This is a genomic window from Hanstruepera flava (assembly GCF_023634025.1).
GTDB classification, from domain to species: domain Bacteria; phylum Bacteroidota; class Bacteroidia; order Flavobacteriales; family Flavobacteriaceae; genus Hanstruepera; species Hanstruepera flava.
The window spans coordinates 417,501-475,171 of the sequence record NZ_JALJCW010000001.1 but is presented as its reverse complement, the minus strand read 5'-3'; the positions used below and the strand labels follow the sequence as shown (position 1 = coordinate 475,171).

Annotated in this window: 56 protein-coding genes and 2 tRNA genes (1 of these 58 only partly in view); 25 read left to right on the top strand and 33 right to left on the bottom strand. The window is 33.2% G+C overall.

The annotated features are described in order from the left end of the window. Window positions 1-871: the 5' portion of a hypothetical protein gene (locus tag MTX13_RS02235; protein ID WP_250432780.1), read on the bottom strand. 89 nt of this gene lie to the left of the window's left edge; the window shows 871 of its 960 coding nt (coding positions 1-871); its start codon is at window positions 869-871; its stop codon lies off the left edge, out of view. A gap of 86 nt (window positions 872-957) precedes the next feature. Between MTX13_RS02235 and MTX13_RS02230 the strand changes: the two genes are divergently transcribed. Further along, entirely contained in the window at window positions 958-1,824 is an 867-nt protein-coding gene (locus MTX13_RS02230) for a hypothetical protein (RefSeq protein ID WP_250432778.1), read from the top strand. On the opposite strand, the gene MTX13_RS02225 is transcribed toward MTX13_RS02230, so the two are convergent. After that, complete coding sequence (locus MTX13_RS02225) at window positions 1,813-2,886, bottom strand: glycosyltransferase family 4 protein (RefSeq protein ID WP_250432777.1); 1,074 nt, start codon at window positions 2,884-2,886, stop codon at window positions 1,813-1,815. The two genes, MTX13_RS02230 and MTX13_RS02225, sit on opposite strands and share 12 nt — an antisense overlap. Window positions 2,887-2,976: 90 nt before the next feature. On the opposite strand from MTX13_RS02225, the gene MTX13_RS02220 reads away from it, so the two are divergent. Then, window positions 2,977-3,744: a lipopolysaccharide kinase InaA family protein gene (locus tag MTX13_RS02220; protein WP_250432775.1), complete on the top strand. Its 768-nt coding sequence runs from the start codon at window positions 2,977-2,979 to the stop codon at window positions 3,742-3,744. On the opposite strand, the gene MTX13_RS02215 is transcribed toward MTX13_RS02220, so the two are convergent. From MTX13_RS02215 to MTX13_RS02205, 3 genes are read right to left on the bottom strand one after another with little or no spacing between them, the layout of a single operon-like run. Beyond that, the gene (locus MTX13_RS02215; RefSeq protein WP_250432774.1) at window positions 3,741-4,499 is read right to left on the bottom strand and encodes a glycosyltransferase family 2 protein; all 759 of its coding nucleotides are present in this window, start codon (window positions 4,497-4,499) and stop codon (window positions 3,741-3,743) included. The genes MTX13_RS02220 and MTX13_RS02215 overlap by 4 nt on opposite strands. Continuing rightward, window positions 4,496-5,563: a glycosyltransferase family 9 protein gene (locus tag MTX13_RS02210; RefSeq protein WP_250432772.1), complete on the bottom strand. Its 1,068-nt coding sequence runs from the start codon at window positions 5,561-5,563 to the stop codon at window positions 4,496-4,498. The genes MTX13_RS02215 and MTX13_RS02210 overlap by 4 nt, the downstream gene beginning before the upstream one ends. Next, window positions 5,564-6,379: a 2,3,4,5-tetrahydropyridine-2,6-dicarboxylate N-succinyltransferase gene (locus MTX13_RS02205; RefSeq protein ID WP_250432771.1), complete on the bottom strand. Its 816-nt coding sequence runs from the start codon at window positions 6,377-6,379 to the stop codon at window positions 5,564-5,566. It abuts the gene before it with no gap. Window positions 6,380-6,500: 121 nt separating this feature from the next. Between MTX13_RS02205 and ruvX the strand changes: the two genes are divergently transcribed. From ruvX to mazG, 6 genes are all read left to right on the top strand, one after another. Beyond that, the gene (gene ruvX, locus MTX13_RS02200; protein ID WP_250432769.1) at window positions 6,501-6,911 is read left to right on the top strand and encodes a Holliday junction resolvase RuvX; all 411 of its coding nucleotides are present in this window, start codon (window positions 6,501-6,503) and stop codon (window positions 6,909-6,911) included. A gap of 153 nt (window positions 6,912-7,064) precedes the next feature. Then, entirely contained in the window at window positions 7,065-7,658 is a 594-nt protein-coding gene (locus MTX13_RS02195) for a T9SS type A sorting domain-containing protein (protein WP_250432767.1), read from the top strand. A 277-nt stretch (window positions 7,659-7,935) separates the two neighbouring features. Next, window positions 7,936-8,181 carry a hypothetical protein gene (locus tag MTX13_RS02190; RefSeq protein ID WP_250432766.1) on the top strand — a complete coding sequence of 82 codons (246 nt, stop codon included), beginning with the start codon at window positions 7,936-7,938 and terminating at the stop codon, window positions 8,179-8,181. Between the two features lie 116 nt (window positions 8,182-8,297). Beyond that, window positions 8,298-8,888, top strand: coding sequence for a peptide deformylase (def, locus tag MTX13_RS02185; RefSeq protein WP_250432764.1), 591 nt, complete (start codon window positions 8,298-8,300; stop codon window positions 8,886-8,888). 53 nt (window positions 8,889-8,941) lie between these two features. Continuing rightward, window positions 8,942-9,364, top strand: coding sequence for a DUF5606 family protein (locus MTX13_RS02180; protein WP_250432762.1), 423 nt, complete (start codon window positions 8,942-8,944; stop codon window positions 9,362-9,364). Window positions 9,365-9,465: 101 nt separating this feature from the next. Then, complete coding sequence (mazG, locus tag MTX13_RS02175) at window positions 9,466-10,245, top strand: nucleoside triphosphate pyrophosphohydrolase (protein WP_250432761.1); 780 nt, start codon at window positions 9,466-9,468, stop codon at window positions 10,243-10,245. A 283-nt stretch (window positions 10,246-10,528) separates the two neighbouring features. Here the strand turns inward: mazG and MTX13_RS02170 are convergent, their stop codons facing one another. The 11 genes from MTX13_RS02170 to MTX13_RS02120 form a co-directional block, all read right to left on the bottom strand. Next, window positions 10,529-12,505, bottom strand: a complete 1,977-nt coding sequence (locus MTX13_RS02170) for a DUF349 domain-containing protein (RefSeq protein ID WP_250432760.1) — start codon at window positions 12,503-12,505, stop codon at window positions 10,529-10,531. Between the two features lie 100 nt (window positions 12,506-12,605). Beyond that, on the bottom strand, window positions 12,606-13,367 hold the full coding sequence (locus MTX13_RS02165) for a shikimate dehydrogenase family protein (protein WP_250432759.1): 762 nt from the start codon (window positions 13,365-13,367) through the stop codon (window positions 12,606-12,608). Beyond that, on the bottom strand, window positions 13,336-14,355 hold the full coding sequence (locus MTX13_RS02160; RefSeq protein WP_250432757.1) for a DUF368 domain-containing protein: 1,020 nt from the start codon (window positions 14,353-14,355) through the stop codon (window positions 13,336-13,338). Before MTX13_RS02160 ends, MTX13_RS02165 begins: the two co-directional genes overlap by 32 nt. Further along, a complete protein-coding gene (locus MTX13_RS02155; protein WP_250432756.1) occupies window positions 14,355-15,365 on the bottom strand; it encodes a DUF368 domain-containing protein in 1,011 nt (336 codons plus the stop codon). The genes MTX13_RS02160 and MTX13_RS02155 overlap by 1 nt, the downstream gene beginning before the upstream one ends. 54 nt (window positions 15,366-15,419) lie before the next feature. Then, window positions 15,420-16,808 (bottom strand): tetratricopeptide repeat protein, encoded by a 1,389-nt coding sequence (locus tag MTX13_RS02150; protein ID WP_250432755.1) that lies wholly within the window; start codon window positions 16,806-16,808, stop codon window positions 15,420-15,422. A 140-nt stretch (window positions 16,809-16,948) separates the two neighbouring features. Next, entirely contained in the window at window positions 16,949-18,139 is a 1,191-nt protein-coding gene (locus MTX13_RS02145) for an aspartate aminotransferase family protein (RefSeq protein ID WP_250432753.1), read from the bottom strand. Further along, entirely contained in the window at window positions 18,139-19,974 is a 1,836-nt protein-coding gene (locus MTX13_RS02140; protein WP_250432752.1) for an OstA-like protein, read from the bottom strand. The genes MTX13_RS02145 and MTX13_RS02140 overlap by 1 nt, the downstream gene beginning before the upstream one ends. A gap of 128 nt (window positions 19,975-20,102) precedes the next feature. After that, a complete protein-coding gene (locus MTX13_RS02135) occupies window positions 20,103-21,374 on the bottom strand; it encodes an adenylosuccinate synthase (protein ID WP_250432750.1) in 1,272 nt (423 codons plus the stop codon). A 12-nt stretch (window positions 21,375-21,386) separates the two neighbouring features. Beyond that, window positions 21,387-21,839 carry a Fur family transcriptional regulator gene (locus tag MTX13_RS02130; protein ID WP_250432748.1) on the bottom strand — a complete coding sequence of 151 codons (453 nt, stop codon included), beginning with the start codon at window positions 21,837-21,839 and terminating at the stop codon, window positions 21,387-21,389. A gap of 26 nt (window positions 21,840-21,865) precedes the next feature. Next, the gene (locus tag MTX13_RS02125; RefSeq protein ID WP_250432747.1) at window positions 21,866-24,079 is read right to left on the bottom strand and encodes a RelA/SpoT family protein; all 2,214 of its coding nucleotides are present in this window, start codon (window positions 24,077-24,079) and stop codon (window positions 21,866-21,868) included. 77 nt (window positions 24,080-24,156) lie between these two features. Continuing rightward, window positions 24,157-24,612, bottom strand: a complete 456-nt coding sequence (locus MTX13_RS02120) for an SRPBCC family protein (RefSeq protein WP_250432745.1) — start codon at window positions 24,610-24,612, stop codon at window positions 24,157-24,159. Between the two features lie 161 nt (window positions 24,613-24,773). Between MTX13_RS02120 and MTX13_RS02115 the strand changes: the two genes are divergently transcribed. From MTX13_RS02115 to MTX13_RS02080, 8 genes are all read left to right on the top strand, one after another. Beyond that, on the top strand, window positions 24,774-26,723 hold the full coding sequence (locus MTX13_RS02115) for a peptidylprolyl isomerase (RefSeq protein WP_250432743.1): 1,950 nt from the start codon (window positions 24,774-24,776) through the stop codon (window positions 26,721-26,723). Next, complete coding sequence (locus MTX13_RS02110) at window positions 26,724-27,578, top strand: peptidyl-prolyl cis-trans isomerase (protein WP_250432741.1); 855 nt, start codon at window positions 26,724-26,726, stop codon at window positions 27,576-27,578. Then, window positions 27,541-28,983: a peptidylprolyl isomerase gene (locus tag MTX13_RS02105; protein WP_250432739.1), complete on the top strand. Its 1,443-nt coding sequence runs from the start codon at window positions 27,541-27,543 to the stop codon at window positions 28,981-28,983. Before MTX13_RS02110 ends, MTX13_RS02105 begins: the two co-directional genes overlap by 38 nt. Window positions 28,984-28,985: 2 nt before the next feature. After that, window positions 28,986-29,939 carry an AAA family ATPase gene (locus tag MTX13_RS02100; RefSeq protein WP_250432737.1) on the top strand — a complete coding sequence of 318 codons (954 nt, stop codon included), beginning with the start codon at window positions 28,986-28,988 and terminating at the stop codon, window positions 29,937-29,939. A gap of 200 nt (window positions 29,940-30,139) precedes the next feature. After that, complete coding sequence (locus MTX13_RS02095; RefSeq protein WP_250432735.1) at window positions 30,140-32,407, top strand: aconitate hydratase; 2,268 nt, start codon at window positions 30,140-30,142, stop codon at window positions 32,405-32,407. A gap of 112 nt (window positions 32,408-32,519) precedes the next feature. Beyond that, entirely contained in the window at window positions 32,520-33,191 is a 672-nt protein-coding gene (locus MTX13_RS02090) for a Crp/Fnr family transcriptional regulator (RefSeq protein WP_250432734.1), read from the top strand. A 71-nt stretch (window positions 33,192-33,262) separates the two neighbouring features. Continuing rightward, on the top strand, window positions 33,263-34,135 hold the full coding sequence (locus MTX13_RS02085; protein ID WP_250432733.1) for an anti-sigma factor: 873 nt from the start codon (window positions 33,263-33,265) through the stop codon (window positions 34,133-34,135). A 76-nt stretch (window positions 34,136-34,211) separates the two neighbouring features. Then, a complete protein-coding gene (locus tag MTX13_RS02080) occupies window positions 34,212-34,775 on the top strand; it encodes a TlpA family protein disulfide reductase (protein ID WP_250432732.1) in 564 nt (187 codons plus the stop codon). On the opposite strand, the gene MTX13_RS02075 is transcribed toward MTX13_RS02080, so the two are convergent. The 7 genes from MTX13_RS02075 to MTX13_RS02045 form a co-directional block, all read right to left on the bottom strand. After that, window positions 34,761-35,912, bottom strand: coding sequence for a lycopene cyclase family protein (locus MTX13_RS02075; RefSeq protein ID WP_250432730.1), 1,152 nt, complete (start codon window positions 35,910-35,912; stop codon window positions 34,761-34,763). The genes MTX13_RS02080 and MTX13_RS02075 overlap by 15 nt on opposite strands. Window positions 35,913-35,933: 21 nt before the next feature. Next, window positions 35,934-36,383 (bottom strand): sterol desaturase family protein, encoded by a 450-nt coding sequence (locus tag MTX13_RS02070; RefSeq protein WP_250432728.1) that lies wholly within the window; start codon window positions 36,381-36,383, stop codon window positions 35,934-35,936. A 1-nt stretch (window position 36,384) separates the two neighbouring features. Then, complete coding sequence (locus tag MTX13_RS02065; protein ID WP_250432726.1) at window positions 36,385-37,224, bottom strand: phytoene/squalene synthase family protein; 840 nt, start codon at window positions 37,222-37,224, stop codon at window positions 36,385-36,387. Window positions 37,225-37,226: 2 nt separating this feature from the next. Then, window positions 37,227-38,693 (bottom strand): phytoene desaturase family protein, encoded by a 1,467-nt coding sequence (locus MTX13_RS02060; protein WP_250432725.1) that lies wholly within the window; start codon window positions 38,691-38,693, stop codon window positions 37,227-37,229. A 45-nt stretch (window positions 38,694-38,738) separates the two neighbouring features. Next, window positions 38,739-39,635, bottom strand: a complete 897-nt coding sequence (locus MTX13_RS02055) for a MerR family transcriptional regulator (RefSeq protein ID WP_250432724.1) — start codon at window positions 39,633-39,635, stop codon at window positions 38,739-38,741. Window positions 39,636-39,711: 76 nt separating this feature from the next. Next, window positions 39,712-39,797, bottom strand: a tRNA-Leu gene (locus MTX13_RS02050). A gap of 54 nt (window positions 39,798-39,851) precedes the next feature. Then, window positions 39,852-39,924 (bottom strand) — tRNA-Lys (locus MTX13_RS02045). A 129-nt stretch (window positions 39,925-40,053) separates the two neighbouring features. On the opposite strand from MTX13_RS02045, the gene MTX13_RS02040 reads away from it, so the two are divergent. Next, entirely contained in the window at window positions 40,054-40,572 is a 519-nt protein-coding gene (locus MTX13_RS02040; RefSeq protein ID WP_250432722.1) for a shikimate kinase, read from the top strand. Here the strand turns inward: MTX13_RS02040 and MTX13_RS02035 are convergent. Beyond that, window positions 40,564-41,070 carry a phosphoribosyltransferase family protein gene (locus MTX13_RS02035; protein ID WP_250432720.1) on the bottom strand — a complete coding sequence of 169 codons (507 nt, stop codon included), beginning with the start codon at window positions 41,068-41,070 and terminating at the stop codon, window positions 40,564-40,566. The genes MTX13_RS02040 and MTX13_RS02035 overlap by 9 nt on opposite strands. 47 nt (window positions 41,071-41,117) lie before the next feature. Next, a complete protein-coding gene (locus MTX13_RS02030) occupies window positions 41,118-41,498 on the bottom strand; it encodes an RNA-binding S4 domain-containing protein (RefSeq protein ID WP_250432719.1) in 381 nt (126 codons plus the stop codon). Window positions 41,499-41,579: 81 nt separating this feature from the next. Here MTX13_RS02030 and MTX13_RS02025 point away from each other — a divergent pair, with 81 nt between their 5' ends. After that, on the top strand, window positions 41,580-42,605 hold the full coding sequence (locus MTX13_RS02025; RefSeq protein WP_250432717.1) for an FKBP-type peptidyl-prolyl cis-trans isomerase: 1,026 nt from the start codon (window positions 41,580-41,582) through the stop codon (window positions 42,603-42,605). 48 nt (window positions 42,606-42,653) lie between these two features. On the opposite strand, the gene MTX13_RS02020 is transcribed toward MTX13_RS02025, so the two are convergent. Genes MTX13_RS02020 through MTX13_RS02010 form a run of 3 tightly spaced genes read right to left on the bottom strand, consistent with a single transcriptional unit; the run spans window position 42,654 to window position 45,104 of the window. Beyond that, the gene (locus MTX13_RS02020) at window positions 42,654-43,235 is read right to left on the bottom strand and encodes an outer membrane beta-barrel protein (RefSeq protein WP_250432716.1); all 582 of its coding nucleotides are present in this window, start codon (window positions 43,233-43,235) and stop codon (window positions 42,654-42,656) included. Between the two features lie 50 nt (window positions 43,236-43,285). Beyond that, window positions 43,286-44,239: a transketolase family protein gene (locus MTX13_RS02015; protein WP_250432715.1), complete on the bottom strand. Its 954-nt coding sequence runs from the start codon at window positions 44,237-44,239 to the stop codon at window positions 43,286-43,288. A 19-nt stretch (window positions 44,240-44,258) separates the two neighbouring features. Then, on the bottom strand, window positions 44,259-45,104 hold the full coding sequence (locus MTX13_RS02010; RefSeq protein WP_250432714.1) for a transketolase: 846 nt from the start codon (window positions 45,102-45,104) through the stop codon (window positions 44,259-44,261). A 173-nt stretch (window positions 45,105-45,277) separates the two neighbouring features. Between MTX13_RS02010 and tgt the strand changes: the two genes are divergently transcribed. The 7 genes from tgt (at window position 45,278) to MTX13_RS01975 (ending at window position 53,466) form a co-directional block, all read left to right on the top strand. After that, window positions 45,278-46,408 (top strand): tRNA guanosine(34) transglycosylase Tgt, encoded by a 1,131-nt coding sequence (tgt, locus tag MTX13_RS02005; protein ID WP_250432712.1) that lies wholly within the window; start codon window positions 45,278-45,280, stop codon window positions 46,406-46,408. 5 nt (window positions 46,409-46,413) lie between these two features. Next, entirely contained in the window at window positions 46,414-47,490 is a 1,077-nt protein-coding gene (locus MTX13_RS02000) for an LptF/LptG family permease (RefSeq protein WP_250432710.1), read from the top strand. Continuing rightward, a complete protein-coding gene (locus MTX13_RS01995; RefSeq protein WP_250432708.1) occupies window positions 47,477-48,373 on the top strand; it encodes a DMT family transporter in 897 nt (298 codons plus the stop codon). Before MTX13_RS02000 ends, MTX13_RS01995 begins: the two co-directional genes overlap by 14 nt. Window positions 48,374-48,434: 61 nt before the next feature. Then, window positions 48,435-49,388 carry an acetyl-CoA carboxylase carboxyltransferase subunit alpha gene (locus MTX13_RS01990; protein WP_250432706.1) on the top strand — a complete coding sequence of 318 codons (954 nt, stop codon included), beginning with the start codon at window positions 48,435-48,437 and terminating at the stop codon, window positions 49,386-49,388. A 168-nt stretch (window positions 49,389-49,556) separates the two neighbouring features. Then, a complete protein-coding gene (gene dnaB, locus MTX13_RS01985) occupies window positions 49,557-51,092 on the top strand; it encodes a replicative DNA helicase (protein WP_250432704.1) in 1,536 nt (511 codons plus the stop codon). Between the two features lie 31 nt (window positions 51,093-51,123). After that, window positions 51,124-52,143 (top strand): AI-2E family transporter, encoded by a 1,020-nt coding sequence (locus MTX13_RS01980; RefSeq protein WP_250432703.1) that lies wholly within the window; start codon window positions 51,124-51,126, stop codon window positions 52,141-52,143. A 138-nt stretch (window positions 52,144-52,281) separates the two neighbouring features. Further along, a complete protein-coding gene (locus tag MTX13_RS01975; protein WP_394801242.1) occupies window positions 52,282-53,466 on the top strand; it encodes an asparagine synthetase B in 1,185 nt (394 codons plus the stop codon). On the opposite strand, the gene MTX13_RS01970 is transcribed toward MTX13_RS01975, so the two are convergent. The 5 genes from MTX13_RS01970 to thrS form a co-directional block, all read right to left on the bottom strand. Continuing rightward, the gene (locus tag MTX13_RS01970; RefSeq protein WP_250432699.1) at window positions 53,463-54,236 is read right to left on the bottom strand and encodes a sulfite exporter TauE/SafE family protein; all 774 of its coding nucleotides are present in this window, start codon (window positions 54,234-54,236) and stop codon (window positions 53,463-53,465) included. The two genes, MTX13_RS01975 and MTX13_RS01970, sit on opposite strands and share 4 nt — an antisense overlap. Before the next feature lie 142 nt (window positions 54,237-54,378). After that, a complete protein-coding gene (gene rplT, locus MTX13_RS01965) occupies window positions 54,379-54,723 on the bottom strand; it encodes a 50S ribosomal protein L20 (protein WP_104736347.1) in 345 nt (114 codons plus the stop codon). A gap of 89 nt (window positions 54,724-54,812) precedes the next feature. Continuing rightward, a complete protein-coding gene (gene rpmI / locus MTX13_RS01960; protein WP_250432697.1) occupies window positions 54,813-55,010 on the bottom strand; it encodes a 50S ribosomal protein L35 in 198 nt (65 codons plus the stop codon). Window positions 55,011-55,069: 59 nt separating this feature from the next. Then, on the bottom strand, window positions 55,070-55,624 hold the full coding sequence (gene infC, locus MTX13_RS01955; RefSeq protein ID WP_317238875.1) for a translation initiation factor IF-3: 555 nt from the start codon (window positions 55,622-55,624) through the stop codon (window positions 55,070-55,072). Window positions 55,625-55,652: 28 nt separating this feature from the next. Further along, the gene (gene thrS, locus MTX13_RS01950) at window positions 55,653-57,590 is read right to left on the bottom strand and encodes a threonine--tRNA ligase (RefSeq protein WP_250432695.1); all 1,938 of its coding nucleotides are present in this window, start codon (window positions 57,588-57,590) and stop codon (window positions 55,653-55,655) included. Window positions 57,591-57,671: the final 81 nt, after the last annotated feature.

The following is a 57,671-nucleotide window of genomic DNA, read 5'->3' as shown; positions in this document are numbered from 1 at the left end:
ATGAAGCATTAAGCAGTTTGTTATTGTCAAGAATAAAAATATTCCTTTCAGAATAAAACGGATAGTTCTTTACATTGGCATTATTGGTAATTATTTTTTTGCTCAATGCCATGGCTTCAAAAAACCTAAAACTTAAACCTGTTTGTTTATCTCTTATCAAATCAACTATCGTTTGAGAGTGTGAATAAAAATCTATTAATTGTTTTTGGTTTAGTTTAGTACTATCAAATTGGATTAAATCACCATATTCTTTAATTAAAGGTTTTAGCTTTCTTTTTTTTCCAATTACCAAAAATTTATAAGGAACTTCTAGGGTTTTTAAAAGTTTAGCCAAACTAATGAGAGCAGGTAATCTATCATCTAATGAGCCCACATAAACAGCATTGTATTCATTGGTTTCAGAAGGCGGTTGTTTGGGTAGGTAAATGTAGTTGTTTGAAGGAATTAAATTGTGCTTTTTAATATCCTCTTTATCAAAGGAGTAGATTTTATCAAATATGTTGTCAAATAAATGTTCAACAGGATGCCTTTCTAAACTATCGTATAGATACGCCATATAGGTTGTGCAGAACGTTTTAATTTTTAAGTGAAAATCCTTATCAATAACTTCAGGGTTTATAACTAGTATTTGGTCTTGTTTCCCAAGTGACTTAAGACAATCAATAATGTATTCTTGCCTTCGAATTTTTTTTAAATTCTTTCCTCTAAACACCTTGCTAAAAACATTGGTAATCCTGTCTTTAAAACTGGCGTGTTGATACCCATCAATTTTTAGGTGGTTGCTATTGTAACCTAATTCATTTAAAGTGTCGACTATATGATGGTCGTAGTTCCAGTGGTCAAAACTAATTACACAAATGTTTTGGCTCATAGTATAATTTATATTTCTAACAAATGTAATATAATCTCGTATTGTTTACTATTTTTGAGCAGTGATGTTCTAAAGCCTGTTTAATTATGAAAAAAATTCACGTTGGATTTTTGTTGTCTTATGATTATGAGAAATTAAAAAAATCCATACCTCCAGTTTATCAAGATGCTGATGCTATATTTATTGCAAAAGACCACAAGAATAGAACTTGGGCAGGCGAAACTTTTACTATAGACGATTCCTTTTTTAAATGGCTTAAAGCGTTTGATGTTGATAATAAAATTGAGCTTTATGAAGATGATTTTTACGATTCCAATCTAATTGCGATAGAAAATGATAATCGTGAACGCCATATGCTTTCTCTTAAAATGGGTGTTGGCAACTGGCTAATACAAATAGATAGTGATGAGTATGTGTTGGATTTTGGAAAGTTTGTAAAAGACTTAAGAAAGTATGATAAATATTTAGACAGCCCTGAAAAGCACAAGATTCAAATTTCTATGTATTCGGTTAATTTGTATAAGTATGTGGACGATGGAATTCTATTTGTAAAATCCCCAACAAAAGCTGTTGTTGCCACAAATTTTCCAAATTATAAAGTTGCAAGAGTTACAAGGGAACGTATAATTTACACCCAAAACATATTATTACACGAAAGTATTGCGAGAGATGAAGCTGAATTAGTTTTTAAGCTTGATAATTGGGGACACAATATTGAAGTACAAAACAAAGAAGCCTTTTTAGAAAAATGGCGAACTACCAATAAGCATAATTATAAAGAAAGGGAAGACTTTTTTTACATTGAGCCAGAAAAATGGAAATATTTAGAGTTTTGCGAAGGTCAAACTATAGGAGAAATTCGTGAGAATATGGATATTAATGCCATTATACCATCAAAGTTTTATATAGCAAAAAAGAATTTTGGGCAATGGTTTAAATTCCTATTTAAGTAAGGCGTTGTAAAGCCTTATATATTGTTCAGCAGTTTTAGACCAATTATATGAATTGGCATGGTTGATAATAGCTTTTCTCATATCAGGATTACCACCATAAGTTTTTATCCCTTTATTAAACTGCTCTGCCATATACTCTGGATTAAATTGTTCCCAATAGAATGCCATATTACCTCCAATTTCTGGTAAAGAACTTTTGTTAGATAAGAATACAGGTTTGCCATATTGCATAGCCTCAATAGGAGGAATGCCAAACCCCTCCCGTAATGATGGAAAACAAAAGGCATAACAGTTTTTTAAATAATAAGCCTTATCGGTTTCACTTATCTTGCCTGTTAAAAATACCCGATCAGCTAATTGATGTTCAGATATCTTATTTTCAATAAACTTGGCATAATCTGTAGTTTTTTTACCGGATATTATTAAATTAAGATTAGGTAAGTATTTGAGCATGTCAACTAACGTATGAAAGTTTTTTTTCTCTAAAACTTCTCCAATTGTAAACAGGAAATCTGTTTTAGGAAGGAATTCAGGCGTATGGTTGTCGGCTAGTTCAATAGGTTTAGAACTACCATTGTAAATCACATATTCAGGAACTTTAGGTACATTAAAGTAGGAGTGGGTCATAGACTTGGCGTATTCAGATATATAGGTTATAGCCTTGCTACGCTCAAGCTTTTTTTTAAATAACTCTTCACGTTTTTTTAATTTTTCACCCTTTAGCTCTTCCATAAAATTAACATCATGTACGGTTAATAAATACGGAATGTTAAAGTAGGGTTCAACTTTAGTGTTTTGATTTAACGAATGCCATAGGTCATACTTTGTTTTTATTCGAAATGCTTTTTTGCGATGCAATGATTTATACTTTCTATAACTGAATACATTACCAAATTGAAGTTCTAATTCTTTGGGATGCTTGCTAATTAGAGTAATATTTAAATTGGAATCTTCAAGCAACTTTTGATGCTCATAAAACCCTTTTATTAAGTGGTAGTTGAATTGTCCAAATCCAAAAAATAAATTATCAATATTATGCGATTCTAAACAAATATTTGGCATTAAAAAGTCTTTTCTGCAAATTAAATAAAATGCCCCTTATCAGCTAATTTTATTACAGATTAAAACAAAATATTATTGTAATATTGTAGTATGAATTACAAGATAAATAAAGGGTTTCAAGCTCATGAGCAATTACTGAAAGAAATTGTTGCTAATTATGAAACCACAGGTGAAAACTTTGGGAATCAAGATCGTAATTCACTAAAATTATTTGCTTTAAACAGTATGACTATTAATGTTAAGTCGTTTAAAGTACCTAATATATTTAATAAAATAGCTTATAAGTTTTTTAGAAAAAGTAAAGCACAACGCTCTTTTGAATATGCGAATAAGCTTATTGAATTCAATATTGGAACACCACAACCCCTAGCATATTTTGAGTTTAAATCGGGACTGTTTTTTAAAAACAGTTACTATATAAGTGAACATCTACGCTATGATTTAACTTATCGGGAATTAACAACGGATTTTAATTACCCTAACCATGAAGCTATTCTGCGAGCCTTTACAAGATTCACCTATAATTTGCATGAAAAGGGTATTAACTTTTTAGATCATTCGCCAGGAAATACCTTAATAAAGACAGGTGAAGGGGACTATAAGTTCTATTTGGTAGATTTAAACAGGATGCGTTTTGAGAGCATGAGTTTTGAAGAGCGTATTAAAAACTTTGCCAAATTAACCATTCATAAATCAATGGTTGAAGTTATGAGCGATGAGTATGCCAAGCTTATTAATCGTGATTATAATGAGGTTTTTGAGTTGATGTGGAAAGAAACCGAAGCCTTCCAAAACAGATTTCATAGAAAGAGACGCCTAAAAAATAAAATTCTGTTTTGGCGACCAAAAAAATATTAATTCCTAGGATGCCACAATCTATAAAGTTTAATATACTTCAAGAAGGTTACATTATAGGTCTGCACACAGATAATAAATCCGTTTAATCCGTCTAGAAACCCTAATCTTAAAAAATAAGCTTTAAAAAAGGCCCAAGTTGGTCTGTAAACTATTTTCCAAATCGATGAACGCTTGCCCAATTTATAATAAGCCTCTGCAGCAATAGTAGAAAATCGTTCAACTTTTTGATTGTGTTCTGAATAGTCTCGATAAATCCAATGCAATAAATTGCCTTTTAGAAAACCAGCCTTATAATTAGCTTTTAATGTAAAGCGATCGTGTGGATTGATGCCTTTCCATTCGCCACAATCTTTTTTAAACAAGCGTAGTTTTTTATCAGGATACCAATCGGAATGCTTAATCCATTGACCACAATAATTATTTAATCGGTTGCAGTAATAGCCATCAAATTCCCAATTTGCTTTTACTTGATTTATTGAAGCTTTTAATTCTTCAGATAAGGCCTCATCACCATCTAGAGATAATATATGGTCATATTTAGCTAATGATAAAGCATAGTTTTTTTGTTCTATATAGCCTAGAAATTTTTGCTGATGAAAACGGACTTTAAAAGATTTGCAGATTTCTGGAGTACGATCTGTGGAAAAAGAATCAACAACCACAATTTCATCAGCGACATCAACCAAAGATTCCAAGCACTTGCCTAGGTGTTCTTCTTCGTTGTAGGTAATGATTACTGCTGAAAGTTTTATCATGCTGTTACTGCAAAAGGCTTTAAGAACTTATTTAATTTGTCCTTGAATAATTCAGGTTTAAATTGAATATACAAATTTTTGGCTTCTGCCTTCATGTCTTTTTCAATTTTACCGTTATAAATTTCGGGTTTATAATCTTTTAAATGCACAGACTCATTAACACCATTTTTTTCAAAAATACTCCAAGTTTGTTTGTCAATCCATGGCGCGAAAATGGCAAAGGTTTTTATGTTTAAGGCTTTAGCCATATTAATGGCTCCACCCTCATTTCCAATAATAGCATTGCAAAGTGAAGTTAAAGCCAAAAATGAACGTAGGCTTTTCCCAAAAACATCAAAATAAATCTGTTTTCGAGTTTCAGGTTTACAAGCATTATAGATGGTTTCAGCTTCAACTAATTGATTGGGAATGTAATTAAATAATATTTGACCATTTGTTGTCGCAGCTATCTCATCAATAACTGATGCCATATAATCTAATGGGTAAGTTTTGTTTAAACCACTACCCAAAACACTTATCATGAACAATGGTTTTGATAGTGAAATGTTGTTTGATTTTAACTGTTTTTTAGCGTCTTCAACTTCATTATTGGTTAAATAAATTTTTGGACGAATAGCATTAAACGAAATACCTAAAGGTTCAAGAAGTTGCATGCGATTAACAATAGCTAGGCCACAATTCCTGTCAGTTACTTTTAGTCGTTTAACGTTATGATTATAAACTAACGTTGTGTACCATTTGTGATATGATATTTTAGTTTTGGCACCCGAAAATAGCGTGATGATGTTGCTGGAAATTTTGGAATATACATCAACTACAACATCAAATTCTTTTTTTTGGATTGATTTTGCGAATTGAAGGAGTGCCTTTTTGCTTGATTCTATTTCGGGAGTAAAAAAAATAAACTTATCAATACAAGGATGGTTTTCAACAACAGGATATGTATGTGTATTTATCAGGTAATGTAATTCAGCATTTGGATATTCCTCACAAAGTGCTTCAAACAGGATACTGCTTGTAAGGACATCGCCAATCATTTTTTGTTGAATTACTAATATCTTCATTTATACGGCCACGTCATATTCACGCAAAGCGTCATTAAGCGATGTTTTCTTATTGGTGCTTTCTTTGCGTTTTCCAATAATTAGTGCACAAGGCACGTTATAATCACCAGCAGGGAATTTTTTGGTATAACTTCCAGGAATTACAACAGAACGTGCAGGAACAATACCTTTCATTTCTTTAGGTTTATCGCCAGTAACATCAATAATTTTTGTTGAAGCTGTTAAAACAACATTAGCACCTAAAACAGCTTCACGTTCTACCTTAACGCCTTCAACAACTATACATCGTGAACCTATAAATGCATTATCTTCAATAATTACTGGGGCTGCTTGTAAGGGCTCTAAAACACCACCAATACCAACACCTCCTGAAAGATGTACATTTTTTCCTATTTGCGCACAACTACCCACAGTAGCCCAAGTATCAACCATAGTACCTTCATCAACATAAGCACCAATGTTAACATAGCTAGGCATCATTATTACTCCTTTTGATATGTAGGCGCCATGTCTAGCAACAGCATGAGGAACCACACGAATGCCTTTGTCTTGATATCCTGTTTTTAAAGGTATTTTATCGTGATATTCAAAAATACCAACTTCAAAGGTTTCCATTTTCTGTATGGGGAAGTATAGCACAACAGCTTTTTTAACCCACTCATTAACTTGCCAACCATTGCTGGTAGGCTCTGCTACACGCAATGTACCTTGATCTATTAAGTCAATAACATTTCGTATACTATCAATAGTGAGTTTATCGGTTAGTAATTCGCGATTATTCCAAGCGTTTTCTATAATTTGTTGTAGTTGTTTCATAGTTAGATTTCAATAATATAGCAAAGATAAAGGTATAATTGATTTGTTAAAATAGAAACTTGTAATATTCAATACCGACAAATAGGTCTTCTGTATTATTAATGGTAAATTTGTAGCCAATATGGGAAGAATTTTAGCAATAGATTTTGGAAAGGTTCGTACGGGTTTAGCCGTAACAGATGAATTGCAAATTATTGCATCAGGATTAACAACTGTAGAAACCAAAAATCTTATACCTTTTTTAAAAGATTATACTGAAAAAGAAGATGTAGAATTGTTTTTGGTTGGAGAGCCCAAACAGATGAACAATGAAGTATCTGAGAGCGAAGCTTTAATTGTCCCTTTTCTTAAAAAACTAGAAACCGTCATTCCAGATATTCCCGTTAAGCGTGTTGACGAACGTTTTACTTCTAAAATGGCTTTCCAAACTATGATTGATAGTGGTTTATCTAAAAAGAAGCGCCAAAATAAATCTTTGGTTGATGAAATTAGCGCTACATTAATACTTCAAAGTTATTTACATTACAATTAGCTGATATATAGCTATTTGCGTCGATATTATGTTCGTTTTTAACGATTAAATGTAATTGTTTTTCAAATAATCGAATTTTTAGGAATTTAAACTATTTTATTGAAATGGAATAAAGCCTAAAATTATATTTGACCAAACCAAATCTTAATCATTATGAGAAAACTTTACCCTACTTTAGTGTTGATTTTCGCACTATTCTATTTCAATAGCAGTTTAGCACAAATATGTCCTGCTAACGGATTTTCTAATTCCACATCGTTGTTTTTCTTTTATGAGACTGGCTCTTTGTCTTGTGCTGAAAGACCAAACACAGTAACAGTTGATGGAAGTGTTTTTACATTGGCATCTTGTGATATGTCATTATCTATTTACGATTTAACATCTGGCAGTCCTATTTCAAACATTAATGAATTTACTGTTGATTTTGGAACTGCAACATGTGAATATACTGGAGGTGATCTTACAGGAGAGACACTCTCACGAGAAACTTTTGAAGCTGTTTTAAACAGTTTGGTAGTATTCCCCAATCCAGTATCAAACAACGGAAATATAAATATCGTTTTTGGTAAGAATATAAGTGCTAATATTGAATTGTATGCAGTTACGGGAAAATTGATTTTAAGAGATAACATTACTAATTTAAGTAGAAAGCAATTGTCATTATCAAATATGCCAAATGGTGTTTACTTACTTAAAATTAGTACAGATGTGTCATCTGTAACCAAAAAACTAATTATTACTCAATAATACTTATTTTACAACAATGCTTAAAAGCTCCTTTTTTCAAGGGGCTTTTTTTATTTTTCATTCAAAACCCTTAATGCTTTCTAGCTGCTTGTTTATACTCAATGCAATTTTGAATCGATAAAACACCCTCTGTAAAGGGTTATTAACACTACGTTTATCGATGAAATACACGCCTTTATCTTATAATCGATTTTATGTCGCTATTCAACAATTTTTTTACAATAATGCATTTCATCGATACTATATTTGTCATGTCTCAAATTAAAATAATAAGGCAATGAAACGATTTTTAATTTTATGTGTTTTTATATTTTTAGGTTTAAATAACCTAAAGGCACAATCTAATTTAGAGATTCAAAACGAAGAAAAAGTTGTGGTTCTTAACGGTATTATGAAGGAAGAGGCTATTGCGAGCAAAGAAACTGCAGCTAAGAAAAAAGACATTTTAAATGCAAAGATAAATTCTAAACTTAAAGGTAAGGTTGATTTATTTTTTGTTGCAGATAAAAGCATTGTTTGTTAATTATCATACAAATAATTTCATATCCATAGTAAATTAAAACTCCTTTTATTAAAGGAGTTTTTTTATGCGTATTACTTTAAGAATTGTACTTTTGCACCAATGAAAATAACAAATAAATGATTTTACCTATTGTTGCTTATGGTGACCCAGTTTTAAAGAAAAAGGGTAAGGATATATCAAAAGAGTATCCTAAACTAAATGAGTTGTTGGATAATATGTATGAAACTATGTATAATGCTTATGGTGTTGGGTTGGCTGCACCCCAAATAGGATTGCCAATTCGTTTGTTTTTAGTAGATACATCACCGTTTGCTGAAGACCCCGACTTATCTTCAGAAGAGCAAGAAAGTCTTAAAGATTTTAAACGCACTTTTATTAATGCTGAAATTATTGAGGAAGAAGGCGATGAGTGGGCATTTAATGAAGGCTGTTTAAGTATTCCGGATGTTAGGGAAGACGTTTTTAGAAAACCTAAAATAACCATTTCTTATGTTGATGAGAATTTTAAGCCTCATACAGAAACCTTTGATGGCTTAATAGCTCGTGTTATTCAACACGAGTACGACCATATTGAAGGGATTTTGTTTACCGATAAACTTTCTAGCCTAAAAAAACGTTTAATTAAAGGCAGGCTGTCCAACATATCAAAAGGTAAGATTAACGTAGATTACAAAATGCGTTTTCCAAACCAAAAAAAGAAACGATAATACTTGTTTAGCAATAGTAAACATAAGATATTTGCGCACTTTAAATTAAGATTATGGGTCTAGATAAAATATTAGCAATTGCGGGAAAACCGGGTTTGTACAAAATGATTACTCAAACACGTAGCGGCTTTATTGCTGAATCTTTAATTGATGGAAAACGACTATCTGTTGGAATTCATCATAACGTAAGTATTTTAAGCGAAATTGCTATTTATACACTAACAGAGGAAAAACCACTTATTGAGGTTTTTCAATTAATTAGCGATAAAGAAAACGGCAACCAAACATCTATTAGCCATAAGGACAGTAAGGATGTACTGGAAGAATATTTATTTGGTGTACTTCCAGATTATGATGAAGACCGTGTTTATGCCAGCGACATAAAGAAAATTGTACAATGGTATAATTTGTTGCAGAAACATAACTTGTTAAACTTTGATGAAGTTGAAGTTGCTTCAGCAGAAGAGGAAGAATAAGTGATATTGTCATATTTACAAATCCAGCCTAAAGCTGGATTTTTTCATTTTATATTAAATCGTAATGCTATATTAATTGTAATTTTATCAAAACTTCAAAAATGAATTCTAGAGCTAACCAATTAAAAGCCTTCGATAGATTATTAACTATTATGGACGAATTGCGAGAGCAATGTCCGTGGGATAAAAAGCAAACTATGGAAAGCTTAAGGCATTTAACGATAGAGGAGACTTACGAGTTGGGTGATGCTATTTTAGATAATGATTTAGAAGAAATAAAAAAGGAGTTGGGCGATGTACTCTTACATATCGTTTTTTATTCAAAAATAGGTAGTGAGACAAAGGATTTTGATATTGCAGATGTTTGTAATTCCATTTGCGACAAATTAGTTAATAGGCATCCGCATATCTATGGTGATGTAAAGGTAGATAATGAAGAAGATGTAAAACGTAATTGGGAAAAACTAAAGTTAAAGGAAGGTAAAAAAAGTGTTTTAGAAGGTGTTCCTAAAAGTTTGCCAGCACTTGTAAAGGCTAATAGAATTCAAGATAAAGTAGCAGGTGTCGGTTTTGACTGGGAGGAGCCTAATCAAGTTTGGGAAAAGGTTGAAGAGGAGTTGGGCGAGTTGCAATCTGAAGTTAAATCAAATAACCAAGATGCTATTGAAAGTGAAATGGGAGACGTACTTTTTTCTTTGGTTAACTATGCACGATTCCTAAATGTAAATCCTGAAAATGCTTTAGAGCGTACCAACAAAAAATTCTCTAAACGGTTTCAGTATTTAGAACAAAAATCTAAAGCGTTAAATAGAAATCTGAAAGATATGACACTTGCTGAAATGGATAAATTTTGGGAAGAAGCGAAGCACTTACCAAAATAGGAATTAGAAAATCTATGATTTTCAAATACTATCATTTGGGAAGAGGCCAAAAATATTTAATTTTTTTAAGCGCTAAAAAATCCAAAATTCAAAAATTACCGTATATATAACAAATGATGCTTTTTTTATTGATTAATAGCATAATTTACTTCCTTAAAAGTATCATTTGGTAAGTTGGTTATTTTGGTTGGGAAAATAACTATTTAGTTAGTTTAGTTAGAGCTAAAATCCCGCTTGAGTTTTATACTGCAAGCGGGATTTAGTTTTTTTGGTTGTTTGGTTATTAGGAAATACTTTTTATCTTATTCAATTTCGTTTTCCAAAGATTTAAATCTTGTTTGTGCTTTTCAATATTCTTATGTACTTCTTGAACTAAAGGATTGTCATCGTTTACATTTTGAAAAAATTGTAAGTTGTTTTCTAACTGATTGATTTCTGCTTTAACTTCATTTATCTTTTTTCTTATAAATTGACGTTCATTGTCTAGATGTCTAGAATCTTCAGCATTACTTAAATTTTCTAATTTAGTTTCAAACTTTATCATTTCACCTTCATTCGGGTTAAGCTTTAATTTCTTGAAAACACCATCTAGAGTTTTATGGAGCTTGCCTTCAATATAACGTTTGTTTCCAGGTACATTGCCAATTTGTTTCCATGAGTTGATAATATCTTTAATGGTAGCTAAATCGTCTTCTTTTTTGCCAGTTAATTCTAGGTTTTTTAATGTGTCGAGTAGTTTAACTTTTTCAGTATAAGCTTCATTGCCTTCTGCATTGGCAGCATCTTTTGCAGCATGAAGTCTATCAAAATAATGATTGCATGCTGTTTTAAATTGCTTCCAAATTTTATCGCTGTTTTTTCTGGGTACATGACCAATTTTCTTCCAATCGCTTTGTATGCGTTTCATTAAAGGTGTTGTGGTTTGAAAATCTTCACTATCCTTATTGTCTTCAGCAATTTTTATTAGGTCAAGTTTTTTCTGGAGATTATCATATTGCGCCTTTTTCAGATTCTTATAAAAGGCATTTTTATTGCGGTTAAATTGTCTGACAGCCTCTTTAAATTTTGCCCATGTAGCTTCGTTGACTTTAATGGGCACTTTACCAGCACTAAAAAATTCATTTCGTAATTCTTCTACTTGTTTTATGGCATTTTGCCAAGCATTATGCGAATCTGCTCCCTTCTCTGCAATGGCTTGAATTTTTGAAATAAGGTCTTGTTTTACCTCAAGATTTTTCTCGTAAATGGTATCGAGTTCTGCAAAGTATACTTGACGCCTATCATGAATGGTTTTGGTTGCGCTTTTAAAACGTTCCCAAATTTCTTCACGATGTTCCTTGCCAACAGGCCCTAACTCTTCTTTCCACATTTTATGAAGTACCTGAAGTTCTCTAAAAGCACGATTTAAATTATCGTCTTTTGCCAATTCTTCGGCACGTTCAATAATTTTTAGCTTTTGCTCTAAATTATGTTTGAAATCTAAATCTCTTAAATCGCGGTTTAGATGCAAAAAGTCATAAAAAATTTCTACATGATGATGGTAACTGTTCCAAGCGTTATTGTATTTGTCCCTTGGAATTGGTCCTGCATTTTTCCAGCGTTCCTGCAGCTCTTTAAAATGTTTGTAAGTTGTGTTTATGTTTTCCTCAACATTTATGAGGCCCTTTATTTCTTCAATTATTTCGAGACGTTCGGCAAGATTGTCTTTTAAGCTTTTTTCAATGTTTTTATAGTATGCATTTAACTTATTTCTGTACTCCTTGTAGGTATCTTTAAAACGTTTTTGTATTGGGCTTGAGTAATAGAAATCTATTTCATTGCCACCATCGTTTAAAAATTCTTCTTTTTTCTCTTCTAAAAGGGAGTTGAATTTAGATTTAAATTCAGAACGAATATTTTCTACATGTGATTTAATGGCTTGAACCTTTTCTTTGGTAACTAGCTTATCCAATTCATTAGCTAGATCTTCTAAAGACATTTTATCATATTCTTTTTCCTCAATATGATGTCTGTCAGCATTGCCCTCGTCTTCAGCATCTTCAGCATTAGATTCGTCAATCTCATTTATAGCGTCTTCATCTTTACTTTCTACTTCAGGAGTTGTTTCTGTTTCTGTTTCTGTTGACTCTCCAAGTGGGGTTTCTATGGACTCTTCAGTTTCAGTTGTGTTTTCAGTTACTTCTGGGGTTTTGGTTTCAGTTTGAGATTGAATTTCATCTTTTTTTCCATCTGCTTCTTGCAGGTTATCGTGCTCTGACATCTTATAAATGTTAAGGTTCTTAAATACTCTAGCGTTAAAGATAACAACAACTGTAATATTTACAAAAGTTAATTAAGAATTTATAAATGAATAGAGCTTTCTATTTAGTCCAAATTTTCCAGGCTTTTTCTGCCTGATATATCAGCATACTGTAACCATTTATGGTAGTCGCCTGATTTTGCTTACCCTTTTTAAGAAAAACAGTTTCATTAGGGTTGTAAATTAAATCGAACAGAATATGGTTTTTTGAAATGGCACGATAAGGAATTGTTGGAGCGTCATCAACATTAGGGAAGGTTCCCAAAGGCGTACAGTTTACAATAATTAAATGGGTGTCTATAATATTTTCTGTAAGAGATTTGTAAGTTAGATATCCTTTTTTTGAAGGTGTTCTAGAAACAAACTGATAATCAATATTCAGTTGCTTTAAGGAGAAAGCAATAGCCTTACTGGCGCCACCAGTTCCTAAAATTAATGCCCGCTTATGTTTGGCTTTTAGATGTGGTTTTATAGCTTTTTTAAATCCATAGCAATCCGTATTATAACCTATTAGCTTACCTTTTTCTGTAATTTTAATAGTGTTAACAGCTCCAATTTTTTTGGCTTTTTTGTTAAGCTTGTCCAGGTATGGTATAACAGATTCTTTATAAGGAATGGTTACATTAAGACCTATTAAATTCGAATTGGATTCCAGTACGTCGTGAAATTCATGTATGGTTTGAATATCAAAATTTTTATAGGTAGCATCCAATATGTTTTCATCGTTAAACTTATTGCTGAAATAGTTTTTTGAAAACGAGTACGAAATATCTTTACCAATTAAGCCAAACTCACGCATATTTTCTCTTCGTTTTTTCGCCATACTTGGCTAAAGCCAATACAATAAGAACTCCAACAATAATATAAACTACTGCCAATAATGTTTCAATGCTTATTTCTGGCATATAACGTTTGTAGTTTTCTACTATAGGATTGCCCTCGGAATTTAATATTAAACTCCCATCGGTTTGTAATTTATAAACTGTTTCTTTCCAGGGCCAAACTACTCCAAGAGATCCCGTAATGAACCCAATTATGGTAGCTAAAGTTATGCTCTTGTAATGCTTGAGAATATAGTTTAATATATGCGAAAAACTTACGAGTCCGGCAATAGATCCTAGAGTAAACACACCTAAAACTTTAAGCATGCGCATACGAACAGCGTCTTGAACAAAATTGAAATCACCTCGTAAAATATCAGCAAACGTATCGTAAAGTGCATTTACAGAGTCGACCAATAATAAGACATAGTTTCCAAGAAGTATTAAGATGAACGACCCTGAAAAACCAGGTAGAGTCATGCCAGAAACACTAATTATACCACAGAAAAAAACAAACCATAGATTGTCGTTTTCTTTTGCCGGGTCTAAAAAACTGATACTTACACCCAAAACAATACCAATAATTAAAGCTAAATTGGTTTTAAAATTCCAATCTTTAAAATCTTTTCTTATATAATAAATAGAGCCTATAATCATGCCGAAAAAAACACTCCACACATATAATTCATAGTGCTTTATTAAGTAGTCTAAAATTTTGGAAACACTAAAGTAGCTTACTACAGTACCCAAAAACAGAACACTTAAAAACCTTCCGTTTACATATTGGTAAAAGCTTTTAAATCTACCATTAATCAGCAATTTAAAAGCTTTAGCGTTAAATTTTTGCAATGAATAGATAAACTCTTCATAAAAGCCAGCTACAAAAGCCACAACACCACCAGATACACCAGGAACTTTGTTTGCGGCACCCATAGCTAACCCTTTTAAAAAAAGGAATATTCTATCGGTAAAAGTTCTTGTGCTTTGCATTATTTATTTTCGGTACCTAGTTTTTCTAAAATAAAAATAGTTAAAAATCCAGCAATCATAAGCAGGATGGCTGGAAGCCATTGAGGGTCGATATTGTTGTTTAATTCTGAATAGGCAAAAGCCGAAATGCTTTTTTCTGAAACGACCTTTAGTGATTCAAAATCCATAATCTGTTGTTGGTAAAGGGTTAAGTTGTTTAAAGTTGATATATCTGAAAAGGGTAAAATTTCTCCAGTATCCTTAACCATAACAGATTCAGTAATTTTCCAAGGCCATACTTTATTTAAGGAACCAAATATAAAGCCCGTTAACAAAGCCAATGTTACATTATGATAGTTTTTGAACAGCCATTTTAAAATATGGCTAAAGCTTAATAAACCAACTAAAGCACCTGATGCAAAAATTAAAATACGCTTAATGTCAAAATCATGAAAGGCGTCGCTTAAAGTTTTGTAAGCACCCAATACCACTAATATAAAGGAACCGGAAATACCAGGTAAAATCATGGCGCAGATTGCTAAAGCACCAGCTAAGAAAAGAAAAAGTGGATGTTCGTTATTTGCTGAACTTGGCAAGAGTGTTATGGCATAGGCTGCAACTGCACCAATTATTAGTGCTAATATTGAACCAAGATGCCATTTTTTTATTTGCCTTCCTACAAAATATATGCTGGCTATAATAAGGCCAAAGAAAAACGACCAAATTAAAATAGGATGGAATTCAATAAGATACTTTGCAAGTCGCATAAAGGAAACAAAGCTTACTATAATGCCCAATAATAATGCAAGCAAAAAACTACCGTTTAAGGCTCTCCAAAATGCCAAAATGCCATCGCGTTTTAAAACTTTAAAAAGTGAAAGATTAATATTGCTTATAGTATCAATAAGTTCTTCATAAATACCAGAAATAAAAGCAATTGTGCCACCTGAAACACCAGGTACGGCATCTGCTGCACCCATTGCAATTCCCTTGAGTGTTATTAACAAATAGTCAATATTTCGTCTTTGCATGCTTTGATTTTAAAATAGAAAATCAAAGGTAGTAATTTAAGTAAGACTAGTGAACTAAAGTTCGGCTTTTAGCAGCAATTTAACCTGCGAATTTGTATAGACTTTAGGAAATAATTCTTCAATTATAATGGCGAATTCTGCGTTAAAACGAATGCCGTTTTTTAAATGATACGATCCTGTTTCAGTTTCATTTTGCGTATAATATAAACCGGCAAGCCTAAATTCAATTTCGGCATTTTCAGGATAGAATTCTGATGCTTGCAATAAGTTGTATATAGCAGCCTCTGGCTCGCCCAATTGCCATAAAATATCACCTCGAGTTAGCCAAGTGCTTAATTCGTAGTTTCCTAATTCTAAAGCTCTTTTGTAGCCGCGTTCAGCTTCTTCCAAAAAGCCTAAACGTTGGTTAATTTGTGCATATAATTTCCAATATATTACATTATCAGAATCAATATTTATAGCCTTGTTAATATAATATAATGACTTTTGGTAGTTTTTTCTCTTATTGTAAAATTTGGTAATGGCTATCCAACCTTTATCAAGGAGTGGATCTTCTTTAACCGTTTTATAATAGTATTGTACTGCCAAATCTTTATTTCCTAATTTTTCATGACATTGACCAATGCGCAATAATGCAAACGACGTAGGGTCATCTAGCTTAAGTGTTAGACTATAGCTTTCAATAGCTTCTTCATACTTTTTTAGTTTTTCTAAAACCTTACCTTTTTCAAGGTAAGCTCCTATAAAAGTATCATCTGAAATAATTGCAAAATCAAAAGCAGCTAATGCTTTTTTGTAATCTTTCAGCTCAAAATATTGTTTGCCTAATTGATGCCAAGCAATTTCGCAGTATGGATTATTATCTAAAAATGTATTTAAGTAGGAAATGGCTTCATCATGTTGGCCTAAAAACTCAAAACAATAAATCATGTTGTGAAGCGCAGAGTAGTCCATTAAATCAGCTTCCAAACATTTCATGAAGCATGTTTTAGCATCTTCAAATTGATCCAAAAACAGATACTCCATTCCAATTAAAGAGTATATGTCTATTGGGTCTTCAGAAAGTTCGAGTGCTTTTTTTAATACTTCAATAGCTTTCGCATGATCATCACGTTTGGATAGAATGTTAGCTTTTTGAATGTAAATTTCTTCGTTTAAAGGCTCTAAAGCATAGAGCTCATTAATCATTGAGTCGGCACGATCCAAATCGTTTTCAAAAACAAAAACTTCAACTTTAAAAAGTTTTAAGTTTGTTGAAGTAGGGTGTTGTTGCAAGCCCAATTTTATGGCTTTTTTTGCTAATGCAATTTTGCCTTGGTTGAGATAATGGTGGATGATGTTTTCGAATTCTTCAGAATCAAAAAACAAAACGTTGTTTGTTTTTAGCATTGATTCAAATCTGGTAAGTGATAAATTGTTGTTGTCGTTGGGACGTAACTCCATAAGCACTATTATATGGTTTCCGCTAATAAATGTACTGTTCTAAATGGACGATTGACTTGAATTCGGTAAATGTTTTTAACAAAATAATCAACATTAGGGTCTGTTGATGGATTTGTAATTGATTATCAGCGTATTGAAAATCAGGCTTCAGATGATATTTTATTTAAGATTTCTTTAATGATGTTACAACCTGTAATAATTTCATCATTTGTAATGGTAAGCGGTGGTGTAATACGTATGGCTTTAGGTTCAAACAGTAACCAAAATAAGATAAGCCCTTGATTTTGAGCCTCCAAAATAACTTTGTTGGTTATGTCTTCTGAAGCTGTTATAGCTGCGAGCATTAAGCCTATTCCTCTTATTTCTGTAATAAGCGGATGCTTTAAATGCTTACGAACCAGGTTTTCTTTTTCTAATGCCTTAGCCATTAAGTCACTATCAATAACCTCTTTTAGGGTTGCATGTGCGGCAGCTGCAATTACTGGGTGTCCGCCAAAAGTAGTAATATGGCCAAGTTTTGGTCGGTCTTGAAGTAAATCCATTAGTCTTTCTGAAGCCGTAAACGCACCAATTGGCATACCACCACCCAATCCTTTACCTGTAACTAAAATATCTGGAACACAATTGTAGTTTTCAAAGCCAAATAGTTTTCCGGTACGTCCAATTCCAGGTTGTATTTCATCTAAAATCAATAAAGCTCCAACCGCTTGGCAACGTTCCTGAACTTTTAATAGATAGTCATTTTTTGGTTCAATAAATCCAGCACCTCCTTGAATAGTTTCTAAAATAACACATGCCGTCTGTGATGAAATATACCGTAAATCTTCAACTGAATTGAAATTTATAAATCGAATATTTGGAATTAAGGGTCTAAATGCTTGCTTGCGTTCTTCATATCCCATAACACTCATGGCTCCCATAGTATTTCCATGATAGGCATGATGTGCCGCAATAACTTCACTTCTACCAGTAGCACGTTTAGCCAATTTTATAGCGCCTTCAACAGCTTCAGTACCTGAATTTGTTAGGTAGGTTTTTTGAAGGGTTTTAGGTAGTTGACTAGCCAATAATTTAGTGAGTTTAACAGCAGGTTCTTGCTCATACTCACCATAAACCATAACATGAAGATATTTATCCAACTGGTCTTTAATGGCATTAACAACTTTTGGGTGTTTGTGTCCTAGGGTGCAGGCTGAAACACCAGCAACAAAATCTAAATACTGTTTTTTGTTTTTGTCGAAAATTAGGCTGCCTTCGGCATGTGAGACTTCCATTGCCAAAGGATGAGGTGAGGTTTGCGCTTGATATTTAAAAAAGTCTGAACTTGCCATCAATCATCTGTTTCTAGCGTTGGTTTTTTCCTGTTTTTAGCTTTCTTCTTTTTGTCAATTTGCTCTAGCTTATCTTTAGGGATATTTCGCGATGCTTTAGACGGTTTTTCAATAGTGCCTTTTTGTTGTTGCTTATTGTTTTGTTTTTTGGTACTGTTACCGGCTTTTTCAATACGTTCTAACATGGCATCGTCAAAAAACTCTTCTTGAGGAACATAGTCATCTAAACCTTTTATCACTGGTAAAACCAGAGGAGGATCATCGCTAAATAAATCTTCAACGCTTTTTGGACGCTCTTCATCACGCCAAACAAAACCACGAAGCAGCCTAGCGTTTTCAGGAAATTGTGATTCTGGATAACTTACAGCATCTACTTGATTATAACGATTGTATTGTTCAATGGTTCCTTCGCTAAAGAACATAGAAATTCTACCAGATTTGGCTTTGTCTATACTAAACAACTCTTGGTTTTCATCTCTTGCGAAAAAGATGGATTCAGCATTTTTATCGATATCTACTTGGCGTAAAGTATTGTTGTCATCGAATAATCCTACTAAAGTTTTGCCTTTAATTTGGTTAAAGCCATTTTCACTAATTGTGTCCTTACTGATAATAAAGGCATTATTAAAAACCAAAAGCGAATCTATCTTTTCGGTTTTTGGATTGGAAATGAGATGAATGGTATCTCCAGTCATTTGGTTTTGTAAATTCCAAATTATAGGATGCCTGCTTTTAGCAAATGGATCCGTTGATGAAAAGCGAGACAGGTTAATCATTTGTGTAAGGCCCGAAGCATGATCCACATGAACCGAATCAGCTTTTCCGCTCATGTCAGATTTATAGAATTTAGCATTGTAATATGCACGAGTAATACGTTTTTCGGGTTTGCCTGTAACCATCAAAGTATCGGCATGCATATATATCGAATCGTTTTCTTGAACAGTAATTGCCAATGCGCGTTTGGTAATGAAAACCGAATCTTTTTCTTTGTAAATTTCGGCGTAATGCCCTTTTATAATACTATTGTTTACCGTATCTGTAACCCTAATATTATTTGTGGCAGAAGCAAAGCTTCTCGTGTTGTCAAAAAACATGCTATCGCCTTCAAAAATACGATTGTCGTAGTCTATTCGTGATTTTTTAACCGCATAGCCTTGTTTGGTTTGGGTATTGTAAAATCCTTTTTCGCAATACGTTTTACTTTCTTTGGTGGTTATGGTTGATGGACCAAATAAATAGGCATGACCCGATTCTGAATAAAAATCGAGATTATTGGTCTTTATGGTGTAGTCCGGATTTACAACAACAACATCTTTAACAAACTGGTATTTTTTAGAGTTCATATAGTAACGCCCAATTTTACTGGTAATAGTTCCAGACGAATCACGAACTACACGACCTCCGCTTTTATAAAACGATTGCTGTTTCACTCTATCAAAATATAAAGTGTCTGTGGTTAAGACTGAATTGGGCTCGGTTAAAACTACGTTACCACTTGCAAAAGCTAATTTGGTTTTACCACTATACTCCACATATTTGGCGTTCATATTAATGGTGTCGCCTTGTTTCATTTTCACATTGCCATAAGCTTCAACAAAGTTTTCATCGCTATAGAGCAAGGCTTTATCGCACCACATGTCAACACCTTCATGGAATACGTGAACTTGTTGTCTGTCGTCACGGAGCATAACTTTTAAGCCAGGTGTTTCACCTTCTTTAATGTCTAAAAAACCAGAATATTTTATTTCAATGGTTTTTTGTTCTTGTGCTTGAACTGAAGTAAAAACACTAGCGGTAATAAGAAGAAAGCAATATAATAACTTGTATAATTTCAAATTCTAAATTTTAAGCCAAAAATAAGCATTATAGCCAACTGTTGTCAAGGTTTAAGTTTTTTTTAATTAAAAAAGACCTGTTAGAATGAAATCTTAACAGGTCTAATAATTTGTTTTGTTGATTGAAACTACCTAAAAATAGTCTGTTTTCTGTCAGGTCCAACAGATACTATGGTAATAGGTATTTCTAGCTCTTTTTCCAAGAAAGCTATATACGCATTTAACTCATCTGGCATCTGTGATGCTTCAGACATTTCTGTTAAATCGGCTGCCCAACCTTTAAATTCTGTATAGATAGGTTCTACATTTTCGGGTTCAATATTATAAGGTAAATGTGTAATGGTTTCGCCTTTATATTTGTAAGCGGTACAAACTTTTAAAGCTTTAAAACCTGAAAGAACATCGGCTTTCATCATCATAAGTTGGGTAACACCATTTACTTGACAGGCATATTTTAAAGCAACCAAATCTAACCAACCACAACGACGTGGTCTTCCTGTAGTGGCTCCAAACTCATGACCTACTTTGGCCATGGTCTCACCATCTTTATCAAATAATTCTGTAGGGAATGGTCCAGAACCTACTCGAGTAGTGTAGGCTTTAAAAATACCAAATACATCACCAATTTTATTAGGAGCCACACCTAAACCAGTACACGCACCAGCAGCAGTAGTATTGCTTGAGGTCACAAACGGATAGGTTCCAAAATCAATATCCAATAATGAGCCTTGTGCACCTTCGGCTAAAATAGTTTTACCTTCTTTTTGTGCTTGAAAAATATACTCTTCAGAGTCGATTAATTTTAACGATTTTAAAACCTTTACGGCTTCAAAGAATTCGTTTTCCAATTCTTTTAAATCATATTGAATGTCAACATTGTAAAAGTTTATCATGGCTTCGTGCTTGTTGGCTAAAGCACGATATTTTTCTTTCCAATCGGCCAATTCCAAATCACCAACGCGAATACCATTTCTACCGGTTTTATCCATATATGTTGGACCAATACCTTTTAAGGTGGAGCCTATTTTGGCTTTGCCTTTGGCAGTTTCACTAGCAGCATCCAGCAAACGGTGCGTTGGTAAAATAATGTGTGCTTTCCTTGAAATGTATAGTGATTTTTTATAGTCAACATGTTGTTCGGCAAGTTTATCCAACTCCTTTTTAAAAATTACAGGATCTATTACTACACCGTTACCAACTAAATTAATGGCATCATCGTGAAATATTCCAGAAGGAATGGTATGAAGTACGTGTTTCATACCGTTAAAAACAAGTGTGTGCCCAGCATTTGGACCACCTTGAAAACGTGCAATAATATTGTATTTTGAGGTTAATACATCGACAATTTTCCCTTTGCCTTCGTCTCCCCATTGTAATCCTAGTAGTAGATCTACTGCCATGTTGTAATTTTGTTATTTAGTTGATTTTCGGTTACCGTAAAAGTAGAGTGAGTGATTTTTAATTTCGATATCAAAAACTTCTTCAATGGTTTTTTTTATAGATTGAATGCGTGGATCGCAGAATTCAATAACTTCACCAGTATCGGTTAAAATTACATGGTCATGTTGTTTGTCGAAGTATGACTTTTCGTAATGGGCTTGATTTTGACCAAACTGATGTTTGCGCACCAAGCCACATTCTAGCAACAATTCAATGGTATTGTATAGTGTTGCTCGACTAACACGATACTTTTTGTTTTTCATGTTTAGATACAGCGATTCTATATCGAAATGTTCTTCGCTATTATATATCTCTTGAAGAATTGCGTAGCGTTCAGGTGTTTTACGGTGCCCTTTTTCATTTAAAAAAGCTGTAAACACGTTTTTTACAATCTCTTGGTTTTTGGTATCGGTTTTCACACTCATAATAAGGTGCAAATTTACACTATTTTTTAAACTCTTTCTACTTTATCTATACCATTAATTTTTTTCAGATTATCGATTAGTTTTTTAATCATGGTATTGTTTTTTACAACTACGTTTATTTTGCCAGAAAATATACCGTCATCACTTTCAAAACTGATACTTTTCATGTTTACGTGCATGTTTGAAGATATCATTTGGGTAATATTGTTTACTAATCCTAAATTGTCGATACCTGAAAGTTTTATTTGGGCGGCAAATTCTTGTTGAGAAGAATCTATCCATTTTGCTTGCATGATTCTATAGGCGTAATTGGATTGCAGGCTTACCGCATTTGGACAATTTTTTTTGTGTACTTTTAAACCATCGTTAATGGTAAGGAAGCCAAAAACAGGGTCGCCCGGAATAGGATTACAGCAGTTGGCAAATTTGTAATCTAATTTCTCCTCTTCTTTACCAAAAACCAATAAATCGTATTTTGAGGTAATCTCGTCTTTTTCAATTTCTTCTTTTGGTATAGGTGTTTTTCTAGAAATTTTATTTTTTAAATAACTCATAAAGGCATTGCTTCTGGATGAAGCAAAATCTTTAAGCATGGTATTGTCTATAGTGCCTATGCCAACACGATAAAATAAATCGAGACTAGTTTTTAATTTGAAGTAGTTAACCAATTCGTTAACCGATTTTTCATCTAATGTAATTTTAAGTTGTTTAAGCTTTCTGCGCAGTAATTCTTTACCGTCTTCAGCAACAAGTTTTTTGTCTTCTTTTAGCGATGATTTAATTTTACTTCTAGCTCTAGCTGTTGTTGCATAATCTAACCAGTTAGGATTTGGTTTAGCACTTTCGGATGTTAATATGTCTACACGATCACCACTTTTAAGTTCATGACTTAAGGGTACTAACTTACCATTAACCTTGGCGCCTCGAGTTTTCATACCAACTTCGGTGTGAATGCTAAAAGCAAAATCTAATGGTGTAGCGCCTTTTGGTAATGACTTTAAATCACCTCTAGGCGTAAAAACAAATATTTCTTTAGAGTAGAGGTTAAGTTTAAATTGCTCAACAAAATCTACAGCATTGGTCTCTGGATTCTCGAGTGTTTCTTGAAGCTTAGCTATCCATGAATCTATACTATCGTCATTATCATTGCCTTCTTTGTATTTGTAGTGTGCAGCGTAACCTTTTTCAGCAATTTCGTTCATGCGCTGACTTCTAATTTGAACTTCTACCCAACGACCTTTTGGCCCAACAACAGTAATGTGAAGGGCTTCATAACCTGTGGATTTGGGAGACGAAATCCAGTCGCGTAAACGTGTAGGGTTTGGTCTAAAATGATCGGTTACAATGGAATAGATTTTCCACGCCAAGAATTTTTCGTTTTCAGGTTTGCTTTTGTATATAATTCTTACGGCAAATTTATCGTAAACTTCATCAAAAGAAACCCCTTGATTAAGCATTTTACGACGAATGGAAAAAATTGATTTTGGTCTGCCTTTTATTTCGTAGTCCAGCTGTTCTTTGTCTAACGATTTTGAAATTACAGAGCTAAACTCTTTAATATAATTGTCTTGTTCTTCTTTGCTTTCCTTTATTTTATTTAGGATGTCATTGTAAACATCGGGTTCGGTATACTTTAAGCCTAAATCCTCAAGTTCGGTTTTAATATTATACAAACCTATTCTATGTGCTAAGGGTGCATAAATGTATAAAGTTTCTGAAGCTATTTTTACCTGCTTGTCTGGCCGCATAGACTCCATGGTTTGCATATTATGAAGTCTATCAGCAATTTTTATAATTATAACACGAACATCATCATTTAATGTTAAAAGCATTTTTCTGAAATTCTCGGCTTGTAACGAGACGTTTGTATCTTTTTTTAAAGATGATATTTTAGTCAGGCCTTCAACAATTGTAGCTACGGTTTTCCCAAATTGTTTTTCAATAAATTCAATAGTGTATTCTTCATTGTCTTCTACAACATCGTGTAATAAGCCAGCAGCAATAGAGGTTGCATCTAATCCAATTTCTTGTGCTACAATTTTAGCAACCGCAATTGGATGGAAAATATAAGCTTCGCCTGATTTTCTTCGTTGATCTTTATGGGCTTCAACAGCAACATCAAAAGCCTTTCTAATTAATAATTTGTCATCTTTAGAAAGAGTTCTGTAGCTTACTTTTAGTAGTTCTTTGTAAGCTTTGGCAATTGCAGCATTTTCTTTTTCAATATCAACTTCTGTCATAAATTAAAAATAGTATAAACAAGACTAACAGCCAACCAAATTATTAGATAAATTTTTAGAGTGTACTTTTAAGAAAATTATGGTTTTACTACTGATGTTCCTTTTTCTGCAAAGTTCTTAAAATCGGTGAGATATTTTTTGGTTTGCTTTTTAAAAGCATTGGGCATCAAAAGTGTCATCATACGCAGCATAAAACTGGTTGGAATAAATTCGTTTTTCGAGGTCCATTTGGTTTGGTTTTCAGCCAATTCTTCAAAAAAGTTTTCCTGTATGTTATGCATGCCTTTCGTATCGTAAGTGGCGTGTAAGGCATAAGGTAGGTCGTTGAATGTAATGGTTTCAATAAGTTCCATTTCGCGTTTGCCCATTTTGTATGACAACTTCATTTTTGAACCAATTTCGCCAGGTGTTCCATAAACATGGTCATAATCAATCAGTCCTTTTTGCCAATGTTTCATGTTTTCTGGGTTATCCAATTTTTCAATAAACTCTTTTAAAGGGACATTTATAATCATTTCTGTTGTATACTTCATCTTGATTGCATTTTAGATAATTAAAGATATAAATTTTAGAGGTAACCACATGACTAAAAAAAACATACTAAAAAACTTTCACTTCCGTTTGTTGGTGTAACTTGTTTAATAGGTTAATATTCCTATTTTTGCAACTATTCAGATAAATAAGTTAAACAGCCATGATTAGAAAATTTTTGTTTGTATTTCTAGCGCTTTTTTTTATACGAGTGCACTCTCAAGTCACTAATAATGATGTATTATTTACAATAGCAGACGAACCTGTTTATGCTTCGGAGTTTGTTAGGATTTTCAATAAGAATTTAGATTTGGTTCAAGACGAATCTCAAAAAGATATAGACGAATATTTAAATCTTTTTATTAATTATAAGTTAAAGATTGCTGAAGCAAAAGCAAAGGGGTTGGATAAAAACGCTACTTATGTAAGAGAACTTAACAATTACAAAAAGCAGTTAGCAAAAAACTATTTGACCGATACCGAAGTTACCGATGAGTTGGTGGAAGAAGCTTATTATCGTATGACTAATGAAGTAAAAGCAAGTCATATTTTAATTAGAATGGATGCTAGTGCAAGTCCTGAAGATACTTTGTTAGCATATAATGAGCTGCTTAAATTGCGTGATAGAGTTAAAGCGGAAGGGTTTGTCAAGGTGAAAAATGAGGTTCATAACGGAAAAACTGTTTATGCTGAAGAGTTAGGTTATTTTTCTGGATTTAAAATGGTATATGAATTTGAAAGCATGGCTTATAATACAGATTTAGGTGAGATTTCTATGCCATTTAAAACCCAATTTGGATATCACATTGTAATAGTTGAAGATAAACGTGAATCTAGAGGAGAACTTACTGTAGCTCACATAATGGTAGCTAACAAGCAAGGTGAAAATCAAGAGAGTGCTGAAACCCGAATTAACGAAATTTATCAAAAAATTCAACAGGGTGAGTCTTTTGAGGCCTTGGCTAAACAGTTTTCCGAAGATAAAAGTTCTGCTGCAAATGGCGGTAGGCTCAATACCTTTTCGGGCGGTCAATTAAGTTCTATTGAGTTTGAAGATATTGCTTTTAGTCTCGAGAGCCCTGGAGATATTTCAAAACCATTTGTTACGGAGTTTGGATGGCATATTATAAAACTTATTGATAAACAAGGCGTTAAGTCCTTTCAGGAAATGAAGCCAGAGCTTGAAGTTAAGGTGAAAAGAGATTCTAGGTCTAAACTTATTGATAACTCCATTGTAAGTAAATTAAAAACACGATACAACGTTACAGATAATGAAGCTGCTTTGGCTTATTTTGAATCTATTGTAACCAAAGACTATTTTGTTGGAAAATGGGAAATTCCGGAAGATTTTACAGCGAATAAAACACTTGTAGTTATTGATAAAAAAACAGTGTCCTATGATGACTTTGCGCAGTATTTATATAAAATGCAGCGAAAGTCAAGAGCCAAGAAAACAATTTCAGGCTTGGTTAATGATGAATATAATAACTTTTTAAGTCAAAATTTAATGGCTTATCAAGAAGAAAATTTAGAGTACGAGAACGAAGATTTTGCACATATTGTCAATGAATATAGAGATGGGTTACTGTTATTCGATCTTATGGAAACAGAAATTTGGAATACAGCACAAACAGATTCTGTTGAGGTCCAAAATTATTATGAAAACAATAAAACAAAATATTATTGGAATGAGCGCGTAGATGCTATTGTAGCTTCCTCATCAGACAAAACGACTATTAAACAAGTAAAGAAGTTACTTGAATTGGGTACATCTCCAGATGATATAAAAAAGGAAATTAATGTCAATGGCGAGGTGCATGTAATTTTCTCAGTTGGAGTAATGGAAGCGACACATCAAGCTTTGCCCAAAGCAGTTAAATTTGAAAAAGGGGTGTCTAAAATCTATAATCATAACGATGCATATGTTGTAGTTAAGATAACAGAAGTCATGCCAAGATCGCTAAAATCCTACGATGAAGCCAAAGGTCAAATTATCAGCGATTATCAACAGTACAAAGAAACTGTATGGTTAGAAGAGCTAAAACAGAAATATCCCATAGCAATTAACGAACCCGTTTTAGATAAAGTTAAAACGCAAATTAAAAGTAACTAATTGAAAAAAAGAGCTGTCATATTAATTAGCATAGTATGCTTTACTTCGTGTAATTATTTTTTTAAACAAGTAGATGACAGGAACCCTATTGCACGTGTTAATGAAACTTATTTGTATCAAGAAGATATTCAGCACTTGCTGACCGAAGGGATTACTCAAGAAGACAGTACTATTAGAGTAACCAATTTTATAAATCAATGGGCCACAGAGCAACTTTTAGTTGCTGGAGCACGAGTTAATTTAAATGAGCAAAAGCTAAATGAGTTTGATAAAATGGCTGAAGATTATAAAAAGGATTTATATGCTTCGGCTTACTTGGAGGCTCTTGTAACAAGGAGTATAGATACTGTTGTTTCAATTCAAGAAGCTCAAACCTATTATCAGGAAAATATTGGAATTTTTAATTTAAATGAAGATTTAATTAAGTTTCGCTATATACAGTTGGATGAAAACAGATTTGATACTGCTGATATCAAAAAAAAACTAGAACGCTACAATGTACAGGATAAACGCGATTTAGATTCAATAGCTGTTCAGTTTAAATCGTATTCGCTTAATGATTCTATTTGGATAAAAGTAAATCAGGTCATAGATAAAATTCCGGCAATAACAACAGAAAACAAAAATCAATTGTTAAAAAAATCTAATTTTATACAACTCAAAGATTCATTAGGACTATATTTGATGCATATTAATGATGTGCTTGAGCGAAACAATACAGCTCCATTAGAATATGTAAAGCCTACTATAGATCAAATAGTTATAAACAAAAGAAAATTAGAGTTAATTAAAGAGCTAGAAAAAGACATTACTAAAGATGCTATTAAAAACAAGAAATTTGAAATATATAATTAAGTCAACATTAATGTTGCTTGGGGTTTTGTTATTGCCAATGCAAGTTATTTCTCAAGAAATTATAGAAGAAGAGACACCAAAACAACAAAAAGTAGATTCAGTATTAACGGCTGGAGCTTTAAAATTAGATGGTGTTGCTGCTGTTGTAGGAGATTATGTTGTTTTAGATTCTGATGTAGACCGAACGCTTTTACAGTTAAAGGCTCAAGGTGCTTCGTTAGAAGGCGTAACACGTTGCCAGCTATTTGGTAAACTTCTAGAAGATAAGCTGTATGCGCATCATGCTATTCAAGATAGTGTAGAGGTTTCTGATGCAGAAATACGTTCAAACGTAGATTATCAAATTCAACAATTTTTGGCGCAGTCAGGAAAAACGATGGAAGAGTTATTGGCTTTCTATAATAAACCTGATGAAAAGAGCTTTAGGGATGAAATGTACGAGATTAACAAAAGCAATAAGCTTGCAAGTGAAATGCAGCAAAAAATTATAGCAGATGTTGAGGTTACACCAGAAGAGGTTAGACAATTTTTTAATAAAATACCTAAAGATGAACGCCCTACTTTTGGAACCGAATTAAAGGTATCACAAATTGTAATAGAACCTCAAGTTTCTGAAGAAGAAAAACAACGTGTCATAAATCAGTTAAATCAATTTAAAGCAGATGTTATTGAAAATGGAGCAAGTTTTAGGTCAAAAGTGGTTTTGTACACAGATGATAAAGAATCTATTAAAACTGGAGGGCTTTACACCTTAAACAGAAAACGACCTCGAATGGTAAAAGAGTTTAGAGAGGTTGCTTTCTCGTTACAAGAAGGTGAAATTTCCGAACCATTTGAAACTGATTTTGGGTATCATATAATTTACCTTGAAAAAATTAGAGGTCAGGAATACGATGTGCGCCATATTCTTTTAATTCCTAAAGTTTCAGAACAGGCCGTTGCAGAAGCTAGAGAGAAGTTGGTCAAAATTAGACAACGTATAGTAGATGGAGATATAAGTTTTGCAGATGCTGCTAGGGAATCAAGTGATGAAAAAGAGACAAGGAGTGAGGGCGGATTTTTAATTAACCCGGCAACTCAAGATTATAATTTTGAATTAACCAAAATGGACCCAGAGTTATACGCCCAAATTCAAGATTTAAAAGAAGATGAAATTAGTTTAATTCAAACAGATAGAGGACGAACGGGAAATATTAAGTTCAAAATATTAATGGTTAGCGACCGTGTCGATGAGCACGTAGCAGATTATGCTCGTGACTATTTGAAAATTAAAGAGCTAGCACTTAATGAAAAACGTATTAAAGCAATCGATGCTTGGCAAGACCAGAAAATTAAAGATACCTATATCAAGATTAATGGTGAGTATAGAGATTGCGATTTTACAAGTAACTGGTTAAAGAAATAAGAATGTCAGACGTAGCTGCGATAGAATCATTTGTAAAAAAATATAAAGACTTAAAAACTGAAATTGCTAAAGTAATTGTAGGTCAAGATGAAGTAATTAATCAAATTTTGATTTCAATTTTTTCGGGTGGACATGCCTTACTGATAGGTGTTCCAGGTTTAGCAAAAACATTAATGGTTCATACAATAGCACAAGCGTTGGGGTTAGATTTTAAACGTATTCAGTTTACACCAGATTTAATGCCTAGTGATATATTGGGTAGCGAGATACTAGATGAAAACCGAACCTTCAAATTTATTAAAGGCCCTATATTTTCAAATATTATTTTAGCAGACGAAATCAACCGTACGCCACCTAAAACGCAAGCCGCTTTATTGGAAGCTATGCAAGAACGTGCTGTAACCGTTGCTGGTCATCATTACAAATTAAGCTTGCCATATTTTGTGTTGGCAACCCAAAACCCAATAGAGCAAGAAGGAACTTACCCATTGCCAGAAGCTCAATTAGACCGTTTTATGTTTGCTGTAAATTTAAGTTACCCAACTTTTGAGGAAGAAGTACAGGTTGTTAAATCTACTACTACAGATACACTGGCAACCGTTAATGCGTTATTCACTGCACAAGAGATTTTAGATATTCAGCATCTTATTAGAAGAATTCCAGTAGCAGATAATGTTGTAGAATATGCCGTAAAAATGACGGGCAAAACAAGGCCTAACAGTCCTGAGGCAACAGATTTAGTAAAAAACTATATTGATTGGGGAGCTGGGCCAAGAGCATCTCAAAACTTAATATTAGCAGCTAAAACCCATGCAGCAATTCATGGTAAATTTTCTCCTGATATTGAAAATGTGCAAGCCGTAGCACATTCTATTTTTAAGCATAGAATTATTAAAAATTACAAAGCAGAAGCCGAAGGGATTACTGAGGAACAAATTATTAGGGATTTATTCTAAAATTTTCAATCTCTAATTGTTGTTAATTTATTATTTTTTCAATAGTAAAATTATCAAAATCTTAAAATATTATGTAAAAGCGTAGTATTTTTTGAATTATTCTCATGAAATTCAGTATTTCATTACACTATTTTTAAATGTCTTGGATATTTTGTAATTTTGCAGGACTAAAAAAATTAATCACCTAAAAAAGATATTATATGGCATTTGATATTGACATGATAAAAAAGGTTTACGCTACAATGTCAGAGCGTGTTGATGCAGCAAGAGAAATAGTGGGTAAGCCTTTAACTCTTTCTGAAAAGATATTATATTCACATTTATGGGATGGCAAACCAACCCAAGCTTTCCAACGCGGTAAGGATTATGTAGACTTTGCACCAGATAGAGTTGCATGTCAAGACGCTACAGCTCAAATGGCTTTGTTGCAGTTTATGCAGGCTGGTAAAGATAAGGTTGCGGTTCCCACAACGGTACATTGCGATCATTTAATTCAAGCAAAAGTAGGTGCTACTCAAGATTTGCAAAATGCGCTTAACACAAGTAATGAGGTATTTAATTTCTTGGAGTCTGTATCTAATAAGTATGGTATAGGTTTCTGGAAACCTGGAGCTGGAATAATACATCAAGTAGTTTTGGAAAACTATGCTTTTCCAGGAGGAATGATGATAGGTACAGATTCGCATACTGTTAATGCTGGTGGATTGGGAATGGTTGCTATTGGAGTCGGTGGAGCAGATGCAGTTGATGTAATGGCAGGTATGGCTTGGGAGCTAAAATTCCCGAAGCTTATTGGTGTTAAGTTAACTGGTAAGTTATCAGGATGGACTGCCCCAAAAGATGTGATTTTAAAAGTAGCTGAAATTCTTACCGTAAAAGGAGGTACTGGAGCTATAGTTGAATATTTTGGGCCAGGAGCAACCGCAATGTCTTGTACTGGAAAAGGAACCATTTGTAACATGGGAGCCGAAATTGGCGCCACCACATCAACATTTGGATATGATGACTCAATGGAGCGTTATTTACGTGCTACAGATAGAGCAGATGTTGCCGATGCAGCTAATGAAATTAGAACGTATTTAACAGGTGATGATGAAGTTTATGCTAATCCAGAACAGTATTTTGATCAAGTTATAGAAATTAACCTATCTGAATTGGGTCCATTATTAAACGGTCCGTTTACACCAGATTTGTCAACATCAGTTGGCTCTGAAATGACTAAAAAAGCAAAAGCTAATGATTGGCCTATAAAAGTAGAATGGGGTTTAATAGGTTCTTGTACCAATTCATCATATGAAGATTTATCACGTGCTTCTTCAATTGCCCAACAAGCGTTGGATAAAGGTTTAAAGACTAAAGCTGAATTTGGAATTAATCCAGGTTCGGAGCAGGTTAGGTTTACAGCCGAACGTGATGGAATTCTACAAGTATTTGAAAAATTAGATGCCAAAATATTTACCAATGCCTGTGGACCATGTATTGGACAATGGGCGCGTTATGAAGATCCTAAAAATGCACCTAAAAATAGTATTGTGCATTCTTTTAATAGAAACTTTGCGAAACGTGCAGATGGTAATCCTAACACACATGCATTTGTAGCTTCTCCAGAATTAACAGCTGCTATTGCTATAGCTGGACGATTAGATTTTAATCCATTAACCGATAAGTTGATAAATGAAAATGGGGAAGAGGTTATGTTAGATGAACCTACAGGATGGGAATTGCCACCTAAAGGTTTTGAAGTAGATGACAATGGGTATTTAGCTCCAGTGGCAGATGGTAGCCATGTTGAAGTAACAGTAGATCCAAGTTCAGAACGTTTACAATTGTTGACACCATTCGAACCTATTGGAAGAGAGATTAAAGGTGCTAAATTGTTAATAAAGGCTTTTGGAAAGTGTACAACTGACCATATTTCTATGGCTGGACCTTGGTTGCGTTACCGTGGACATTTGGATAATATTTCAAATAATATGTTAATTGGTGCTGTTAATGCATATAACAAGAAAACAAACTTTGTTAAAAACCAGTTAAATGGTGATTATGAAGGTGTTCCAGATGTTGCTCGTCAATATAAAGCTAAGGGAATCTATTCAGTAGTTGTAGGTGATCATAATTACGGAGAAGGTTCTTCAAGAGAACATGCTGCTATGGAACCTAGACATTTAGGTGTTGCGGCGGTAATTGTGAAATCTTTTGCGCGTATTCATGAAACAAATCTTAAAAAGCAAGGTATGTTAGGTTTGACATTTGCCAATGAAAACGATTACGATTTAATTCAAGAAGATGATACTATCAACTTTTTAGATTTAGATGGCTTTGCACCAGACAAACCTTTACATATTGAGTTTGTACATAAGGATGGTACAAAAGATGTCATTGAAGTTAATCACACATATAACCAAGCGCAAATTGATTGGTTTAATGAAGGTTCGGCTTTAAATTTAATAAAGAAGCAAAACGCTTAATTATAATTAACGACAATATTAAAAACTCCTAACTGTTAGTTAGGAGTTTTTTTTTGTTTGTAAGTATTTGGTTTCCATTACGACAATCTGACTAACTAACAATTTCAAATCAATGGGTAATCTGTGGTTTTTTGAAGATGTAAACTTGTTTAAAGTTTTATGTCCACATAAATTCAAGGCATACAAGTCTAATCATGATTTTGATGCTTATAAGAAAAAAGATTATATCTATTTTGAAGCCGATGCTGCCAATAAGGTTTATCTTATTGAAAAAGGTAAAGTTAAAATCGGTTATTACAGTGAGAACGGAGATGAAGTAGTTAAAGCTATTTTAACAAGAGGTGAGCTTTTTGGGGAAAAAGCTATTTTAGGAGAATCGGTTCGTGATGAATTCGCTCAATCTTTGGATAATAATACATCTATTTGTCCTATAGGTGTTCAAACCATGCATGATTTAATGCGCGATAATCAAACCTTCAGTTTTAAAATATATAAATTTATTGGCTTTAAGTTCAAGAAGCTTGAACGACGTTTGCAGTTGCTCTTATTTAAGGATGCAAAAACTAGGTTAGTAGAATTTCTAAATGAATTATGTACTGAATATGGTTATGATTGCGAGCAAACAGGAGATCATGTTATTAAACATCCTTACACACAAAAAGATATCGCTTCCCTAATAGGGACTTCTAGGCCGACACTTAATATTTTACTTCAAGAACTGAAATCAGAAAACTATTTAGATTTTAACCGAAAAGAAATCAGAATTTTTAAAAATGCCAGTTAGTGTTAGCTAGCTAACACTTTTAATGCATTTGCTATTTTAATTTTGGGTAATAACTTTAAAATTAAAATGCAATGATTAAAAAAATGTTTTTTTCGGTTTTGGCATTGTCTGTTATAATTACATCTTGTAGTAATGACGATGACAATAATTCTAATGCACCAACTAGTTCTCCTTTAACACTAAACCTTTCCGGATTGGAGTCTTTAGGTTCAGATTATGTTTATGAAGGTTGGATTATTGTAGATGGAGCACCTATTTCAACAGGAACATTTTCTAGTGTTTCATTTCCACAAACGTTTTTGGTTAACACAGCACAATTGAATAGTGCAACTACGTTTGTACTATCAATCGAACCAGCTGTCGATAGTGACCCTGCACCAGCAGACACTAAAGTTTTGGCTGGCGATTTTTCAGGTAATACAGCCAGTGTCGATACTGGTATTGTGGGTGATTTTTCTAATGCTTCTGGCGCTTTCTTTTTAAGAACACCTACTGACGAAAGTGGTGTGAATAATGGTAATGATGAGAATGGTGTTTGGTTTGGTACTCCTGGAATGCCACCAGTTTCCAATTTTAATTTACCTACGTTACCAGATGGATGGACATACGAAGGTTGGGTAGTTGGAGATTCAGGCCCATTAACAACAGGAACATTCAATGTTTTTGATATGGCTGATGCTGCTGCGCCTTTTAGTGAAACTGTACAACCAGGTCCTCCAGTTCCTGGAGAAGATTTCTTTTTAAACGAACCAGCAGGAGAAACATTTCCACTGGATATTAGAAATAGAACAGTAGTTATATCGGTTGAGCCCGTACCAGATAACTCACCAGCTCCTTTTGCTATGAAGCCTTTGGTTGGTACAGCAGGAATGGCAACGGCACCAGCTGTTCACGACTTTGGTCAGAATTTGGGATCATTACCTAGTGGCTCAGTAAGCAGATAAGTTGATTATTGCAACTTTGTTTTTGTTAGTTTTAAAGCATAGTTTCGTCAAAGAAACTATGCTTTAATTTTTTAAAATGAAAAGGCCAAAACTAAAGACGAGTAATATAATCTTCATAATAGTAATTGTATTATTAATTGTACCGCAAACCAGACAACCTATACAGGTTTTTATTCACAGTGGTTTAGCTTTAATAAGCCCATCAACAATTGATAATTCAGACCAAGAAACAGTTTCAGATTATAATTGGAAGTTGGTAGATGAAGACGGAAATCCTTTTGATTTTAATAACGCCAGAGGTCAAGTTGTTTTTGTTAATTTTTGGGCAACCTGGTGTCCACCTTGTATTGCCGAAATGCCAAGTATTGAAGTCTTATACAAGGATTATAATGACAAGGTATTATTCTTATTGGTATCAAACGAAAAGCCAGAAACCATCGTAAAATTTAAGGATAAAAGAGGTTTTAGTTTTAAATTTTATAATCCTATTAATAATCCACCGAGTTATTTTGAGATCCACAGCATACCAAAAACCTACGTGATTGATAAGTCAGGAAATATAGTAGTTGATAAAGGTGGAGCTGCCAATTGGAATAGTGATAAAATAAGGGCTACTTTAGATAGACTAATATCTGAATAAAACCCTAAAAAAAGCTTTTATAAAAGTAATGGAGAATAGGGAATTCATAATTTTTAAGTCCTGAAAGAACGAGGTGTCTTCATCTAAAAATTGAAACATCGTGTTTATTGAATTCTTTTTATAAAACTGTTCAAAAATCCAAACACCCTTATCATTATTTTCATGTAATACGTTAAGAAAAATTTTGTCGTAGAATTTATATTTTTTCTTTATTATTTTTTGTGAAGGCAATTTATGGGCTTTTAGATTGCTAATTATGGTACTAACGTTTTTTTGTGTGTGCTTAAAAGCATATCCAGTAGATCCTTTAACCCATCCGCCACCTGTACCAATTTTTGTGATGTGTTTTGAATTATAATTCCAAAATTCAAAATCTGTCATAGGTATATTGCCACGCTCGGTTTCTGTAATTGTGTATTGGTCTATATTTAACTTGTTTTTTAGATAACTGGATATAGCCTCATCATAAACGTGTTCGTTAACTAGTTGTGGAGTAAAAAAAGTGTATTCAATTAAAGCTTCGGTTTCAGAAAATGGTAGTACATAAATAAAGCTGGTTGTGTTTTTGTATTGAAAACGATAGTCCATTATGGTAAAGTTGTCCGGATTAAAGCAAGGTGCCTTACTTCTTACTACAATGCCTTTAAAATGTTGATGGACTAGAACATGCTTTTTGTTAGAAAAAAAATCTTTAGGAATCCTACTGTCAAATACGTGTTGGCCTACATAGTTTTGTTTTTTACCCAATACTTTTACCTGCTCCTGTTCTTCTAGGCCATTTATGGTGTCTAAAACAAAGTGTATGTTATCCTGTTTTTTCAGTTCATTGATTGCAAAAGTGTAAAAATCTATTGAACGGATGGTTTTGTAGGTATAATCTTCTAAGTCAAGTTTTAAATTAACTTTGTGCGAATAGAAAAGGGCAGTATTCCAGGTTTTATGTGTTATTTTATCCCATTCACTAGAGCCTTTTTCCCAAAAACTCCATGTTTTATCATTTTCGGTTTTATTTTTTGAATCTATTAAGGCAATTTGTTTATTTTTAAAGAAATCGTCACGACTTAAGTTTAGTGCTAATTGTAAACCTGCCAATCCACTTCCAATAATTATATAATCGAAATGTAATAGCTTCGGCATATAGCTTTTGAAGGTTTAAAACTATTTTTTAAAGTACTTAAAAGGTACGAATAACATTCCAAAGCACTCGCCATCATGTTTTCCTAAATGCTTATGATGAATTTTATGAGCACGCCTTACACCTCTGGCATACCAATTATTAGCATTTCTGAATAGTTTAAAACGCTGATGAATAAAAATATCATGGACTAAAAAGTACGTGCAACCATAGGCAAATATTCCAAGACCTATTGGTAATCCAGCCCAAAAGTCGTTGTATTTCCAAAGTAAAAACAGTGTGATGCTAACTACAGCGTAAAAAATGAAGAATGCATCATTCCTTTCAAACCAACTGTCATGATCCTTACGATGGTGGTCCTTATGTAAATACCAAAGGAAACCATGCATAATATACTTATGGGTAAACCATGCCATAAACTCCATGAAAAAGAATGTGCCTAAAAAAATTAATATCCAAAGTAAAACCGTCATACTACAGTAAATTTAGTTGATATTTTACATAACTACGAGTAAGAAGTTCAATTTTTTTATAATTCGGTACACGAATTCTAGCGTTTTTAATTTGAAGTGCTGGAGTTTTTTTTAACTTTTTCAATAATTGCTTATAATAGCGATAAGCCACAAAAACACCAAATTTGGCTTCTATAGGCAACTGTTTAATGCCAGCTAATCCTAACTCAAAATCATTTTCAATGTCGTTTATAATAGATAGTTTAGACTCCTCGTCTAGTTTTGACAAATCTGTGTTTGGAAAATAAGATCTATTAAGAACTTCGTAATCACTTTTTAAATCGCGTAAAAAATTCACTTTTTGAAACGCTGAACCTAAATGCATTGCAGTAGATTTTAGGTTTTTATATTGTTCTTCGTTACCATTAACAAATACTTTTAAGCACATTAAACCTACTACATCTGCTGAACCATAAATATATTCTTTGTATTCCTCTTCAGTTAGATAGGTTGTTTTAAATAAATCGGTTCGCATACTTTTCATGAAAGCATTAACTAATTCAATGTTTATATTGTACTTATGATAAGTTTCTTGAAATGCATTAAGAATAGGGTTTAAGCTTATTTTACGTTCTAAAGCCAGATTTAAATCTTTTTCAAATTCCTCAAATAGCTGGGCTTGGTTATAATTGTGAAAACTATCTACAATTTCATCGGCAAACCTAACAAAGCCATAAATATTGTAAATGTCTTGGCGAATGGAAGGGGCAAGCATTTTAGTAGCTAGCGAAAACGAGGTGCTATATGTTTTAGTAACCATTTTGCTGCATGAGTGCGATACATTGTCAAAGATTGATTTCATGATTAATTTGCGTGGTGTTTATTAATGAGTTCTGCAACAAGTTTTCCTGAAATTAACGATGGAGGAACTCCAGGCCCTGGAACTGTTAATTGCCCAGTAAAATACAAATTTTTAACTTTATTACTTTTAAGTTTAGGTCTTAAAAAAGCGGTTTGCATGAGGGTATTTGCCATACCATAGGCGTTGCCTTTGTAAGAATTATAATCTTTAATAAAATCGTTAATACAAAAAGACTCTGCAAATAGTATTGAACTTCTGACGTTTTGAGAGGTTAGGGTTTCAAACCTATCCATAATTTTGGTAAAAAACTCACTTCGTAATTTTTTGGTGTCTTTAAGCCCAGGTGCTAGCGGAATTAAAAAAATTCCAGCTTCTTTACCTTCGGGTGCAGCATTGGAATCTGTAATGGAAGGGAAACTGGCATAAAACAAAGGTTCATCTGGCCATTCAGGATTATCATAAATGGAGTGTGCATGTTTATCAAAATCAACATCAAAAAATAGAGTGTGATGATTAACGTTTTTTAATTTTTTGTTAAAACCAACATAGAACAATAGAGATGAAGGTGCAAATGTTTTATTCTCCCAATATTTTTCTGAATATTGCCTGAATTCGGGTTTTAACAAAGTTTCTGTATGGTGATAATCTGCACCGCTTAACAGGATATCGCAGCTATAATTTTCACCATTTGAGGTAATACCGATTACTTTTTTGCCAAGTATTTCAATATCTTCAACAGGAGCATTGGTTTTAATTTTCACCCCCAAACTTTTGGATAAAGTTTCCAAAGCTAAAATTACTTGGTACATACCTTTTTTAGGATGGAATGTACCTAAACCAAAATCGGCATAGTTCATAAAGCTATAGAATGATGGCGTGTCACTAGGTTTGGCGCCAAGGAATAAAACGGGGAACTCTAAAATTTTAGCAAGCCTTTCATTTTTGAACGCTCTTCTAACATCTTTTTTTATAGTACTAAAAAACTGATCTAGCTTTATAATTGTTTTAAGTGTTACAAGTTCTAATGGAGATACACCAGGATTATAAACGAGATCCTTTATTGCAATGTTATAGTTGTCTTTTGCTTTATCAATAAATTTTTTGAGTAATTTTGAGCTTCCCGATTCCTCTTTTTCAAAAGCATCGTAAATTTTATCGAGTGTATTTTCAATGGTTATAAAATCGTTTTTATCAAAATAAACAGAATATGCAGGATTTAACTTTTCAAGAGTATAATATTCTGAAGGCTTTTTGTTAAAGTCTTTAAAAAAGCGTTCAAAAACATCTGGCATCCAATACCAAGTTGGACCAATATCAAAACTAAAACCGTCTTTTTTTAATTGTCTCGCACGACCACCAATGGTATTGTTTTTCTCAAAAATAGTTACATCATATCCCGCTTTAGCTAGATAGCATGAAGCTGAAAGAGATGAGAACCCTGAACCGATTATTATAATTTGCTGTTTCATTTGTTTAACAAATATATAAAAATGCTAAACAAAAAAAACATAATTTTATATTTCTTTTATGAAATTCTCGACTGAATGGTATGCTTTTATAGACTTATCTAAGTTGTTAGGGTTTATATTGTCTATTAATCGACCAAAAATTAAAAGTTTATTGTCATTTGAAAGCAGTTCAGTTTTAAACTCATTTAAGTAATCTAAAATAGCATCACCATCGGGTTTAACCGTAAAGTAAGAAATGAAAGTAATGTTGCTATATTGCTTTAAAACATCTTTCAAGCTTATTATTGGAACACTTGGTCCTAAATAAATGGTGTGGTATCCTGCTTTAACTAATTGGTAATTAACGAATAATAAGCCTAAATCATGAATTTCATTTAGTGGTAGGTACAAAACAAATGTCCTGTCGTTTACAATAGGATTCTTTGTTTGATGTGTTTCAATATTTACAAGCAGCTTTTGTTTTATTAATTCTGAAATAAAATGTTCTTGAGCAGGTGTAATGGTATTGGTTTGCCATAAAAGACCAATTTCACTCATTAATGGTACAAAAACTTCAATAAAAATATCTGAAAAAGATTTATATTTAGCTAAACCATCAAAGGTTTTAAAAAATAATACCTTGTCAAAATTTAACATAGCCAGTTTAAACATACTAATGGCATGGTCACTTTCTTGCTCTTTGGCAGAAAGTTCTTTTACTGTATTGGCTATATCTACATCATTAATCTTGGCTATTTTAGATATTTTAAAGCCATTGTTGTACAAAAAGGTTACATTCAATAGTTTTTGCAAACTTTCAAGACTGTAATACCTAATATTGGTATCTGTTCTATTAGGTTGTAATAAGTTGTAGCGTTTTTCCCAAATTCTAATGGTATGAGCTTTAACTCCCGAGAGGTGCTCTAAATCCTTGATACTGAAATTTGTTTTAATATTGTTCATTTATTTCAATAAATTATTAAACAAAAATAAATTAATTTATTGTAATCAAACAAAGATTTAGCAGAAAATTATGAAGTGCGCACGAGAAGACTCGAACTTCCACGACCAAAAGCGGTCATTAGGCCCTCAACCTAACGCGTCTACCAATTCCGCCACGTGCGCATTATTAGAAAAGAGTAAAAATAAAAAAAGTTAAGCAAATGCTTAACTTTTTTGTGACCGGGCTGGGGCTCGAACCCAGGACCCTCTCCTTAAAAGGGAGATGCTCTACCAACTGAGCTACCCGGTCATTGTTTCTCTGTAACGAGGGTGCAAATATATAATGTTTAATTAATAAAACAATACTTTTTTTAGAGATTTTTTTGTTTTTTTGTTTGGTGAGGAAGTATCTTTTTAATTATCAAATAACAACAGAAAAATGAATATTATTTTAATGGGCTATATGGCTTCTGGAAAGTCTATTATTGGTCAAAAATTAGCTCAAATTTTAGATTGGCAGTTCATTGATTTAGATGAGGTAATTGAAGAAAAAGAAAGTTTATCTGTCACAGATATTTTTAATACTAAAGGTGAAATATTTTTTAGAAAAGTAGAAAATCAGTGTTTAAGTGAAGTCCTTATAAATTCAAATAAATCTGTAATAGCATTAGGAGGTGGTACGCCTTGCTATGGCAATAACATAAATCTAATTACCAAAAACAATAATGTTACCAGTATCTATTTGAGTGTTGGAATAGCTGAATTAACTAAAAGATTGTTTCACGATAAAGCAAACAGGCCTTTGGTGGCTCATATTTCTAATTTAGATGATATGGCAGAATTTGTTGGCAAGCATTTGTTTGAAAGACTTTCCCATTATAATCAAGCAGACATTGTATTAAATGCCAATTCTGATGTTGATACCATTGTAAAAACAATTCTTTTGGAATTATTTTAAAAACACTTCATAAGGTTTTTTGTCAAGAATTACATCTACATGCTCATGTAAAGAAGTGGAAAGAGATATACCTTTAAAATCGGCTTTAACGGGATACTTTTTATGATTTCTGTTAACTAAAACAGCAGTTTTAAATTGTTTTAAAGGAACATCCAAAAAGTGCTTCACACCATAAACCAAAGTAGTTCCAGAATTTAAAACATCATCAATTAAAACTACAGATTTGTCTTTGTATTCTTCAGGTTTTAGCGATGTTTTTATGGCATTTCTAGGCGCTTTTTTGTCGATTTCAACACGACATAAAACAGGCTCGATAGGCGATATTTTTTTTAAAATAGACTTTAACTTTTTAGCCAAAACATAACCATTGCTGTCAATTCCGGCTAAAATCACTTCTTTTTCATCAACATTACTTTCATAAATTTGATATGCTATTCGTCTTATTTTGTGAATAACAGTATCATGATCAAGTATCATGTTATTAATTTCAGAATTCATAAAAAGTCATTTTTTTCAAAGATAGAATAGATATTTTAAAAAGGCATCTAATTGGCTGAATCATTTTCATCATAAAAATCATCTATATCACGCCTATCTTTTTTTGTTGGTCTACCAGTTCCTTTTTTTCGGTAGTAATCTTTAGAATACTTTAACAATTCAGTAGCAGCAAAAGCTTCTTTGGGTGTGGTGTCTGTTCTATAAATATCAACTAATTTGGCACCTACACGATTTGGAGGAATATCATTAACGGTTAAGTTATAATTAATTTGATCTTTGCGCACCTCAATTTTATCTGTAGGATAAACTTCTCGACTTGGCTTTGCTGTATCGCTATTAACACGTACATGCCCTTTTTTGCAAGCAGCTGTTGCTATGCTTCTGGTTTTAAAATATCTAACGCACCATAAATACTTGTCTATTCGCATACAATTCGTCTAAAAACTACGTTAATGTTGTTGTGCAAAATTATTTAAAAATTGTATCTTGCTCCACAAAAATAAGCAATAATGAAATTAAGAAAATTAGTACTGTTATTCATTGGACTTTTTATGGTGTTATCTTCATGTAATAATGATGACGACAGTCCTAATACTGTACCTCCTAGAGATAAAGGTGAAGTTTACGAAGAGGATTTAGCTGAAATAGAAGAATTCTTGAGTACACATTTTTTTAACTACGAAGATTTTGATTTCTCAAATCCTGATAATCCAGATAATGATACTTTTGAGATAGTTTTTGATACTATAGCTGGTGCTAATAGTGATAAGATTTCTCTAATGGATAGTCCGCAATTACAGTACAAAATTGTTGAAGATTCTGGTATTGATTATAAGTTGTATTATCTAAATGTTCGTCAAGGAAGTGGTAATGAAATTCATTTTTGCGATGAGGCTAAACTAATATATGAAGGAAGTACAACAACAGGACACGTGTTTGATAGCGCAGTGAATCCGGCTTCATTTAATTTAATTACCGTTGGGTCTTCTGCAGGTGTGGTGCCAGGTTTTCAACAAGGTGTTATTGAATTTAAAACCAGTACAAGTTTTACAGATAATGGAGATGGTACTGTCACATATCATGGACACGGAATTGGCGCAGTTTTTATTCCTTCTGGTTTAGGGTATTTTCAACAACCATTGATTGGAGTGCCGAGTTATACACCTTTGATTTTTAAATTTGACCTATACGAGCGTACACTTTTAGATCATGATGGTGACAATGTATATTCGTATTTAGAAGATTTAAATATGAATGGTGACCTTTTTGATGATGATACTGATGGAGACTTCGGTCCAAATTTTATCGATAATGAAGATGATGGAGATGGCTATTTTACAGCTGATGAATTAGGGTATAACACTTATGTCGTGGATACCAACATGGGAGAAACAGAACCTGTTTTAGCTGAAAACGAATATGAAATGAGTAGAACTGAAGAAAACGGAATTATTACAATTGAAACGTTTGTAATGCTGGATAGAACAGACGATGGAACACCAGATTTTTTAGATGTTAACACAATTCCAGAATAAGACATATTAACAAAAACAAAAAAGCCGCTTTAAAGCGGCTTTTTTGTTTTATAATATTAAGGATAAGCTTAAGATAAATTGTTCTGGTCTGGTATCAAGTCTTCCAATATTGAGGTTGTTGTCATTAATTATTGTAGCTTCATTATTGCTAAATCCACGCTCATAACGTAAATCAATACCAATTTTTTTCAAGCTAAAACCAACACCAATATTTAAGCCTACAGTAATATCATTTTCAATATCACGAATATCATTGTTATCAAAATCCGAATCAATGATATATTGAAATGAAGGTCCTGCAAAAACATTTAAAAACTCTAAAAGCTTTACACCTGCCAATAGAGGTGCATCAATTTTTTGCATTTTAAATGTGCCATCAGAATAATCACTTTTGGTACTCGTATAGACCAACTCGGGTTTGGCAAAAAGAAAACCTCCAAATTTCGCAAAAACGCCAAAGTGGTAACCTACGTTACCATCAGGATTTTCAGCAGCACTTATAGCAGATTCATAATAACTGCCATTGGAATTATAGTTGAGGCCGCCTTTAAAACCAAATCCATTTGCAGATTGGGCATGTATGCCAATCGCCATAAAAAATGTAAAGAGACATAAATAAATAGCTTTCATAATATTCGTTTTTAAATTGATTTTGTATTAAAAACGAAATATAAGGCTAATTATTTTCTTTGCATTACTCTTTCAGCCGCTGCTTGAATGGCAGCACTATTTAACCCATACTTGTCCATAAGCTGTGCTGGAGTTCCTGATTCACCAAAAGTATCTTGTGTAGCCACAAATTCTTGAGGAGTTGGTTTGTTGGTTGCTAATACTCTTGCAACGCTTTCACCTAATCCACCTAAAAAGTTATGTTCTTCTGCCGTAACTATACAACCTGTTTTGGCTACAGAATCTAGAATGGCTTTGTCGTCAAGTGGTTTTATGGTATGAATATTAATAACTTCGGCAGAAATACCTTTTTCATCTAAAGTTTTAGCTGCTTCCAATGCTTCCCAAACCAAGTGACCTGTAGCTACAATGGTAACATCGCTACCTTCGGTTAAATGAACAGCTTTACCTATTTCAAATGTTTGATTTTCTGGTGTGAAATTGGCAACTTTTGGTCTTCCAAAGCGTAAATACACTGGACCATTGTGTTCTGCAATGGCAATTGTAGCTGCTTTAGTTTGGTTATAATCACATGGATTGATAACCACCATACCAGGAAGCATTTTCATTAAGCCAATATCTTCAAGTATTTGGTGTGTGGCACCATCTTCACCTAAAGTTAGTCCGGCATGCGAAGCACAAATTTTTACATTCTTTCCAGAATAAGCAACACTTTGACGAATTTGATCGTAAACACGGCCCGTAGAAAAGTTGGCAAAAGTTCCTGTAAAAGGAATTTTACCACCTACGGTCAGGCCAGCTGCCATACCTATCATGTTAGCTTCGGCAATACCTACTTGATAAAACCGTTCAGGGTGGTTGGCTTTAAAATCGTCCATTTTTAATGAGCCAATTAAATCGGCACACAATGCAACAACGTTTTCATTAGTTTGTCCTAATTCGGTTAATCCAGCTCCAAAACCAGAGCGTGTATCTTTACTTCCTGTATTTGTATATGTTTTCATTTTAGTTGTTGATTGCAGATTAATAATCACCTAAAGTTTCTGGGTTTTGAGATAAACCAATTTCTAATTGCTCATCGTTTGGAGCCTTACCATGCCATGCATGTGTATGCATCATAAAGTCTACACCATTACCCATAACCGTTTTTAATAACACACAAACAGGTTTACCTTGTCCTGTTTTTGATTTAGCTTCCGCCATGCCCTTTAAAATAGACTCAATGTCATTACCATTTTCAATGTCTACAACCGTCCAGCCAAAGGCTTCAAATTTAGCTCTTAAACTGCCCATAGGTAAAACGGTATCTGTAGAACCATCAATCTGCTGACCATTTAAATCAACCGTAGCGATTAAATTATCTACTTGGTTACCGGCAGCATACATAATAGCTTCCCAATTTTGACCTTCCTGCAATTCACCGTCTCCATGTAAGCTATATACTAAATGTGAGTCTTTATTCAATTTTTTAGCTTGAGCGGCACCAATAGCAACAGACATACCTTGACCCAAAGAACCAGAGGCAATACGTACACCAGGTAATCCTTCATGGGTAGTTGGGTGTCCTTGTAAACGTGAGTTAATTAAACGAAACGTATTAAGCTCATCTACGGGAAAGAATCCAGAGCGTGCAAGTACGCTGTAGTAAACAGGTGAGATATGACCGTTGGATAGGAAAAATAAATCTTCACCTATACCGTTCATATCAAAATCTGTACTGTATTCCATGATGTCTTGATACAGTGTTACAAAAAATTCGGCACAGCCTAATGAGCCTCCAGGATGACCTGAATTTACCTTGTGAACCATTCGTAAAATGTCTCTACGAACCTGTGTTGTTAAATCTTCTAGTTGTTGTGTGCTTGGCATGTTTAGGTAGTTAAAATTTCAAGGGTCAAAAATAAGTTTTTATGATAGTTTATAAAAGAAAATAATTTGTATTGTTAACAAGGTATAGCTATTGTTAATAAGTTAATTTAATTACAATTGTAATGCTTAAAATATTCAGATAATTATCTTTGCGCCTTGATAGATTATAAGTCATGAAATTCAATTTATTAGGTACCGATAAGCAAACTAAAGCAAGAGCTGGTGTTATAACAACTGACCATGGAACGATTGAGACGCCTATTTTTATGCCAGTAGGTACGGTTGCTACAGTTAAAGGTGTTCACCAACGTGAATTAAAGCAAGACATTAATCCTGATATTATACTAGGTAATACCTACCATCTATATTTACGTCCTCAAACTGATATATTAGAACAGGCAGGTGGCTTGCATAAATTTATGAATTGGGATCGCAATATTTTAACCGATTCTGGCGGATATCAAGTTTATTCGTTATCAGCTAATAGAAAAATTAAAGAAGAAGGCGTAAAATTCAAGAGTCATATTGATGGGAGTTACCACACATTTACTCCAGAAAATGTTATGGAAATTCAGCGTACAATTGGAGCTGATATTATAATGGCCTTTGATGAGTGTACACCTTATCCATGCGATTATAACTATGCCAAACGTTCAATGCATATGACGCATCGTTGGCTGGATAGGTGTATAAACCATTTAGAGAAAACACCTTTAAAGTATGATTATGACCAAGCATTTTTTCCAATTGTTCAAGGAAGTACATATAAAGATCTAAGACAACAATCGGCAGAATATATAGCCAATGCAGGTGCCGTTGGTAATGCAATTGGTGGCTTATCGGTAGGTGAGCCTGCAGAAGAAATGTATGCTATGACAGAGGTTGTTACTGCAATTCTTCCTGAAGACAAACCACGATATTTAATGGGAGTTGGAACACCCATTAATATTCTTGAAAACATTGCTTTAGGCATTGATATGTTTGACTGTGTTATGCCCACACGTAATGCAAGAAATGGTATGTTGTTTACAGCTCACGGAACGATTAATATTAAAAATTTAAAGTGGAAAGACGACTTTTCACCTTTGGATGAAATGGGCATTACTTTTGTAGATACCGAATATACTAAAGCCTACGTGCGACATTTATTTACATTAAATGAATTATTAGGGAAACAGATAGCAACCATTCATAATTTAGGATTCTATTTGTGGTTGGTTCGTGAAGCCAGAAAACATATATTAGCAGGAGATTTTTCGACTTGGAAAGATAAAATGGTTAGACAAATGGATAACCGTTTGTAACAGCAATGAAGATATTAGATTGGTACATATTAAAGCGGTATTTATTTACATTTTTTGTAATGCTTTTGCTGTTTATACCAATAGGTATAACCGTGCATTTAGCTGAAAAAATTGGTAAAATTCTAGAGAATGAGGTGCCATTTAGTGAAGTAATGCTATATTTTTTAGATTTCACTATTTATTTTGCTCACTTACTGTTCCCGCTTTTTCTTTTTTTATCGGTTATCTGGTTTACTTCAAAATTGGCTAATAATACTGAAGTTATTGCATTTTTAAGTTCTGGTGTTTCATTTTCAAGGTTTTTAAGACCGTACTTAATTGGTGCATTTATAGTTTCAATTTTGGCATTAGCTTTAGGGCTGTATTTGGCTCCAAATGCAAGTAAAGGCTTTAATGACTTTAACTATAAATATTTAAAATCAAATAAGAGTCCTGTAGATAATCGTAATGTGTATAGACAGATTAACGATAACGATTATATATATGTCAGTAGTTTTGATGCTAAACAACAAAGTGGGCAAAATTTTACATTAGAGCATTTTGAAAACAACAAAATGACTTATAAAATCAAGGCTAACTCCATTCGGTTTGTAGAAAAAGATTCAACATATAAGCTTCTTTCATATCTTAAAAGAACTATTGGTGAAGATGGTGATATATTGGAGTATACCAGACGAAAGGATACCGTGTTTCCATTTGATTTAGAAGACTTAACACCTGTAGAATACATAGCTGAAACCTTACCATATGGTGAGTTAAACAGGTTTATTGAGAAAGAGGAAAAGCGAGGCTCATCAAATATAAGCCGTTATAAATTGGTTCAATATAGAAAATGGAGTTTACCGGTTTCTGTCTTTATACTTACTGTAATTGCTGTTGCTGTTTCATCTATAAAAAGACGTGGCGGAATGGGTGTTAACTTGGCATTCGGTATTTGTATCGCCATGGTTTTTGTGTTTTTCGATAAAATTTTTGGAGTTTTAGCTGCGCAATCTGATTTTCCCCCCTTAATTGCAGTATGGTTTCCTAATGTTTTATTCGGTATTTTAGCAGTTTACTTGCTTTACAATGCAAAACGCTAAACTTAAGAATTATCTGCATCTTCATGTGTTGGTATTTATTGCTGGTTTTACAGCAATATTAGGTCAGTTAATAACAATTGATGCCATTCCTTTGGTATGGTATCGTATGCTTTTTGCTTTGGTTTTTATGGCTTTATACGTTGTGTTTTCTAAAGCAAAAATTAGAATTTCTTTTCGTTCTATTTTAAAGTTGAGTTTTGCGGGCATCATTATAGCGCTGCATTGGATTACATTTTTTGCTTCAATAAAAGCGTCTAACGTATCTATTGCTTTAGCCATGTTCTCAACAGGTGCCTTTTTTGCATCGCTAATTGAACCATTGATTTATAAGCGTAAGGTTATTTGGTATGAAATTATTTTTGGGATTATTGTCATAATTGGAGTATATATTATTACCCAAAGTGAGTTGGAATACCTTTTAGGTATTGTTTTAGGAATTATTTCAGCCTTTTTATCATCATTTTTTGCTGTGTTAAACGGTAAATTTTTAGAGCAACATACGGCTACAGTTATCTCGTTTTACGAGTTTATAAGTGGAGTGGCATTTATCAGTTTGTACTTATTGTTTTCCAATTCAGGATTTAATACTGATTTCTTTATGTTGCACGTTTACGATATTGTTTATCTGTTAATATTAGCGTCTGTTTGTACGGCTTATGCTTTTATTGCTTCGGTTTATGTTATGCGCTATATTAACCCTTATACCGTAGTGCTAACTTATAATTTAGAGCCGGTTTACGGAATCATATTAGCTATAATTATTTTTCCTGAAAAAGAGAATATGAGTTTTAATTTTTATATTGGAGCTACCATTGTGATTAGTGTTGTAATGCTAAATGGAATTCTAAAAAACTCTAAAAAACTAAAAAGAAATCCAGCTTAATATTTAAAGACGATTAAAGTTTTTATATTTGTACACTAACTAAATTTAATAACAAATTTCTATGGAATATTTAGAATTTGAACTTCCTATTAAAGAACTTGAAGAGCAATTGCAGAAATGTCAAGTTATAGGTGAGGAGAGCGATGTTGATGTTACAGAAACTTGCAAACAGATTGAGAAAAAATTAATAGCGACTAAAAAAGACATATACAAAAACTTAACACCTTGGCAGCGTGTTCAAATGTCACGCCACCCAAGTAGACCATATACATTAGACTATATAAAAGCCCTTTTTGGCGATTCGTTCTTAGAATTGCATGGTGATAGAAATGTAAAGGACGATAAGGCCATGATTGGTGGTTTAGGTAAAATAGGAGACCAAAGCTTTATGATTGTTGGTCAACAAAAAGGATATAACACCAAAACAAGACAGTATCGAAATTTTGGTATGGCCAACCCTGAAGGCTATCGTAAAGCGTTGCGTTTAATGAAGTCTGCAGAAAAATTTGGAATTCCTGTAATTACATTAATTGACACGCCAGGAGCTTACCCAGGTTTAGAAGCTGAAGAGCGTGGTCAGGGTGAAGCTATTGCAAGAAATATTCTTGAAATGACACGTTTAAAAGTTCCCATTATCACCATTATTATTGGTGAAGGTGCATCTGGTGGTGCATTGGGTATTGGTGTAGGCGATAAAGTGTTGATGCTAGAGAATACGTGGTATTCTGTAATATCCCCAGAATCGTGTTCTTCAATTTTATGGCGTAGTTGGGAGTTTAAAGAGCAAGCTGCCGAAGCATTAAAATTAACGGCCAGTGACATGAAAAAGATGAAACTAGTCGACCAGATTATTAAAGAACCTTTAGGAGGAGCGCATAGCGATAGAGAAAAAACCTTTTTAGCTGTTCGCGATGCCATTTTAAAAACTCATGAGGAGCTAAAAAACTTATCACCAAAAGATTTAGTTAATAATCGTATGGATAAGTATTTAGATATGGGTGTTTTTAAAGGATAACTCCCTAATAATCATAGAAACTTAAAATCTGGAATTATTAGTTTCAGATTTTTTTATGCTTATCAACAATATTTTTAACTTATTAACAGTTAGTTTGTTAACTTATGGTTAACAATGTAGGGCTAACAATACTAAAAAAATAACATTGTTTTATTTACTTTCGTCAGCATGAAACAACCTAACCAAATAAAAGGCTACCAAGTCGATAAAAGCACAATAATAAACCTAGAAAAAGGAAAAATACCACCTCAAGCTATTGATTTAGAAGAGGTTGTGCTCGGTGCCATGATGATTGACAAAAAAGGTGTTGATGAGGTAATCGATATTTTAAGCCCTGAAGCTTTTTACAAGGAAGCACATCAGCATATATTTGAAGCGGTTTTTCAATTATTCGAAAACAGTGAGCCCATTGACTTATTAACCGTTTCAAGCCAACTTAAGAAAAATCAAAAGCTTGATTTGGTAGGTGGCGATTTTTATCTTATTTCATTAACTCAAAAAGTATCGTCTTCTGCACATATTGAGTTCCATGCAAGAATTATTTTGCAAAAATATATTCAACGTAGTCTTATAAAAATTTCATCTGAAATTATTGAAGATTCTTACGATGAAACTCAAGATGTTTTTGATTTGTTGGATAAAGCTGAAGCTAAACTGTATGAGGTTACACAAGGAAATATTAAAAAGTCCAGTGAAACCGCTCAAAGTTTGGTAATTCAGGCCAAAAAGAAAATTGAAGAAATTTCAAATAAAGAAGGTTTAAGTGGAATTCCAACTGGATTTTCAAAGTTGGACAAACTAACTTCTGGATGGCAGGATTCCGATTTAATTATTGTGGCTGCACGTCCTGGTATGGGTAAAACGGCTTTAACCTTATCTATGGCCAGAAATATTGCTGTAGATCAAAATATTCCGGTAGCATTTTTCTCTTTAGAGATGGCTTCTGTTCAATTAATTACCCGTTTGATTTCTAGCGAAACAGGTTTGTCTTCAGAAAAATTAAGAACAGGTAAACTGGAAAAACACGAATGGGAACAGTTAAATGTAAAAGTAAAAGGATTAGAAAAAGCACCATTGTTTATTGACGATACACCTTCGCTTTCCATTTTTGATTTACGAGCAAAGGCCAGAAGACTCGCATCACAACATGGTATCCGGTTAATAATAATTGATTACTTGCAATTAATGACGGCTGGAGGAAGTCAAAAAGGTGGTAACCGCGAACAGGAAATATCAACCATTTCTAGGAATTTGAAAGCTTTAGCAAAAGAATTAAGTGTTCCTGTAATAGCCTTATCACAGTTATCAAGAGCTGTAGAAACTAGAGGAGGTAGTAAACGTCCGTTACTTTCAGATTTACGTGAATCTGGAGCTATTGAGCAAGATGCCGATATTGTAAGTTTTATTTACAGACCCGAATATTATAAAATTGATGAATGGGATGATGAAGAGCGATCACCTACTGAAGGTCAAGCGGAGTTTATAGTAGCAAAACATAGAAATGGTGGTCTTGATAATATTCGTTTGAAGTTTGTTGGACATTTAGGTAAGTTTGATAATTTAGATGATTTTGATTCACCTTTTGACCAGGAGTTCCATTCTAAAATGAATGCTGCAGCAAACGATAATACATTTAAGCCAGATAATTTTCCAAGTCCAGATGATGCCTTTGGTTCTCCTGACGATAATGATGTTCCATTCTAAACTTTTTAAAGAAAGTTTTTAAAATCCTACTATGAACGAGAGACGCACCACCAATATTTTATTGCTAATTATTGTAATTCCTTTGGTTTTTTATTTGTTAAAAATATTGGGCTTTATTTTTATACCATTAATTTTTTCTATGTTTATTGCATTGCTGTTTTTGCCGCTAATGCGTTGGCTAGGAAAAAAAAATGTACCTAAAGCGGCTAGCATAATTATAGTGGTTTTGATTATTGCTGGAGGATTAAAAATTGGGGCGGAATTAGTTCAAATATCAAGCCGTGAAGTTTTAAATTCTGAAACCGATTTTTTTGTAAAGGCTGAAGAAAAATTCGACATGCTTTTACTAACAGCCCAAGAAACATTTGGTTTTCAAATAGAAGACAAAAAAAGTGTTTTAAAAGAGTTTATTCATACTGAAAATATTAGTGTAACCATAGATTTTGTTAGAAGAACTACGACCATGATTCTAGTGACTGCTTTTTTTGTGGTGCTCTGGTTGGCAGAATCTATCAACATACAAAAGGTGTTAAATACCATAGTTCTAAAACAAAAACATACTTCGGTAAAAACCTTTGTAAAAATTGAAAAAGATTTAATTACGTTCATAAAAGTTAAGTTTTTAGTAAGCGCGGCAACAGGAATAGGTACAGGTTTAGCCTGTTACTTTTTTGATGTAAGTTTCCCAATATTTTGGGGGCTTTTTGCATTCCTAATTAATTTTGTGCAGATGGTGGGATCAATAATTACAGTTGTATTACTATCAATTTTTGCTTTTATAGAGTTAGATCCAACTAGCACATTATTCTTTTTTGTGGTTTCAATTACTGGTGTTCAAGTGTTATTTGGCAGTATTTTAGAACCTATTTTTATGGGAAAATCTTTTTCGTTAAATGTTATTACAGTATTGGTTATGCTTATGCTTTGGGGTTATATTTGGGGAGTTCCGGGCTTAATCATGTCTATTCCAATAACTGTATTCATAAAAATCATGCTAGAGCAATTTCCTAATACAAGGGTTATTGCTAATTTATTATCGGGCAAACATTAGTCTTTTACTTGGTTAAAATTATTTTAAAAGCAGGATGAAGGGGTATTTTTTCAGTATATTTCACCTATGAAAAAGTTAAGCCTCATATTTTTCTTATTGGTATCGCTTAATACTTTTGCGTCTTATATACTTGTTCCTATGGATGCCGAAGGACAGCAAAACCACTTAAAGGCTTATGGAATTACCTATTGGACACTCCAACAACAACTAAAAGTAAAATGGCTTTTAAATTATAGGGGAGGTTCATTCTTGTTACCAGATACCGAACGTATTCAACGCGAATGTCAGATAAGGGGTGTGTCGTTTGAAGTATTGTCTAATGCAAGGGCAGAGTCTATTTTAGAAGAGATTAGTAGCCCTAGTAAGAATATGGAAGCGGTTGTCTTGGAAAAAGCACCAAAAATTGCGGTTTACACACCTAAAGGTAAATTACCTTGGGATGATGCGGTAACTATGGTTTTAACATATGCTGAAATTCCCTATGAAACAGTTTATGATGAAGAGGTTTTAAATGATGGTTTGTTGTTGTTTGATTGGTTGCATTTACACCATGAAGATTTTACAGGCCAATACGGTAAGTTTTATGGTAATTATAGAACAGCAGCTTGGTATATTGAAGAAAAGAAAGAAGCTGAAGCATTAGCAACGCGATTGGGATACGGGAAAGTTTCTGAAGAAAAATTAGCTGTATCAAAAAAAATACGGGATTATGTTATTGGTGGTGGATTTATGTTTGCCATGTGCAGTGCAACAGATAGTTTTGATATTGCGCTATCTGCTGAAGGTGTAGATATTTGTGAACCGATGTTTGATGGCGATCCCAGTGAACCTAATTATCAGTCAAAAATAGATTATAGCAAAACGTTTGCCTTTAAGAATTTTACGCTAGAGCGCAACCCGTTGGTTTACGAGTTTTCTTCAATTGATATGACCCAAAAACGTAGAATACCTAAAATGACAGACTATTTTACACTAATGGATTTCTCGGCAAAATGGGACCCTATTCCAACTATGCTATGTCAAAACCACACAGCTTTAGTTAAGGGATTTATGGGGCAAACCACATCGTTTACTAGAAATGAAATAAAATCAAATGTTTTGGTATTGGGTGAAAACCGAACTAATGGAGAAGCCAAATATATCCATGGAATAAAAGGAAAAGGATTTTTCACCTTTTATGGCGGTCATGATCCTGAAGATTATACACATAGAGTAGGAGACCCAAAAACCGAATTGGATTTATATCCAACATCACCAGGTTACCGTTTGATATTAAATAATGTTTTGTTTCCTGCAGCTAGAAAGAAAAAGCAAAAAACCTAAAGTAATCCTACGCCTATAGCTATTGATATTACAATAAGTAATACTGCTACTAACTTTTGGATAAATTCCAAGGTGACTTTTTTCAACATTTTATTCCCAAAATAGGCGCCAACAATAGCTGAAATTGTTGCGCAAAGTATAAGCGGAATATTATCATTTAGCCCAGATTCTAAAAAACGCGTTGAGTACATAGAGATTCTAGTGAAATCTACAAAAGCTGATATCACAACAGCGGAGCCTATAAACGCTTCCTTGGTTAAGCCAGTATTAATTAAGAAAGCACTTCTTAAAGCACCTTGATGCCCAGAAAGACCTCCAAAAAAACCACTTAAAAAGCCGCCAATTGGAAGATGCTTTTTCTTAAAATTCAACTTCTTTAAAAAAGGAAGTAACTCAATAATGGCAAAAACAATTAGGAGTATAGCTATTATTAACTTTACGGGAGTTATTGTAAATTCCTTGCTATTAATAGTGTATTTGTATAAAGGTGTTAAATCTGTAATATTTATTAATAAATAGGCGCCCAGAAAGGACGCAATAACTGCTGGAATACCAAAGTAAATAAGAACATGTCTTTTGGCATTTTTGCCCACCAATAAAAGCTTGTAAATATTGTTGAAAAAGTGAACTACTCCTGTAAGCGCAATTGCTATTTCAACAGGAAAGAACAATGAAAAGGCTGGAAGCAAAATAGTTCCCAGTCCAAACCCAGAAAAGAAGGTTAAAATTGAGGCGATGAATGCGACTAAACAAATTATTATATATTCCATTTGTCGTAAAAGTATGTTTTTTTAATTGCTTATTTATTATGCTAAAAAGATTTAACTAAATAATAAAATTAAGGCATAAAAAAACCGACTCAAGTGAGTCGGTTTTTATAAGCGAAATATGTTTTACAATAGGCGAAACGCCTTACTTTACTTTATTTACTATTGCCGCAAATGCTTCAGGGTTGTTCATAGCTAAATCAGCTAAAACCTTACGGTTTAATTCGATGTTGTTAGCTTTTAATTTACCCATAAATTGCGAATAAGACATACCGTGTTGTCTAGCTCCAGCGTTAATACGCGTTATCCATAAAGCACGAAATGTTCTCTTTTTGTTTCTACGGTCTCTGTACGAATATTGCATCGCTTTATCAACCGCATTTTTTGCTACTGTCCAAACGTTTTTACGACGTCCGAAGTAACCTTTTGCTTGTTTAAGAACCTTTTTTCTTCTGGCTCTTTTTGCTACAGAATTTACTGATCTTGGCATAATTTTAATTGTTTTTGTAGTAGGCGATTGTTTCCAATACTTTAAATGAGCCTAACTCCAGGGTTTATAAATAATTTAACCGAACTATATTACTTTAATCGTAATTGTTCCTTAATGCTGTCAACATCGTTATCATGTACTAAAGTACTATGAGTCAATGCTAACTTACGCTTTTTAGACTTCTTTGTTAAGATGTGACTTTTAAAAGCGTGCTTTCTTTTAATCTTTCCAGTGCCAGTGATTTTAAATCGCTTTTTAGCACTAGATTTCGTTTTCATTTTAGGCATCTTTCTTTCCTAGTTTAATTTATTTCGCTTATTATTTTAAACCTGAACCATTCAGGGTTTTATTTCGTCTTTTTTGGAGCGATAAACATAGTCATACGTTTACCTTCTAATTTTGGCATTTGCTCCACTTTGCCAATTTCTTCTAAATCTTGAGCCAAACGTAACAATAAAATTTGACCTTGTTCTTTAAAAACAATTGAGCGTCCTTTAAAGAATACAAAGGCTTTTAATTTAGCACCTTCTTTTAAAAACTTTTCAGCATGCTTCTTTTTAAATTCGTAATCATGATCATCGGTTTGTGGTCCAAAACGAATTTCTTTAACAACTACTTTTGAAGCTTTAGCTTTCAAAGCTTTCTCTCGTTTCTTTTGCTCGTAAAGAAACTTCTTATAATCCATTACTTTACATACAGGAGGATCTGCTTTAGGCGATATTTCTACAAGGTCTAAACCTTGTTCATCAGCAATTGCTAATGCTTGTTTTGTTGTGTAGATTCCTACTTCAACATTATCACCTACTAGGCGTATTTTTTCTGCTCTAATTTTAGAGTTAATTCTGTGTTGATCTTCCTGATTTACTCGTCTTGGAGCTTGTTTTCTTCTACGTATTGCTATGGCTTTATAATTTTAGTTTAACTTTATTTTAAAATTGTTTTAAATTCTTATTTATTTCGTTTTCAATAATTTGTGAAAAATCTTCTACACGTATCATGCCAAGATCTTCACCACCATGTTTACGAACAGATATCATGTTTTCCTGCTCTTCATTCTCACCAACAATAATCATATATGGGATTTTTTTCATTTCGGCTTCCCGAATTTTTTTACCCATGGTTTCGTTCCTATTGTCAATTAGGGCGCGAATTTCGTGATTTTCCAACAAATTTAAAACTTTTTTGGCGTATTTTTCATATTTCTCACTAATTGACAAGACAATAACTTGATCTGGAACAAGCCATAAAGGGAAATTTCCCGCGGTGTGCTCTAGCAAGATAGCCACAAAACGTTCCATGCTACCAAAAGGTGCTCTATGTATCATTACAGGTCTGTGTAACTCATTGTCACTACCTTTATAAGTTAAATCGAAACGTTCAGGTAAATTATAATCAACTTGTATAGTGCCTAGTTGCCATTGCCTACCCAAAGCATCTTTTACCATGAAATCTAATTTTGGCCCATAAAATGCTGCTTCTCCTGTTTCAACAACATAATTAAGACCTTTATCTTTAGCTGCATTTAAAATGGCAGCTTCAGCTTTTTCCCAATTTTCATCGCTGCCAATGTATTTATCAGGATTTTCCGGGTCTCTTAATGATACTTGTGCCGTAAAATTCTCAAAACCAAGAGAACCAAAAACATATAATACTAAATCAATAACATTTTTAAATTCTTCATCTAATTGATCTGGTGTACAGAATAAATGGGCATCATCTTGAGTAAACCCTCGTACTCTTGTTAAACCATGTAGTTCACCACTTTGTTCATATCTATATACTGTTCCAAATTCAGCAAAGCGTTTAGGTAAATCTTTATACGACCATTGACTGTTTTTATAAATTTCACAATGGTGTGGACAGTTCATGGGCTTTAACAGGAATTCTTCATCTTCTTTTGGAGTATGTATAGGTTGAAAACTATCTTCACCATATTTAGCATAGTGGCCAGACGTCACATACAATTCCTTTTGACCTATATGTGGTGTTACAACCATTTCGTATCCTGCTTTCTTTTGCGCATTTTTCAAGAAGTTTTCAAGACGTTCCCTTAATGCGGCTCCTTTTGGTAGCCATAAAGGTAAGCCTTGTCCAACTTTTTGAGAGAATGTAAATAAATCGAGTTCCTTTCCTAATTTGCGATGGTCACGTTTTTTTGCCTCTTCAAGTAATTCTAAATAAGCGGTTAATTCTTTTTGTTTTGGAAACGAAATGCCATAAACACGTGTCAGCTGCTTATTGTTTTCATCTCCTTTCCAATAGGCACCAGCTACACTTAATATTTTTACTGCTTTGACAATTCCAGTATTTGGAATATGTCCACCACGACATAAATCGGTAAAAGTGGAATGGTCACAAAATGTAATGGTGCCATCCTCTAGGTTGTCAATTAAATCTACTTTATATTCGTTTTTATCTTTATAATAAGACAATGCTTCTTCTTTTGTTGCTGAACGCATATTGAACTCATGTTTTCCACGAGCTATTTCCAGCATTTTGTTTTCAATAGCTTTGAAATCTTTTTCCGAAATGGTTTCCTCGCCTAAATCAATATCATAATAAAAACCGTTTTCAATAGCTGGTCCAACCCAAAGCTTGGCAGAAGGATATAATTCTTCAATAGCTTGAGCTAAAATATGGGCAGAGGAATGCCAGAAGGCTTTTTTTCCCTCATCATCGTTCCACGTATATAATATAAGACTGCCATTTTCGGTTAAAGGTGTTTTGGTTTCAACTACTGTATCATTAAATTTAGCAGATATAACATTTCTAGCTAAACCCTCACTAATAGATTTAGCCACATCCATAGGAGTGGAATTCTTTTCAACCGATTTTATGCTGCCATCAGGCAAAGTAATTTCTATCATTATATATATGTCATGTTTTGAATGGGCAAAGATAATAGTATAATTATTCTTGTACAATATATAAGATGGGAACTAAAAACA

Coding starts and splice junctions, on each gene's coding strand:
- MTX13_RS02230 (WP_250432778.1), top strand. CDS start 958: ATGAAAAAAATTCACGTTGGATTTTTGTTGTCTTATGATTATGAGAAA.
- MTX13_RS02225 (WP_250432777.1), bottom strand. CDS start 2,886: ATGCCAAATATTTGTTTAGAATCGCATAATATTGATAATTTATTTTTT.
- MTX13_RS02220 (WP_250432775.1), top strand. CDS start 2,977: ATGAATTACAAGATAAATAAAGGGTTTCAAGCTCATGAGCAATTACTG.
- MTX13_RS02215 (WP_250432774.1), bottom strand. CDS start 4,499: ATGATAAAACTTTCAGCAGTAATCATTACCTACAACGAAGAAGAACAC.
- MTX13_RS02210 (WP_250432772.1), bottom strand. CDS start 5,563: ATGAAGATATTAGTAATTCAACAAAAAATGATTGGCGATGTCCTTACA.
- MTX13_RS02205 (WP_250432771.1), bottom strand. CDS start 6,379: ATGAAACAACTACAACAAATTATAGAAAACGCTTGGAATAATCGCGAA.
- ruvX (WP_250432769.1), top strand. CDS start 6,501: ATGGGAAGAATTTTAGCAATAGATTTTGGAAAGGTTCGTACGGGTTTA.
- MTX13_RS02195 (WP_250432767.1), top strand. CDS start 7,065: ATGAGAAAACTTTACCCTACTTTAGTGTTGATTTTCGCACTATTCTAT.
- MTX13_RS02190 (WP_250432766.1), top strand. CDS start 7,936: ATGAAACGATTTTTAATTTTATGTGTTTTTATATTTTTAGGTTTAAAT.
- def (WP_250432764.1), top strand. CDS start 8,298: ATGATTTTACCTATTGTTGCTTATGGTGACCCAGTTTTAAAGAAAAAG.
- MTX13_RS02180 (WP_250432762.1), top strand. CDS start 8,942: ATGGGTCTAGATAAAATATTAGCAATTGCGGGAAAACCGGGTTTGTAC.
- mazG (WP_250432761.1), top strand. CDS start 9,466: ATGAATTCTAGAGCTAACCAATTAAAAGCCTTCGATAGATTATTAACT.
- MTX13_RS02170 (WP_250432760.1), bottom strand. CDS start 12,505: ATGTCAGAGCACGATAACCTGCAAGAAGCAGATGGAAAAAAAGATGAA.
- MTX13_RS02165 (WP_250432759.1), bottom strand. CDS start 13,367: ATGGCGAAAAAACGAAGAGAAAATATGCGTGAGTTTGGCTTAATTGGT.
- MTX13_RS02160 (WP_250432757.1), bottom strand. CDS start 14,355: ATGCAAAGCACAAGAACTTTTACCGATAGAATATTCCTTTTTTTAAAA.
- MTX13_RS02155 (WP_250432756.1), bottom strand. CDS start 15,365: ATGCAAAGACGAAATATTGACTATTTGTTAATAACACTCAAGGGAATT.
- MTX13_RS02150 (WP_250432755.1), bottom strand. CDS start 16,808: ATGGAGTTACGTCCCAACGACAACAACAATTTATCACTTACCAGATTT.
- MTX13_RS02145 (WP_250432753.1), bottom strand. CDS start 18,139: ATGGCAAGTTCAGACTTTTTTAAATATCAAGCGCAAACCTCACCTCAT.
- MTX13_RS02135 (WP_250432750.1), bottom strand. CDS start 21,374: ATGGCAGTAGATCTACTACTAGGATTACAATGGGGAGACGAAGGCAAA.
- MTX13_RS02130 (WP_250432748.1), bottom strand. CDS start 21,839: ATGAGTGTGAAAACCGATACCAAAAACCAAGAGATTGTAAAAAACGTG.
- MTX13_RS02125 (WP_250432747.1), bottom strand. CDS start 24,079: ATGACAGAAGTTGATATTGAAAAAGAAAATGCTGCAATTGCCAAAGCT.
- MTX13_RS02120 (WP_250432745.1), bottom strand. CDS start 24,612: ATGAAGTATACAACAGAAATGATTATAAATGTCCCTTTAAAAGAGTTT.
- MTX13_RS02115 (WP_250432743.1), top strand. CDS start 24,774: ATGATTAGAAAATTTTTGTTTGTATTTCTAGCGCTTTTTTTTATACGA.
- MTX13_RS02105 (WP_250432739.1), top strand. CDS start 27,541: ATGCTATTAAAAACAAGAAATTTGAAATATATAATTAAGTCAACATTA.
- MTX13_RS02100 (WP_250432737.1), top strand. CDS start 28,986: ATGTCAGACGTAGCTGCGATAGAATCATTTGTAAAAAAATATAAAGAC.
- MTX13_RS02095 (WP_250432735.1), top strand. CDS start 30,140: ATGGCATTTGATATTGACATGATAAAAAAGGTTTACGCTACAATGTCA.
- MTX13_RS02090 (WP_250432734.1), top strand. CDS start 32,520: ATGGGTAATCTGTGGTTTTTTGAAGATGTAAACTTGTTTAAAGTTTTA.
- MTX13_RS02085 (WP_250432733.1), top strand. CDS start 33,263: ATGATTAAAAAAATGTTTTTTTCGGTTTTGGCATTGTCTGTTATAATT.
- MTX13_RS02080 (WP_250432732.1), top strand. CDS start 34,212: ATGAAAAGGCCAAAACTAAAGACGAGTAATATAATCTTCATAATAGTA.
- MTX13_RS02075 (WP_250432730.1), bottom strand. CDS start 35,912: ATGCCGAAGCTATTACATTTCGATTATATAATTATTGGAAGTGGATTG.
- MTX13_RS02070 (WP_250432728.1), bottom strand. CDS start 36,383: ATGACGGTTTTACTTTGGATATTAATTTTTTTAGGCACATTCTTTTTC.
- MTX13_RS02065 (WP_250432726.1), bottom strand. CDS start 37,224: ATGAAATCAATCTTTGACAATGTATCGCACTCATGCAGCAAAATGGTT.
- MTX13_RS02060 (WP_250432725.1), bottom strand. CDS start 38,693: ATGAAACAGCAAATTATAATAATCGGTTCAGGGTTCTCATCTCTTTCA.
- MTX13_RS02055 (WP_250432724.1), bottom strand. CDS start 39,635: ATGAACAATATTAAAACAAATTTCAGTATCAAGGATTTAGAGCACCTC.
- MTX13_RS02040 (WP_250432722.1), top strand. CDS start 40,054: ATGAATATTATTTTAATGGGCTATATGGCTTCTGGAAAGTCTATTATT.
- MTX13_RS02035 (WP_250432720.1), bottom strand. CDS start 41,070: ATGAATTCTGAAATTAATAACATGATACTTGATCATGATACTGTTATT.
- MTX13_RS02030 (WP_250432719.1), bottom strand. CDS start 41,498: ATGCGAATAGACAAGTATTTATGGTGCGTTAGATATTTTAAAACCAGA.
- MTX13_RS02025 (WP_250432717.1), top strand. CDS start 41,580: ATGAAATTAAGAAAATTAGTACTGTTATTCATTGGACTTTTTATGGTG.
- MTX13_RS02020 (WP_250432716.1), bottom strand. CDS start 43,235: ATGAAAGCTATTTATTTATGTCTCTTTACATTTTTTATGGCGATTGGC.
- MTX13_RS02015 (WP_250432715.1), bottom strand. CDS start 44,239: ATGAAAACATATACAAATACAGGAAGTAAAGATACACGCTCTGGTTTT.
- MTX13_RS02010 (WP_250432714.1), bottom strand. CDS start 45,104: ATGCCAAGCACACAACAACTAGAAGATTTAACAACACAGGTTCGTAGA.
- tgt (WP_250432712.1), top strand. CDS start 45,278: ATGAAATTCAATTTATTAGGTACCGATAAGCAAACTAAAGCAAGAGCT.
- MTX13_RS02000 (WP_250432710.1), top strand. CDS start 46,414: ATGAAGATATTAGATTGGTACATATTAAAGCGGTATTTATTTACATTT.
- MTX13_RS01995 (WP_250432708.1), top strand. CDS start 47,477: ATGCAAAACGCTAAACTTAAGAATTATCTGCATCTTCATGTGTTGGTA.
- MTX13_RS01990 (WP_250432706.1), top strand. CDS start 48,435: ATGGAATATTTAGAATTTGAACTTCCTATTAAAGAACTTGAAGAGCAA.
- dnaB (WP_250432704.1), top strand. CDS start 49,557: ATGAAACAACCTAACCAAATAAAAGGCTACCAAGTCGATAAAAGCACA.
- MTX13_RS01980 (WP_250432703.1), top strand. CDS start 51,124: ATGAACGAGAGACGCACCACCAATATTTTATTGCTAATTATTGTAATT.
- MTX13_RS01975 (WP_394801242.1), top strand. CDS start 52,282: ATGGATGCCGAAGGACAGCAAAACCACTTAAAGGCTTATGGAATTACC.
- MTX13_RS01970 (WP_250432699.1), bottom strand. CDS start 54,236: ATGGAATATATAATAATTTGTTTAGTCGCATTCATCGCCTCAATTTTA.
- rplT (WP_104736347.1), bottom strand. CDS start 54,723: ATGCCAAGATCAGTAAATTCTGTAGCAAAAAGAGCCAGAAGAAAAAAG.
- rpmI (WP_250432697.1), bottom strand. CDS start 55,010: ATGCCTAAAATGAAAACGAAATCTAGTGCTAAAAAGCGATTTAAAATC.
- thrS (WP_250432695.1), bottom strand. CDS start 57,590: ATGATAGAAATTACTTTGCCTGATGGCAGCATAAAATCGGTTGAAAAG.